General features: G+C 71.8%; 56 protein-coding genes and 7 tRNA genes (2 of these 63 cut by a window edge). 46 read left to right on the top strand and 17 right to left on the bottom strand.

Annotated elements, in window-relative coordinates; genetic code table 11:
• The 3 genes from ACFVQ0_RS25630 to ACFVQ0_RS25620 form a co-directional block, all read left to right on the top strand.
• On the top strand, positions 1-205 hold the end of the coding sequence (locus ACFVQ0_RS25630; RefSeq protein WP_390091547.1) for a glycerophosphodiester phosphodiesterase. It extends 968 nt beyond the left edge of the window; the window shows 205 of its 1,173 coding nt (coding positions 969-1,173); its start codon lies off the left edge, out of view; its stop codon occupies positions 203-205.
• Positions 206-312: 107 nt separating this feature from the next.
• Complete coding sequence (locus ACFVQ0_RS25625; RefSeq protein ID WP_390091546.1) at positions 313-879, top strand: sigma-70 family RNA polymerase sigma factor; 567 nt, start codon at positions 313-315, stop codon at positions 877-879.
• A 37-nt stretch (positions 880-916) separates the two neighbouring features.
• Entirely contained in the window at positions 917-1,420 is a 504-nt protein-coding gene (locus tag ACFVQ0_RS25620) for a GNAT family N-acetyltransferase (RefSeq protein WP_390091644.1), read from the top strand.
• Between the two features lie 34 nt (positions 1,421-1,454).
• On the opposite strand, the gene ACFVQ0_RS25615 is transcribed toward ACFVQ0_RS25620, so the two are convergent.
• Entirely contained in the window at positions 1,455-1,892 is a 438-nt protein-coding gene (locus ACFVQ0_RS25615; protein ID WP_390091545.1) for a hypothetical protein, read from the bottom strand.
• Between the two features lie 2 nt (positions 1,893-1,894).
• Positions 1,895-2,254, bottom strand: coding sequence for a hypothetical protein (locus ACFVQ0_RS25610; RefSeq protein WP_390091544.1), 360 nt, complete (start codon positions 2,252-2,254; stop codon positions 1,895-1,897).
• Positions 2,255-2,825: 571 nt separating this feature from the next.
• On the opposite strand from ACFVQ0_RS25610, the gene ACFVQ0_RS25605 reads away from it, so the two are divergent.
• The 8 genes from ACFVQ0_RS25605 to ACFVQ0_RS25570 all read left to right on the top strand — a co-directional run bounded on the left by ACFVQ0_RS25605 (position 2,826) and on the right by ACFVQ0_RS25570 (position 13,808).
• Positions 2,826-3,884, top strand: coding sequence for a methionine ABC transporter ATP-binding protein (locus ACFVQ0_RS25605; RefSeq protein ID WP_390091543.1), 1,059 nt, complete (start codon positions 2,826-2,828; stop codon positions 3,882-3,884).
• Complete coding sequence (locus tag ACFVQ0_RS25600; RefSeq protein WP_390091542.1) at positions 3,881-4,552, top strand: methionine ABC transporter permease; 672 nt, start codon at positions 3,881-3,883, stop codon at positions 4,550-4,552. The genes ACFVQ0_RS25605 and ACFVQ0_RS25600 overlap by 4 nt, the downstream gene beginning before the upstream one ends.
• Positions 4,553-4,623: 71 nt before the next feature.
• Positions 4,624-5,490 carry a MetQ/NlpA family ABC transporter substrate-binding protein gene (locus ACFVQ0_RS25595; protein ID WP_390091541.1) on the top strand — a complete coding sequence of 289 codons (867 nt, stop codon included), beginning with the start codon at positions 4,624-4,626 and terminating at the stop codon, positions 5,488-5,490.
• A 101-nt stretch (positions 5,491-5,591) separates the two neighbouring features.
• Positions 5,592-6,269 carry a GNAT family N-acetyltransferase gene (locus ACFVQ0_RS25590; RefSeq protein ID WP_024488847.1) on the top strand — a complete coding sequence of 226 codons (678 nt, stop codon included), beginning with the start codon at positions 5,592-5,594 and terminating at the stop codon, positions 6,267-6,269.
• Positions 6,270-6,374: 105 nt separating this feature from the next.
• Complete coding sequence (cbiE, locus tag ACFVQ0_RS25585) at positions 6,375-7,613, top strand: precorrin-6y C5,15-methyltransferase (decarboxylating) subunit CbiE (protein ID WP_390091540.1); 1,239 nt, start codon at positions 6,375-6,377, stop codon at positions 7,611-7,613.
• Positions 7,614-7,946: 333 nt separating this feature from the next.
• Entirely contained in the window at positions 7,947-11,459 is a 3,513-nt protein-coding gene (cobT, locus tag ACFVQ0_RS25580; RefSeq protein ID WP_390091539.1) for a nicotinate-nucleotide--dimethylbenzimidazole phosphoribosyltransferase, read from the top strand.
• A gap of 209 nt (positions 11,460-11,668) precedes the next feature.
• Positions 11,669-12,925, top strand: a complete 1,257-nt coding sequence (cobA, locus tag ACFVQ0_RS25575; protein WP_390091538.1) for a uroporphyrinogen-III C-methyltransferase — start codon at positions 11,669-11,671, stop codon at positions 12,923-12,925.
• 64 nt (positions 12,926-12,989) lie between these two features.
• A complete protein-coding gene (locus ACFVQ0_RS25570) occupies positions 12,990-13,808 on the top strand; it encodes an RNA methyltransferase (RefSeq protein ID WP_024490659.1) in 819 nt (272 codons plus the stop codon).
• A 17-nt stretch (positions 13,809-13,825) separates the two neighbouring features.
• On the opposite strand, the gene ACFVQ0_RS25565 is transcribed toward ACFVQ0_RS25570, so the two are convergent.
• Positions 13,826-15,121: a protein kinase gene (locus tag ACFVQ0_RS25565; RefSeq protein ID WP_390091537.1), complete on the bottom strand. Its 1,296-nt coding sequence runs from the start codon at positions 15,119-15,121 to the stop codon at positions 13,826-13,828.
• A gap of 205 nt (positions 15,122-15,326) precedes the next feature.
• Between ACFVQ0_RS25565 and ACFVQ0_RS25560 the strand changes: the two genes are divergently transcribed.
• The 4 genes from ACFVQ0_RS25560 (at position 15,327) to ACFVQ0_RS25545 (ending at position 17,644) form a co-directional block, all read left to right on the top strand.
• Positions 15,327-15,611: a hypothetical protein gene (locus ACFVQ0_RS25560; RefSeq protein WP_390091536.1), complete on the top strand. Its 285-nt coding sequence runs from the start codon at positions 15,327-15,329 to the stop codon at positions 15,609-15,611.
• Positions 15,612-15,772: 161 nt separating this feature from the next.
• Entirely contained in the window at positions 15,773-15,982 is a 210-nt protein-coding gene (locus tag ACFVQ0_RS25555; RefSeq protein WP_390091535.1) for a hypothetical protein, read from the top strand.
• A 281-nt stretch (positions 15,983-16,263) separates the two neighbouring features.
• Positions 16,264-17,289, top strand: a complete 1,026-nt coding sequence (locus ACFVQ0_RS25550) for a phosphotransferase (RefSeq protein ID WP_390091534.1) — start codon at positions 16,264-16,266, stop codon at positions 17,287-17,289.
• Between the two features lie 67 nt (positions 17,290-17,356).
• Complete coding sequence (locus ACFVQ0_RS25545; RefSeq protein ID WP_390091533.1) at positions 17,357-17,644, top strand: zf-TFIIB domain-containing protein; 288 nt, start codon at positions 17,357-17,359, stop codon at positions 17,642-17,644.
• Positions 17,645-17,754: 110 nt separating this feature from the next.
• Here ACFVQ0_RS25545 and ACFVQ0_RS25540 read toward each other — a convergent pair.
• The 5 genes from ACFVQ0_RS25540 to ACFVQ0_RS25520 all read right to left on the bottom strand — a co-directional run bounded on the left by ACFVQ0_RS25540 (position 17,755) and on the right by ACFVQ0_RS25520 (position 18,198).
• Positions 17,755-17,826: transfer RNA gene (locus tag ACFVQ0_RS25540), tRNA-Val, on the bottom strand.
• Between the two features lie 23 nt (positions 17,827-17,849).
• Positions 17,850-17,921: transfer RNA gene (locus ACFVQ0_RS25535), tRNA-Val, on the bottom strand.
• Positions 17,922-17,940: 19 nt separating this feature from the next.
• Positions 17,941-18,012, bottom strand: a tRNA-Val gene (locus ACFVQ0_RS25530).
• Between the two features lies 1 nt (position 18,013).
• Positions 18,014-18,087: transfer RNA gene (locus ACFVQ0_RS25525), tRNA-Cys, on the bottom strand.
• 38 nt (positions 18,088-18,125) lie between these two features.
• Positions 18,126-18,198, bottom strand: a tRNA-Gly gene (locus ACFVQ0_RS25520).
• A 163-nt stretch (positions 18,199-18,361) separates the two neighbouring features.
• Here ACFVQ0_RS25520 and ACFVQ0_RS25515 point away from each other — a divergent pair.
• The 3 genes from ACFVQ0_RS25515 to ACFVQ0_RS25505 all read left to right on the top strand — a co-directional run bounded on the left by ACFVQ0_RS25515 (position 18,362) and on the right by ACFVQ0_RS25505 (position 21,180).
• A complete protein-coding gene (locus ACFVQ0_RS25515; protein ID WP_390091643.1) occupies positions 18,362-19,399 on the top strand; it encodes a chorismate-binding protein in 1,038 nt (345 codons plus the stop codon).
• Complete coding sequence (locus tag ACFVQ0_RS25510) at positions 19,396-20,217, top strand: aminotransferase class IV (RefSeq protein ID WP_390091532.1); 822 nt, start codon at positions 19,396-19,398, stop codon at positions 20,215-20,217. Before ACFVQ0_RS25515 ends, ACFVQ0_RS25510 begins: the two co-directional genes overlap by 4 nt.
• Before the next feature lie 126 nt (positions 20,218-20,343).
• Positions 20,344-21,180, top strand: coding sequence for a GNAT family N-acetyltransferase (locus ACFVQ0_RS25505; protein ID WP_390091531.1), 837 nt, complete (start codon positions 20,344-20,346; stop codon positions 21,178-21,180).
• A 51-nt stretch (positions 21,181-21,231) separates the two neighbouring features.
• Here ACFVQ0_RS25505 and ACFVQ0_RS25500 read toward each other — a convergent pair whose 3' ends face one another.
• A complete protein-coding gene (locus ACFVQ0_RS25500) occupies positions 21,232-21,747 on the bottom strand; it encodes a DsbA family protein (protein ID WP_327336014.1) in 516 nt (171 codons plus the stop codon).
• A gap of 193 nt (positions 21,748-21,940) precedes the next feature.
• Here ACFVQ0_RS25500 and ACFVQ0_RS25495 point away from each other — a divergent pair, with 193 nt between their 5' ends.
• From ACFVQ0_RS25495 to ACFVQ0_RS25480, 4 genes are all read left to right on the top strand, one after another.
• Positions 21,941-22,402: a hypothetical protein gene (locus tag ACFVQ0_RS25495; protein ID WP_390091530.1), complete on the top strand. Its 462-nt coding sequence runs from the start codon at positions 21,941-21,943 to the stop codon at positions 22,400-22,402.
• Positions 22,403-22,591: 189 nt separating this feature from the next.
• On the top strand, positions 22,592-23,608 hold the full coding sequence (locus ACFVQ0_RS25490; RefSeq protein ID WP_390091529.1) for a LacI family DNA-binding transcriptional regulator: 1,017 nt from the start codon (positions 22,592-22,594) through the stop codon (positions 23,606-23,608).
• A 167-nt stretch (positions 23,609-23,775) separates the two neighbouring features.
• Positions 23,776-24,747 carry an acetylxylan esterase gene (locus ACFVQ0_RS25485; RefSeq protein ID WP_390091528.1) on the top strand — a complete coding sequence of 324 codons (972 nt, stop codon included), beginning with the start codon at positions 23,776-23,778 and terminating at the stop codon, positions 24,745-24,747.
• Positions 24,748-24,859: 112 nt separating this feature from the next.
• Positions 24,860-25,057, top strand: a complete 198-nt coding sequence (locus tag ACFVQ0_RS25480) for a hypothetical protein (protein ID WP_390091654.1) — start codon at positions 24,860-24,862, stop codon at positions 25,055-25,057.
• Positions 25,058-25,061: 4 nt separating this feature from the next.
• Here ACFVQ0_RS25480 and ACFVQ0_RS25475 read toward each other — a convergent pair whose 3' ends face one another.
• Positions 25,062-25,637, bottom strand: a complete 576-nt coding sequence (locus ACFVQ0_RS25475; protein WP_390091527.1) for a CGNR zinc finger domain-containing protein — start codon at positions 25,635-25,637, stop codon at positions 25,062-25,064.
• Between the two features lie 211 nt (positions 25,638-25,848).
• Positions 25,849-26,262 (bottom strand): SsgA family sporulation/cell division regulator, encoded by a 414-nt coding sequence (locus ACFVQ0_RS25470; protein ID WP_003959770.1) that lies wholly within the window; start codon positions 26,260-26,262, stop codon positions 25,849-25,851.
• A gap of 190 nt (positions 26,263-26,452) precedes the next feature.
• Between ACFVQ0_RS25470 and ACFVQ0_RS25465 the strand changes: the two genes are divergently transcribed.
• Positions 26,453-26,944 (top strand): TIGR02611 family protein, encoded by a 492-nt coding sequence (locus ACFVQ0_RS25465; RefSeq protein ID WP_390091526.1) that lies wholly within the window; start codon positions 26,453-26,455, stop codon positions 26,942-26,944.
• Positions 26,945-26,999: 55 nt separating this feature from the next.
• Positions 27,000-27,071, top strand: a tRNA-Val gene (locus ACFVQ0_RS25460).
• A 98-nt stretch (positions 27,072-27,169) separates the two neighbouring features.
• On the opposite strand, the gene ACFVQ0_RS25455 is transcribed toward ACFVQ0_RS25460, so the two are convergent.
• The gene (locus ACFVQ0_RS25455; RefSeq protein ID WP_390091525.1) at positions 27,170-27,850 is read right to left on the bottom strand and encodes a TetR/AcrR family transcriptional regulator; all 681 of its coding nucleotides are present in this window, start codon (positions 27,848-27,850) and stop codon (positions 27,170-27,172) included.
• 133 nt (positions 27,851-27,983) lie between these two features.
• Here ACFVQ0_RS25455 and ACFVQ0_RS25450 point away from each other — a divergent pair, with 133 nt between their 5' ends.
• Entirely contained in the window at positions 27,984-29,012 is a 1,029-nt protein-coding gene (locus ACFVQ0_RS25450; RefSeq protein ID WP_390091524.1) for a hypothetical protein, read from the top strand.
• Between the two features lie 57 nt (positions 29,013-29,069).
• On the opposite strand, the gene ACFVQ0_RS25445 is transcribed toward ACFVQ0_RS25450, so the two are convergent.
• The gene (locus tag ACFVQ0_RS25445) at positions 29,070-31,562 is read right to left on the bottom strand and encodes an SCO7613 C-terminal domain-containing membrane protein (protein WP_390091642.1); all 2,493 of its coding nucleotides are present in this window, start codon (positions 31,560-31,562) and stop codon (positions 29,070-29,072) included.
• Between the two features lie 83 nt (positions 31,563-31,645).
• Here ACFVQ0_RS25445 and ACFVQ0_RS25440 point away from each other — a divergent pair, with 83 nt between their 5' ends.
• Positions 31,646-32,092 carry an SRPBCC family protein gene (locus ACFVQ0_RS25440; RefSeq protein ID WP_390091523.1) on the top strand — a complete coding sequence of 149 codons (447 nt, stop codon included), beginning with the start codon at positions 31,646-31,648 and terminating at the stop codon, positions 32,090-32,092.
• 39 nt (positions 32,093-32,131) lie between these two features.
• A tRNA-Val gene (locus tag ACFVQ0_RS25435) sits at positions 32,132-32,203 on the top strand.
• A 67-nt stretch (positions 32,204-32,270) separates the two neighbouring features.
• Here ACFVQ0_RS25435 and ACFVQ0_RS25430 read toward each other — a convergent pair.
• Entirely contained in the window at positions 32,271-32,996 is a 726-nt protein-coding gene (locus ACFVQ0_RS25430) for a 3'-5' exonuclease (protein WP_390091522.1), read from the bottom strand.
• A gap of 193 nt (positions 32,997-33,189) precedes the next feature.
• On the opposite strand from ACFVQ0_RS25430, the gene ACFVQ0_RS25425 reads away from it, so the two are divergent.
• From ACFVQ0_RS25425 to thrS, 3 genes are all read left to right on the top strand, one after another.
• A complete protein-coding gene (locus ACFVQ0_RS25425) occupies positions 33,190-33,756 on the top strand; it encodes a DUF4365 domain-containing protein (protein WP_390091521.1) in 567 nt (188 codons plus the stop codon).
• Complete coding sequence (locus ACFVQ0_RS25420; RefSeq protein ID WP_390091520.1) at positions 33,756-35,030, top strand: hypothetical protein; 1,275 nt, start codon at positions 33,756-33,758, stop codon at positions 35,028-35,030. Before ACFVQ0_RS25425 ends, ACFVQ0_RS25420 begins: the two co-directional genes overlap by 1 nt.
• Before the next feature lie 104 nt (positions 35,031-35,134).
• Positions 35,135-37,111 (top strand): threonine--tRNA ligase, encoded by a 1,977-nt coding sequence (gene thrS, locus ACFVQ0_RS25415; protein ID WP_390091519.1) that lies wholly within the window; start codon positions 35,135-35,137, stop codon positions 37,109-37,111.
• A 28-nt stretch (positions 37,112-37,139) separates the two neighbouring features.
• Here thrS and ACFVQ0_RS25410 read toward each other — a convergent pair whose 3' ends face one another.
• On the bottom strand, positions 37,140-37,817 hold the full coding sequence (locus ACFVQ0_RS25410; protein WP_390091518.1) for a potassium channel family protein: 678 nt from the start codon (positions 37,815-37,817) through the stop codon (positions 37,140-37,142).
• Between the two features lie 66 nt (positions 37,818-37,883).
• Between ACFVQ0_RS25410 and ACFVQ0_RS25405 the strand changes: the two genes are divergently transcribed.
• Entirely contained in the window at positions 37,884-38,441 is a 558-nt protein-coding gene (locus ACFVQ0_RS25405; protein WP_123528288.1) for an HIT domain-containing protein, read from the top strand.
• Between the two features lie 59 nt (positions 38,442-38,500).
• Here ACFVQ0_RS25405 and ACFVQ0_RS25400 read toward each other — a convergent pair whose 3' ends face one another.
• Together ACFVQ0_RS25400 and ACFVQ0_RS25395 are read right to left on the bottom strand one after the other, a co-directional pair.
• Complete coding sequence (locus ACFVQ0_RS25400; RefSeq protein ID WP_390091517.1) at positions 38,501-40,171, bottom strand: hypothetical protein; 1,671 nt, start codon at positions 40,169-40,171, stop codon at positions 38,501-38,503.
• Positions 40,172-40,317: 146 nt separating this feature from the next.
• Entirely contained in the window at positions 40,318-42,543 is a 2,226-nt protein-coding gene (locus ACFVQ0_RS25395; RefSeq protein ID WP_390091516.1) for an elongation factor G-like protein EF-G2, read from the bottom strand.
• Positions 42,544-42,824: 281 nt separating this feature from the next.
• On the opposite strand from ACFVQ0_RS25395, the gene pgsA reads away from it, so the two are divergent.
• The 15 genes from pgsA to ACFVQ0_RS25320 form a co-directional block, all read left to right on the top strand.
• Positions 42,825-43,475 (top strand): phosphatidylinositol phosphate synthase, encoded by a 651-nt coding sequence (pgsA, locus tag ACFVQ0_RS25390; protein WP_311306750.1) that lies wholly within the window; start codon positions 42,825-42,827, stop codon positions 43,473-43,475.
• Positions 43,475-44,404: a phosphatidylinositol mannoside acyltransferase gene (locus ACFVQ0_RS25385; protein WP_390091515.1), complete on the top strand. Its 930-nt coding sequence runs from the start codon at positions 43,475-43,477 to the stop codon at positions 44,402-44,404. Before pgsA ends, ACFVQ0_RS25385 begins: the two co-directional genes overlap by 1 nt.
• A 3-nt stretch (positions 44,405-44,407) precedes the next feature.
• Entirely contained in the window at positions 44,408-45,571 is a 1,164-nt protein-coding gene (locus ACFVQ0_RS25380; RefSeq protein WP_390091514.1) for a glycosyltransferase family 4 protein, read from the top strand.
• Between the two features lie 72 nt (positions 45,572-45,643).
• Positions 45,644-46,189 carry a hypothetical protein gene (locus ACFVQ0_RS25375; protein WP_390091513.1) on the top strand — a complete coding sequence of 182 codons (546 nt, stop codon included), beginning with the start codon at positions 45,644-45,646 and terminating at the stop codon, positions 46,187-46,189.
• A gap of 152 nt (positions 46,190-46,341) precedes the next feature.
• The gene (pdxS, locus tag ACFVQ0_RS25370; protein WP_390091512.1) at positions 46,342-47,262 is read left to right on the top strand and encodes a pyridoxal 5'-phosphate synthase lyase subunit PdxS; all 921 of its coding nucleotides are present in this window, start codon (positions 46,342-46,344) and stop codon (positions 47,260-47,262) included.
• 6 nt (positions 47,263-47,268) lie between these two features.
• On the top strand, positions 47,269-47,862 hold the full coding sequence (gene pdxT / locus ACFVQ0_RS25365) for a pyridoxal 5'-phosphate synthase glutaminase subunit PdxT (RefSeq protein ID WP_390091511.1): 594 nt from the start codon (positions 47,269-47,271) through the stop codon (positions 47,860-47,862).
• 61 nt (positions 47,863-47,923) lie between these two features.
• Positions 47,924-48,676, top strand: coding sequence for a YebC/PmpR family DNA-binding transcriptional regulator (locus tag ACFVQ0_RS25360; protein ID WP_024492903.1), 753 nt, complete (start codon positions 47,924-47,926; stop codon positions 48,674-48,676).
• Positions 48,677-48,808: 132 nt separating this feature from the next.
• Positions 48,809-49,381, top strand: coding sequence for a crossover junction endodeoxyribonuclease RuvC (gene ruvC / locus ACFVQ0_RS25355; protein ID WP_390091510.1), 573 nt, complete (start codon positions 48,809-48,811; stop codon positions 49,379-49,381).
• Complete coding sequence (gene ruvA, locus ACFVQ0_RS25350) at positions 49,378-50,004, top strand: Holliday junction branch migration protein RuvA (protein WP_390091509.1); 627 nt, start codon at positions 49,378-49,380, stop codon at positions 50,002-50,004. The genes ruvC and ruvA overlap by 4 nt, the downstream gene beginning before the upstream one ends.
• A gap of 82 nt (positions 50,005-50,086) precedes the next feature.
• Positions 50,087-51,160, top strand: coding sequence for a Holliday junction branch migration DNA helicase RuvB (gene ruvB, locus ACFVQ0_RS25345; RefSeq protein ID WP_390091508.1), 1,074 nt, complete (start codon positions 50,087-50,089; stop codon positions 51,158-51,160).
• Positions 51,161-51,324: 164 nt separating this feature from the next.
• Positions 51,325-51,804, top strand: coding sequence for a preprotein translocase subunit YajC (gene yajC, locus ACFVQ0_RS25340; RefSeq protein WP_390091507.1), 480 nt, complete (start codon positions 51,325-51,327; stop codon positions 51,802-51,804).
• Between the two features lie 144 nt (positions 51,805-51,948).
• Positions 51,949-53,691 (top strand): protein translocase subunit SecD, encoded by a 1,743-nt coding sequence (secD, locus tag ACFVQ0_RS25335; RefSeq protein ID WP_390091506.1) that lies wholly within the window; start codon positions 51,949-51,951, stop codon positions 53,689-53,691.
• Between the two features lies 1 nt (position 53,692).
• Positions 53,693-54,808: a protein translocase subunit SecF gene (gene secF / locus ACFVQ0_RS25330; RefSeq protein ID WP_390091505.1), complete on the top strand. Its 1,116-nt coding sequence runs from the start codon at positions 53,693-53,695 to the stop codon at positions 54,806-54,808.
• A complete protein-coding gene (locus ACFVQ0_RS25325) occupies positions 54,805-55,359 on the top strand; it encodes an adenine phosphoribosyltransferase (protein WP_390091504.1) in 555 nt (184 codons plus the stop codon). The genes secF and ACFVQ0_RS25325 overlap by 4 nt, the downstream gene beginning before the upstream one ends.
• 171 nt (positions 55,360-55,530) lie before the next feature.
• Positions 55,531-55,825: the 5' portion of a RelA/SpoT family protein gene (locus tag ACFVQ0_RS25320; protein ID WP_390091503.1), read on the top strand. 2,267 nt of this gene lie beyond the right edge of the window; the window shows 295 of its 2,562 coding nt (coding positions 1-295); its start codon is at positions 55,531-55,533; its stop codon lies off the right edge, out of view.

Raw genomic sequence — 55,825 nt, 5'->3', positions numbered from 1 at the left:
CGCCCGGGGGCTGGTCCTGCACCCCTACACGATGCGCAACGAGAACACCTTCCTGCCCGCGGACTTCCGGCGCGGCAGCGACCCCAACGCGTACGGCGACGCGTTCGGCGCCTTCGCCGCGTACTTCGCGACGGGCATCGACGGGATCTTCTCCGACAACCCGGACACGGCGCTGCTCGCGGCGGCGGACTTCGCAGGCGAGTAGGGCCGTCCGGGGTACGTGCCCGTCAGCATCCGGCCGGGTGCGCCCCGGTCGGGTGGTACGGGGCCGGTTCGGCAACCGGCCGCCGCAGAGCGGCGTCGGGTGGGTGCATGACGCTTCTCGATCTTTCCGCCGTACCGCCCCGGCCCGCCCCGGCAGCCGTCGTCCGGACCCTGTACCCGCTGGTCAGCGCCGAGGCCGGGGCCGAGGCGGCGGCCTCGGCCACCGGCGCCGCCGTCGACCGCGCCGATCTCGAACAGGCCGTCTGGCTGCGGCTGCTGGAACGGCTGCCCGAGCAGGGACCGCCGAAGGACGCCGCCCGCTGGGTCCGGGAAACCGTGCGCGGGGAGGCCCGCCGGGCCCGCCGCGCCGTCCGCAACGAGCGGCCCTACCGCGACGAGACCGCCCCCGACCCGGCCGGCTGCCCGGAACGGGCCTTCGCCGGCGCCGAACAGCGCCGGTTACTGCGTGCCGCGGTCGACCGGCTCCCGGCCCGCTGCGCCCGCCTGCTGAGTGCGCTGCTGGCCCCGAACGATCCCACCTACCGCGAGATCGCAGGGGAGTTGGCTATGTCACAGGGGAGTTTGGGCCCGATCCGTTCCCGATGCCTTGGATGTCTGCGCAGAATGCTGGCGGCGGAGGTTGTAGCTCCTGAACCGCGGGGAAAGGAGCGGTAGACAACCGGCGGATCAGATGAGCGGGAGGCGTGCGCGGATGGGCATGAGCGTGATCATCTCGGCGGCGGGCACACAGGACGCCGAACAGATCTTGAAACTCCAGTACCTCAGCTTTCAGAGCGAGGCGGAGCTGTACGGGAACTACCGGATCGACCCACTCGTCCAGACCCTCGACTCACTGCGCGCCGAAATCGCCACGGACCTGGTGTTCGTGGCACGGCTCGGTGAGGAAGTCGTCGGTTCGGTACGCGGATCCGCGGACCAGGGCGGCACCGGACTGATCGGCCGGCTCTGCGTCCACCCCAGGCTCCAGGGGCACGGCCTCGGCGCCCGGCTGCTGCGGGCCGCGGAATCCGGCCTGGCGGACCAGCGCGCGGCCACCCGCTTCCAGCTGCACACCGGTCACCTCAGCGAGGGGAACCTGCGGCTCTACCGCCGGGCCGGTTACGCCCCCGTGGGCAACGCGACCGGCCACGACGGCGTCCGGATGATCCTGCTGGAGAAGGAGGCCTCCGCCGCCGCGTACGTGACCAGCGCCTGACCCGCCCGGCGGCCACGCGGTCCTCGCGCGGCGGCTACGCGGTCCTCGCGCGGCGCAGCCAGATCATCCCGGTGACCGGCAGGATCACCGGGATGAGCAGGTAACCCGCGCCGAAGTCCGACCAGACCGTGGCATCCGCGAACGCGGACGGCTCCACCAGCGTCCACGTACCCACGATCAGGACGCCGGCGAGCTCGGCGGCGCAGCACACCAGCGCCGTCCTGCGCGCCCGCTCCCCGCCGCGCACCAGCGAATACGTGATGAAGCCGTAGACGAGCGCGGCGACCGCCGACAGCACGTAGGCCAGCGGGGCCTTGCCGAAGTCCAGGATCATCTGGACGATCGAACGGGACGCCGCCGCCACGGTGAACACGCCGTAGAACCAGACCAGTACCCGGCCCGGACCGGTGCCCAGGTCGAAGGACTTCTTCTCGCCGGTGTCCGCCGCGGGGGTGCTATCGGTGTCGGTCACGGTCAGTTTCCCCAGATGTCGTAGAGCCGTACTTCGAGAACGGCCAGTACGACCGCGCCCGCCGCCACCGTCACCGAACCCCACCGGGTCCGCTCGCTCAGCGACAGGAACCCCGCCGCCGGTACGGCGAGGAAGGCCCCGACCAGATACGCGATGAAGATGGTCATGCCCTGCTCCGGCCGCTCACCGCGGGCCAGCTGCACCATCCCCACCACCAGCTGGGCCAGCGCGAGCACCGAGACCACGGCCATCCCGATGAAGTGCCAGTCCTTGGTCGGCTGGTCCCGGTAGGCGGCGAATCCGCACCAGGCGGCGAGGGCGAGGGCGGCCACGCCGACCGCGATCGTCAGGGCGTCAAGCATGAGCCGAGGGTATTACGGGCCGGACCGCCCGCCGCGTGCGCCCCCGCACCCGCACCGGGATCGTGGCCTTGGCCACAGGACGGGGCCGGGCCGCCCAGGGGCCCGATTGCGTCACCGGCCGCCCGCTCCCCGTATCAGTGCAGTTCAGAGCGGTGCGACGAGAAAGAGAGATGGCCGACACCGTGCGCCCTGTGCGTCATCCACGACCGTCCGCTATTCGGACATCCGGTCGGGGTGGACCGTTACGTCTGTTTTACTTGGGACATGACCACGACGAGCAGCCGCACCCTTGCGACCGAGGCGATCACGACGCCCGGTGCTCGTTGTATGTGTCGAATGCGCGCCTTCTGAGGGCCCCCGCCTGAGCCTCGCGCCCCGAAGCGAGACCGAGCCCGAGCCGTCCGCACCCAGCGGAACGAGCCTGCTCCGGCACGCCGCCCCGCGGTCACCACCGCGCCGGGCCGTGCCGAGACCCCGCTCGAAACGTCCGATCGAAGTCCGAAGCCCCACCGGACGAATGCCCCGTGCCCGGCGGACACCGCGCCGCGCACTCGACAGTGACGGAAACCCTGTGATCACCACTACGGGCCTCACGAAGGTCTACCAGTCGCGCGACCGTGAGGTCACCGCTCTGGACGGCGTCGACCTCCATGTCCGCGAGGGCGAGGTGTACGGCGTCATCGGACAGAGCGGCGCCGGAAAATCGTCCCTCATCCGCTGCGTCAACCTGCTGGAGCGCCCCACCTCCGGCACCGTGACCGTCGCCGGCCAGGACCTCACCGCCCTCGCGGGACGGGGCCGCCGGGCCGGCAAGGAACTGCGCGAGGCCCGCAGCCGCATCGGGATGGTCTTCCAGCACTTCAACCTGCTGGCCTCCCGCACCGTGCGCGACAACGTCGAACTCCCGCTGGAGATCCTCGGCGTCACCGGCCGCGAACGCACCCGCAAGGCCCTCGAACTCCTCGACCTGGTCGGCCTCTCCGACAAGGCCAAGGCCTACCCCGGCCAGCTGTCCGGCGGCCAGAAGCAGCGCGTCGGCATCGCCCGCGCACTCGCCGGCGACCCCAAGGTGCTGCTCTCCGACGAGGCGACCTCGGCGCTCGACCCCGAGACCACCCGCTCCATCCTCCAGCTGCTGCGCGACCTCAACCAGCAGCTCGGCCTCACCGTCCTGCTCATCACGCACGAGATGGACGTCGTCAAGACCGTCTGCGACTCCGCCGCGCTGATGCGCGGGGGCCGCATCGCCGAGTCCGGCACCGTCGGCGAACTGCTCGCCACCCCCGGCTCCGAACTCGCCCACGAACTGTTCCCGGTCGGCGGCAGCGCCTCCGGTCCCGGCAGCACGGTCGTCGACGTCACCTTCCACGGCGACGCCGCCGCCCGGCCGGTGATCTCCCAGCTCTCGCGTACGTACAACATCGACATATCGATCCTGGGCGCGGCGATGGACACCGTCGGCGGCAGGCAGGTCGGCCGGATGCGCATCGAACTGCCCGGCCGGTTCGAGGAGAACGTCGTGCCCATCGGCTTCCTGCGCGAACAGGGCCTGCAGGCCGAGGTCGTCGAGGACACCGACGCCGAACCCGCAACGATTCCCGCACCGCTCACCAAGGAGGTGGCGAAGTGACCTGGTCCGAAATGCAGCCGCTGCTGACCCAGGGCACCGTCGACACCCTGTACATGGTCCTGTGGTCGGCGGTCGTCACCGTGCTGGTCGGACTGCCGCTCGGCGTCCTGCTCGTCCTCACCGACAAGGGCGGACTGCTGAGGAACGTCCCGGTGAACAAGGTCATCGGCGTGATCGTGAACATCGGCCGCTCGCTGCCGTTCATCATCCTGCTGATCGCGCTGATCCCCTTCACCACCTGGGTGGTCGGCACCTTCATCGGCCCGACCGCGATGATCGTGCCGCTGGCCGTCGGCGCCATCCCGTTCTTCGCGCGGCTCGTCGAGACGGCGGTCCGCGAGGTCGACCACGGGCTCGTCGAGGCCGTCCAGTCCATGGGCGGATCCATCCCGACGATCGTCCGCAAGGTCCTGCTGCCGCAGGCGCTGCCCTCCCTGGTCTCCGGCGTCACCACCACCGTCATCGTGCTCATCGGCTACTCCGCGATGGCCGGCGCGGTCGGCGGCGAGGGGCTCGGCTCCAAGGCCGTCACCTACGGATTCCAGCGCTTCGACAACCAGTTCATGCTCATCACCGTCGCGCTCCTGATCGTCATCGTGACCGTGATCCAGCTGATCGGCGACACCGCCGTACGCCTGCTGGCCCGCCGGGGCCGCACCACCTCCTGAGACTTCTCTCCTCCGAGCCCGCACTCCTTGTCCGGGCGTACCACCATCACCACCTGAAAGAGGCACTCTTCGTGCGCAAGAACATCAAGATCACCGCAGCTGCCGCCGCCACCGCCGCCCTCGCCTTCGGCCTCACCGCCTGCGGCACGGACTCCGACCCGGCGTCCAAGAGCGAGACCGGCGCCAAGGCCGACACCTCCAAGGCCCTCGTCGTCGCCGCGTCCCCGACGCCGCACGCCGACATCCTGGGCTTCGTCAAGAAGAACCTGGCGGCCAAGGCCGGCCTCAAGCTGGAGGTCAAGGAGTTCACGGACTACGTCCTGCCGAACACCGCCACCGAGACCGGCCAGGTCGACGCCAACTTCTTCCAGCACCAGCCCTACCTCGACGACTTCAACAAGAAGAACAACACCCACCTGGTCTCCGTCGGCACCGTCCACCTGGAGCCCCTCGGCCTCTACTCCAAGAAGGTCAAGGACCTGGGTGACATCAAGTCCGGCCAGACCATCGCCGTGCCGAACGACACCACCAACGAGGGCCGCGCGCTCCAGCTGCTCGCGCAGAACGGCCTGATCACCCTCAAGGACGGCGTCGGCACCAGCGCCAAGCTGAGCGACATCACCGACAAGAAGGGCCTCAAGTTCAAGGAGCTGGAGGCCGCGACCGTCCCCCGCGCCCTGAACGACGTGGACGCCGCCGTCATCAACGGCAACTACGCCATCGAGGCCAAGCTCAAGCCCGCCACCGACGCCCTCGCGATCGAGAAGGCCGACGGCAACCCGTACGCCAACATCGTCGCCGTCAAGAAGGGCAACGAGAAGGACGCCCGCGTCCAGAAGCTCGTGAAGCTCCTGCACTCCGACGAGGTCAAGAAGTTCATCGAGGACAGCTACCAGGGCTCGGTCATCCCGGCCTTCGGATCCGCCGCCAAGTCCTGACCCCCACGCGGCATTTGCCCGACGAGCCCCGCACACCCCGCCCGGGTGTGCGGGGCTCCGCCGTGCGGACCCGCCCATGCACAGGCCCGGCCCGATGCTGCATGCTGTGCCTTTACACGGTCTTCGGCATGGAGCTGCGCATGACTTCCACCTTTCCGGACATCTCCATCAGCACGGATCGGTTGGTGCTGCGCCCCTTCGACATGGCTGACGTCCCCGCGTACATCGAGATGATGAACGACGAACTCGTCACGGCCTGGACCGAGGCACCCCACCCGTACACCCAGGTCGACGCCGAACGCTGGGTCCGCAGGATCGCCCCCGCGCAGCGCACCAAGGGCGACGGCATCGTCTTCGCCGTCACCGAGTTCCTCACCCAGCGCCTCGTCGGCTCTGTCCGGCTGCACAACACCGACTGGCGGACGCTGGCCACGGAGGCCGCCTACATCACCGCCCCCTGGGCGCGCGGCGAGGGATACGCCACCGAGTCCGTGCTGGCCCTCGCCCAGTGGCTCTTCCGCGACCAGGGCTTCGAGCGGATAGAGCTGCGCACCGCCGCCGACAACACCGCCTCCCAGCAGGTCGCCCAGAAACTCGGCTGCATCAGCGAGGGGATCCTGCGCAACGCGCGGATAGCCCGCTCACAGACCGAGGACGGCGGATGGGCCGACATCAGGACCGACCTGATCGTCTGGGGCCTGCTCCCCGAGGATCTGGAGGGAGTCGCCGAGCAGCTCGCCGACGCCGGTGGATACGGTACGTACAACGACTGGAACTGATCCCTCCCCGGCTCCGCACCGCACCGGCACGGACCGGGTCCGTCCGCCGTGCCCGCCTCCGGGCGACCATCCCCGCCTGCACCGACTCCAGGAGACTGACGACAGATGGCCGACCGGGTCACAGTGATCGGCTGGGACGGCTCACCCCTCAACCGAGCGGCCACCGCCGCGCTCTCGGCCGCCACGCTCGTCGCCGGAGCCGCCCACCACCTCGCGCTGCCCGAAGTGCCGCACGACGCGGAACGGATCCGGCTCGGCTCGATCGACCTGGCCGCGCGCCGGATCGCCGGCCACCGGGGCAGCGCCGTGGTCCTCGCCGACGGCGACCCCGGATTCTTCGGCGTCGTCCGCACACTGCGCGCGCCCGAACACGGCCTCGAAGTCGAAGTGGTGCCCGCCGTCTCCTCCGTCGCCACCGCGTTCGCCCGCGCCGGCATGCCGTGGGAGGACGCCCAGACCGTCGTCGCGCACCCCCGCACCCTGCGCCGCGCGGTGAACGTCTGCCGCGCCCACCACAAGGTCGCCGTCCTCACCTCGCCCGGCGCGGGCCCCGCCGAACTGGCCCTGCTGCTCGAAGGCGTCCACCGCACGTTCGTCATCTGCGAGGAGCTCGGCACCACCCGCGAACAGGTCACCGTCGTCACTTCTGAGAGGGCCGCCGACCACGTCTGGCGCGACCCCAACGTCGTCATCGTCATCGGCGGCGGCCCGGAACAACGGGCCGACGGAGCGTGGATCGCCGGCCGCCACCCCGCCTACCCGCAGGGCGTACGCGGCTGGGCGCTGCCCGCGGGCGCCTACCGCGGCGAGGGGGCGGAACCCGTGGGGGAGAGCGGCGAGGGCGAGACCCCCGGACTGCGCGCCGCCCAACTCGCCCACCTCGGCCCCCGGACCGGCGACCTGGTCTGGGACATCGGCTCGGGCAGCGGCGCCCTGGCGGTGGAGGCGGCCCGGTTCGGCGCCGCGGTCCTCGCCGTGGACGGCGACCGGGCCGCCTGCGACCGCACCGCGGCGGCGGCGCGGGCCTTCGGGGTCCAGCTCCAGGTGGTCGAGGGCCGCGCCCCGCACGTGCTGGAGCGGCTGCCCGAGCCCGATGTCGTACGGATCGGAGGCGGCGGCGTCCCCGTCGTCACCGCTGTCGCGGACCGCAGACCGGAGCGGATCGTCACCCATGCCTCGACCCGGGACGAGGCCGAGGCGCTGGGCGCCGCCCTCACCGAGAACGGATACACAGTCGCCTGCTCGCTCCTGCAGTCCGTCGAACTCGACACGTCCGCATGGTCGGAGCGCGAACGCTCGGTCGTCTTCCTGCTGTCCGCACTGCGTTCGGATCTCGCCCCCTGACCCTGTCGGTACACGGCGGGAGGTAGGCTGGCCGATCGTTGCACCGCACCCGGATCATCGTCGCTTCGTTCGTCAATGTCCGGAAAAGGGGACCGTTTTGGCCCCCGTTGTGGTACGGCGAAACCGGGGGACGCGCAACGTGGCGCAGTCCACAGCGAGCCGTGGCGAAATGAGCTGCCGCGGCGGCGAACGACCGCGAGAATGCAGTATGTCCGCGACCGTTTCGTGCCGCGCGGCGCGTCGGCTCGTTCCACTGGACGAGCGCCTGTGTGCCGTGTTCGGGCGACCCGGGCGAAGGGCCGAAGGAGCACTGACGATGGGCGAGGGGTACGCATGAGTGACACCGGCCAGATCCCGGGCGAGGGACTGCCGGAGAACGCGGGCATGGTGGAGCAGCCGGGCGTCCCCGCCCCGGACGGCTACACCTTCCTCGATCCCTCCGACCTCGATCCCTCCGAGCAGGCGCCGGAGGACGACGACCTTCTGCTGATGCCCAGCCCCCAGGGCGCCTGGAGCGAGCCGCAGGCCGCCCTGCCCGAGCAGGGCGGTTACCCGTCCCGGCTGCCGGGCGACGACCACCCGGCGCAGCACCAGAGTGCCGTGCAGAACCAGGGCCACGCGCAGCCTCAAGGCGCCGTGCAGACCCAGGGTCCCGTGCAGCTCCAGGAGCAGGCGCAGGTCCAGGTGCCCGCGTACGCGACGCACGCGCCCGCGGAGCCGCTGCCGCGGACCGGCCAGGGGACCCATGAGTCCGGCGGCCGCGATTCGGGCTCCGTCGACCTCAGCGGCGTCCGCATCCCGTCGCCCGTTCCCGCCCCGGCGCAGAACCAGGTGCCGGTCGCCCAGGCCCAGACCCAGGCGCCCGTGCGCCGGCCGCTGCACCGCGGCCCGGCCTCGCCCGAGCCGGCCTACGGCGGTACGTCGGGCGGCGGCGTGGTCCGTTCGCTCGCGGACCGGGGCCCTGCGGGCGCGCCGCAGGCCCAGGTTCAGGCCCAGGCCCAGGCCCCGGCGTCCGCTCCCGCTCCCGCGCGGCACGCGGGACCGGTCACGGCCGAGCCCGAGTACTTCGAGATGACTGCCGAGGAATCGGCCGCGCTGCCGGGCCCGCAGCTCGGCGAGATCCCGCCGCAGGGGAACCAGTGGGCGGCCCAGCCGCCGCAGCAGGCGGCCGAGCCGGCAGTGGCTCAGGAACCGCGGCCAGAAGCAGAAACGGTCGTCCCGGAGACGGCCGCGGAGCCCGTGCCGGTACCCGCGCCCGAGCCGGTCGTCGCCGAGGAGCCCGCCGCCGTTCCGGTGGCGGCGGAGGTTCCGGCGGAGGATCCGGTCGAGGCCCTGCCGGAACCGGCTGCCCAGCCCGTACCGGCACCGGTCGAGGCTGTCGTCGACGCGCCGCCCGCAGAGGTGGCACCGGTGGAGGCCGCATCCGTGGACGCGGCTCCCGTGGACGCGGCACCCGCCGAGGTGGCGCCCGTCTACGTGGCGCCCGCAGAGGTGGCTGCGACCGAGGTGGCTGCGACTGAGGTGGCTCCGACCGAGGTGGCCCCGGCTGAGGAGGCTCCGACCGACATCGCTACGGTCCAGACTGCTCCGGTCGACGCGCCGCCGGTGGAGCCGGTGCCGGACGGTGCGCCCGAGGGCCGCTCCGTCCCGGTGGAGGGCTCGCTGCCGACTGCCCCGCACCCGGCCCCCTCGCCCGTCGTCGAACAGCCGGTCGAGCCCGAGGCGGTCGTGGAGGCCGCGCCCGAGGTCCGGACGTTCGCCATGGAGCCGGTGCCCGTCGAGACGGCGGAGGTGGCGGAGGCCGAGACGGGTCCCGAGGTCATCGAGACCCCGGACCTGACGGCCACCACGGAAGCCGTGCCCGCGCAGGTGGCCGAGGCCGAGCCCGTCGCCGGACAGCCCGAGCCGGTCGTACCGCACACCCCTGAGCCCGTACAGCCGGAGCCGGTGCAGCCGGAGCCCGTGAACGACATCCAGGCCGCCGACGCGCCTGAAGCACCCGCCGAAGCACCCGAGGTTCTCCCGGAGGCCGAAGCAGAGGTCGAGGCAGAGGCCGAAGTAGAGGCCGAGGCGGAGGCCGATCCCGAGATCGGTCCCGAGGCGCCCGTCACCTCGCCCCCCGCGCCCGGCTACGACGACGCCGAGCGCGAGGCCGTCCTGCGCGTCATGCGCGAGCGCCGCGACATCCGCAACGGCTTCCGCAGCGACCCGGTCCCGCACGAGGTCCTGCTGCGCGTCCTGGAGGCGGCGCACACCGCGCCCAGCGTCGGGCACTCGCAGCCCTGGGACTTCGTCGTCATCCGTTCCGCGGAGACCCGCCGCTCCATGCACGAACTGGCACAGCGCCAGCGCGACGCGTACGCCAAGTCGCTCCCCAAGGCCAGGGCGAAGCAGTTCAAGGAACTGAAGATCGAGGCGATCCTCGACACCCCGGTCAACATCGTCGTCACCGCCGACCCCACCCGTGGCGGCCGCCACACCCTGGGCCGGCACACCCAGCCGCAGATGGCCCCCTACTCCTCGGCGCTCGCCGTCGAGAACCTGTGGCTCGCCGCACGGGCCGAGGGGCTCGGCGTCGGCTGGGTCAGCTTCTTCGACGAGCGCGAGATGGTCCGTTCCCTCGGCCTGCCCGAGCACCTCGAAGTCGTCGCGTACCTCTGTGTCGGTTACGTGGACGAGTTCCCGGAGGAGCCCGAGCTGATGCAGGCGGGCTGGTCCAAGCGCCGCCCGCTGTCCTGGGTCGTCCACGAGGAGACGTACGGCCGCCGCGCCCTGCCCGGCGAGGAGCCGCACGACCTGCTGCAGGAGACCATCTCCAACATCCGGCCGCTGGACGCCAAGGCGCTCGGCGAGGCGTGGGAACGCCAGAAGCGGATGACCAAGCCGGCCGGCGCGCTCGGCATGCTGGAGATCATCTCGGCGCAGCTGTCCGGGCTCTCCCGGATGTGCCCGCCGCCGATCCCGGAGCCCGCCGCCGTCGCGATCTTCGCCGGCGACCACGGGGTGCACGCCCAGGGCGTCACGGCGTGGCCCCAGGAGGTGACCGGCCAGATGGTCGCCAACTTCCTCGGCGGCGGCGCGGTCTGCAACGCCTTCGCGGCCCAGGTCGGCGCCGAGGTGTGCGTGGTCGATGTCGGGGTGGCCGCGGAACTGCCCGCGACGCCCGGTCTGCTGCCCCGCAAGGTGCGCGCCGGGACGGCCGACTTCACCACCGGCCCCGCGCTCACCCGCGAGGAGGTCCTCGCGGCGATCGAGGTCGGTATCGAGACCGCCCGCGATCTGGTCGCGGCCGGCAACAAGGGCCTGCTCACCGGTGAGATGGGCATCGCCAACACGACGGCGTCGGCCGCCCTGATCTGCGTGTACACCGGGATGGACGCGGCAGAGGTGACCGGTCGCGGCACCGGCATCAACGACGAGATGCACGCCCGCAAGGTCGACGTGGTCCGCCGCGCCCTCGACCTGCACCGGCCGGACCCGGCCGATCCGATCGGCGTGCTCGCGGCCGTCGGCGGCTTGGAGCACGCGGCGATGGCCGGGTTCCTCCTCGGCGGGGCCTCGCTCCGTACGCCGGTCATCCTCGACGGCGTCAGCGCGGGCGCCGCCGCCCTGGTGGCCCGTGCCATCGCGCCGGAAGCCCTGGCCGCCTGCATCGCGGGCCACCGCAGCGCCGAGCCCGGCCACGTCGCCGCGCTCAACAAGCTGGGCCTGCGCCCGCTGGTCGACCTCGACCTCCGCCTCGGCGAGGGAACGGGTGCGCTGCTGGCGCTGCCGATCGTGCAGAGCGCGGCCCGCGCGATGCACGAGGTGGCGACGTTCGACTCGGCGGGCGTCACGGAGAAGTAGGACCCCCGCTCCTCAATCGCCGGAAGGGCTGCAATACCCGGCCTCGCCGGCGTTTGAGGCGCGGAGCCCCGGTTACGGGAAGGGGCGGGGAGGGGAACAAGCCCGCCGCGGGCGCACCCGCCCCACCCCGTATCGTGAACCCGCACGTCACAGCCGCTCCACCGCCGCAGCGGCCCGCACACCGCACTGCACGAGGAGCCCGCACCGCCATGGCCGAGCACGCCGTTCACCCCGCGTACCCCGTCGGACTGCGCCTGAGCGGGCGCCGCGTAGTCGTCGTCGGTGGCGGCCAGGTCGCTCAGCGCCGGCTCCCCGCCCTCATCGCGGCCGGTGCGGACATCGTCCTCGTGTCGCCGTCCGCCACCGCGTCCGTCGAGGCGATGGCGGACGCGGGCGAGATCCGCTGGGAGCGCCGGGTGTACGCCGACGGGGACCTGACGGACACCTGGTACGCGCTCATCGCGTCCGACGACACCGCGGCCAACGACGCCGCCTCCGCGGAGGCCGAGCGCACCCGCACCTGGTGCGTCCGCAGCGACGACGCGGACGCCGCCACCGCCTGGACCCCCGCCACCGGCCGCAGCGAGGACATCACCGTCGCCGTGCTCACCACCGACGGGCAGGGCGGCCGCGACCCGCGCCACTCCGCCGCCGTCCGCGACGCCATCGTCGAGGGCCTGCGCGACGGCACCCTCGCCGCACCCCACCACCGCACCAGGACCCCCGGCGTCGCCCTGGTCGGCGGCGGTCCCGGCGACCCCGACCTGATCACCGTCAGAGGCCGCCGTCTGCTGGCCGAGGCCGACGTCGTCATCGCGGACCGGCTCGGCCCGCGCGACCTGCTGGACGAACTCCCACCGCACGTCGAGGTGATCGACGCCGCGAAGATCCCGTACGGCCGCTACATGGCGCAGGAAGCGATTAACAACGCGCTGATCGAACACGCGAAGGCCGGAAAGGCGGTCGTCCGGCTCAAGGGCGGCGACCCGTTCGTCTTCGGGCGCGGCATGGAGGAGGCCCAGGCGCTCGCCGCGGAGGGCATCGCCTGCACCGTCGTCCCCGGCATCTCCAGCTCGATCTCGGTGCCGGGCGCGGCCGGTATCCCGGTCACGCACCGAGGCGTCGCCCATGAGTTCACCGTGGTCAGCGGCCACGTCGCCCCCGAGGACGAGCGTTCGCTGGTCGACTGGTCGGCCGTCGCCCGGCTGCGCGGCACCCTGGTCCTCCTGATGGCCGTCGACAAGATCGGCGCCATCGCCCGCGCGCTCATCGCCCACGGCAAGGACCCCGAGACCCCCGTCGCGCTGGTCCAGGAAGGGACCACGGCCGCCCAGCGCCGCGTCGACGCGACGCTCGCGACCGTCGGCGAACGGGCCGAGGCTGAGGACGTGCGCCCGCCCGCGGTCATCGTCATCGGCGACGTCGTCGCGGTCGGCACGACCAGCACGGGAAGTTCCGCCGAGTAACCATCGGTAACGGATCTTCCTCCAGACCGTTGGCACCACACACCGGACAAGGCAGTATCAACCTGTGGCTGATCTCATCACCGTCGACGACCCCGACGACCCCCGACTGCGCGACTACACCGGCCTGACAGACGTCGAGCTCCGGCGCAGGCGAGAGCCCGCCGAGGGCCTCTTCATCGCCGAGGGCGAGAAGGTGATCAGACGCGCCAGGCAGGCCGGGTACGAGATGCGGTCCATGCTGCTCTCGGCGAAGTGGGTCGACCTGATGCGCGACGTCATCGACGAGGTACCGGCCCCCGTGTACGCGGTCAGCCCGGAGCTGGCCGAGCGCGTCACCGGCTACCACGTGCACCGGGGCGCCCTTGCCTCCATGCAGCGCAAACCGCTGCCGGCCGCCGACGAACTGCTGCGCACCACCCGCCGCGTGGTCGTCATGGAGGCCGTCAACGACCACACGAACATCGGGGCGATCTTCCGCAGCGCCGCCGCTCTCGGCATGGACGCCGTCCTGCTCTCACCGGACTGCGCCGACCCGCTGTACCGACGCTCGGTCAAGGTCTCGATGGGCGCGGTCTTCTCCGTCCCGTACGCCCGGCTCGACACCTGGCCCAAGGCGCTGGAGACGGTACGGGAGGCGGGGTTCAAGCTGCTCGCCCTGACACCCGACGAGAAGGCCAGCAGCATCGAGGAGGCGGCGCCGCACCGGATGGACCAGGTGGCCCTGATGCTCGGCGCCGAGGGGGACGGACTCTCCACCCAGGCCCTCGTCGCCGCCGACGAATGGGTGCGCATCCCGATGGCCCACGGCGTCGATTCGCTGAACGTGGGCGCGGCCGCCGCCGTCGCCTTCTACGCGGTGGCCACCGGCCGCCCGGAGAGCTGACGCCCGCAGGGGTACGGCTACTGCCCGTTCAGGCCCTGGCTCTGTCCCGGGTTCTGACTCGGGCCCGCACCGAGGCCGCGCGCCGGCCCCTGGCAGCCCTGGGCCGCCGCGATGCCCAGCGCCACCAGCAGCGTCACCACGACGAAGACCACGAGCCGCTGCCGCAGCAGCCGGGGATTGGCCGGACGCCGTCCGGTCGAGGTCGAACGCGTCCCGGGCCGGGTGCCCTGCCTGCCCTTCGTCCCGTTCGCGCCCTGCGGCCGCTTGCCGGAACCCGTCGTGCCGCGCGGCTGCCGCTCCGGGCGCGAACCCCCGGTGCGCGGCGAGGAGGGACGCGGCGGCGCGGTCTGCCGGTTCTGCGGGCGCGACACCGGGCCGGGACCGGGTGCGCGGCGGGTCTGCTGCTCGGTGTACGGGCCGTCCAGCCGGCCGGTCGGCCGGTCCGCCTCCTGCGCGGAGCGCTGGGCCGGGGGCCGGCTCTCGTGCAGACCCTGCGCCTCCCGCGCGGCGATCTCCTTGAGCCGCATGGAGAGTTGGAGCGTGCTCGGCCGCTCCTCCGGATCCTTCGCCAGACAGGCGCTCACCAGCGGGGCGAGCGCGTCGTGGACGTCGTACAACTGCGGTTCCTCGTGCACCACGCGGTAGAGCATCACCTCGGAACTGCCGTGCCCGAACGGTGAATCGGCCATCGCCGCGTACGCCAGCGTGGCGCCGAGCGAGAAGACGTCCGTCGCGGGCGTCACCGCCGCGCCCCGCACCTGCTCGGGGGCGAGGAAACCGGGCGATCCGACGGCCGTGCCGACGTGCGTGAGGGTGGAGGCGCCGGTCGCCCAGGCGATCCCGAAGTCGATGATCCGCGGGCCCTTGGGGGAGAGGAGGATGTTCGACGGCTTCAGGTCACGGTGGACGACCCCCGCCTCGTGTACGGCCACCAGCCCCTCGGAGAGCGCCGCCCCGATCGAGGCCACCTCCGCGGCCGACAGGGGGCCCTCCTCCGCCACCTTGTCGTGCAGCGAGGGCCCCGGCACGTACTGCGTGGCGAACCACGGGCGCTCCGCCTCCAGATCGGCGGCCACCAGCCGGGCCGTACAGCCGCCGCGGATCCGCCGGGCGGCGGACACCTCACGGGCGAACCGCGAGCGGAACTCCTGGTCCTCCGCCAGATCCGGGCGGATCACCTTCAGCGCCACCCGCTGGCCGCGCCGGTCCGAACCGAGGTAGACGACACCCATGCCGCCCGCCCCGAGCCGTCGGTGCAGCCTGAACGAACCGACGACACGCGGGTCCTCGCGCCGGAGCCGCATCATCGCCATGTCTGCCCATCCCCGCTGCCTGGTCCGCCTGACGAGGCACAGCTTACGTACCCGTCGCCCGGGGTGCTCAGAGGCCGCGCCCTCGCCGTCGAATCGATTGTCAGTGCCGGGTGGGAAACTTGAGGAGTGGTCAGGGAGCCGCGGATCCAGGCTGCCCGGCCCGTGCGAGATCTCAAAGGTCCGTCGCAGAAGGGGGATTGGATCAGTGAAGGGCGATCGAGTCGAGATAGTCGTGGACGCCGGGGACACCACCCGTACCTACGAAGTAGTGGCCTCCAGAGCGGGTCGCCGGGTGGAGACGGCGGTCCGTCGGGGGGTGGTCGAAGTGAGTGAAGTCACCAGGAGCGGATCAGTGGTGCGCACCGCCCGCTTCATGGCGACCAGGGTGCTCGCCCTGGTCGAACAACCGGTACCCAGGGAGGACGCTTCCGAGCGTCCCCTCGGGGATGACCCCAAGGCCGGCCGGGCCGGTCTCCACCCAGGGGAGTAGCCGACCGCCGCTGGCTCATCCTCCGGGAGGCCCGGCATTCGGTACGCGGGCATGACGCCGCCCGTCGGCCGAATCCCTAATGTTGAAGTTGTGCGGCGGGCGTCGCACTCGTCCCCCGAGGCCGAACGCCCGCCGCTCCACATCAGGTCAGGAGAGGATCCATGGCGGACACGGCAGCGCGGACCATGAGCCGCACGCAGGGACGCAAGGCGTACGCCTCGTTCGGCAGCCGTCCGTCGTCCGGCAAGCGCCACCCGCTGGTGGCGACGGCCATGGTTCTTCCTCTGGCGGCCCTGCTCGTAGTCGTCTTCGGCGGCTGGGACGCGGTGGTCACACAGGCGTCGTCCGTGGGCGTGATGCTGGGGCGCTGAGCGGCGCCCCGGGTCCGGAAGAGCGGTTCGGACCGGGACATCCGGCCAACAACCCCGTGGGGACGGGGGTGCGGCGGACGGCAGCGTTTGTCCGGTCAGCTGGGGAGCTGACCGGACATCGCGCTGTCCGGGCCCGTTCAGGGGACGTGCCGTCTCCGAGCCACCGGGCTCCTCACACGGGGCGGTGAGCCCGGGGAGCGACCGGTCCGGGCGGCCCGCGTACGCTCCTCGGCGGGTACGGCGCCGGCCGGCCCGCAGATCCTGCGCCACCGGGGGAGACCGTGACCACCGCAGTCGTACGCGCGCTGGGCGCCCTCGCCCACGACGCGGCCCACGCCCACACCCCCGCCCCGGACGGCTGCGACTGCCCGCCGCCCGTCGTCCTCGCGGACCGGGCGGACGGCACCGTGGTCCGCAGCGGCGCGGTCGTCGCCAAGGCCCACGCTCCCGGAACGGACACCGCCGCCCTGGCCGCACGCCTCCGGCTGTCCGCCCGCCCCGCGCTGGCGGACGTCCTGCTCGCGCCCCTTCCCGTGCCCGCACAGCCGCCGACAGCCCCCGTGACGGCCGCAGAGCATCCCGCCCGCCCGTCGCCGTACCTCATCGAGCTCCACGGCCGCCCGGTCACCCTGTGGCCCTACGGAGAGCCGGTGGACCCGGTGGACCCGGACGCGGCGCCGTGGGAGGAGGCCGCCGCGCTCCTGGCCCGCCTCCACCGCACCCCGCTCCCGGCGCCGGAGCTTCCGGTCATGCGGGGGCCCACGAAGGCGGCGCTCGCCGTGGACCGGATGCGGGCGGCGCGTCCCGGTGATGATCCGTCCACCGGGCCGGTGCTCGCGGCCTGGCGGCGGCTGCCCGGCTGGGCCCGTGACGAGACCCCCGCCCCCGCGGACCGGGCCCGCTTCCTCTGCCACGGCGATCTGCACCTGGGCCAGCTCGTCCGGTACCCCGCCCCGCGAGGCCGCTGGCTGCTGATCGACGTCGACGACGCGGGCATCGGTGACGCCACCTGGGACCTGGCCAGGCCCGCCGCCTGGTACGCGGCCGGACTGCTGCCGCCCGAGATCTGGTTCCGTTTCCTGGGCGCCTACCGGGCCGCCGGCGGGCCCGCGCTGCCCGCGGACGGCGACCCCTGGCCGGAGTTGGACGTCGCCGCCCGTGCCCTGACCGTACAGACCGCGGCACTGGCCCTCGCCAAGTCGGCGGCGGAGGGCCGGGATCCGGATGAGGTGGAACAGATGATGATCGGGAGCTGTGCCCGAATTGCTACTCTCGCACCCGAGTTGGCCACCGGAAGCGCGTCGTAGGGTGAACCGACCGTCGGCGGGCACGCATTCCGGCGACGGCTACCGACGGCGAGGAGTGAGCCCGAACATGCAGTGTCCCAAGTGCCACGCACCGATGCACACGTACAACCGCAACGGCATTCAGATCGAGCAGTGCAGCGGCTGCCGGGGGATATTCCTGGACTACGGCGAGCTGGAGTCCCTGACCCGCGTGGAAGCGCAGTGGACGCAGCAGGCTCCGCCCCCGCCGCCCGCACCGCAGGCCTACCCGGCCGCCCCCGCACCGGCCTGGGGCGCCCCGCACCAGCAGCACCACGGCGGTCACCACGGCCACTACCGGCAGAAGAGCTTCGGCCGGATGCTCTTCTCGTCCTGACCCGGCTCGCCCCGCGTCGTGGCCCGGACAGCGTCCGTCCGGGCCACGACCCGGGATCCGTGCGGCAACGACGAAGCCCCGGTCGTCGAGACGACCGGGGCTTCGGACTGTGCGCGATACTGGGATTGAACCAGTGACCTCTTCCGTGTCAGGGAAGCGCTCTCCCGCTGAGCTAATCGCGCAGGGTGACCCTGCGTGTACTGCGTGCGCGATACTGGGATTGAACCAGTGACCTCTTCCGTGTCAGGGAAGCGCTCTCCCGCTGAGCTAATCGCGCGGGGGTCCTTGCGGACCGGTGGACGATACTGGGATTGAACCAGTGACCCCTTCCGTGTCAGGGAAGTGCTCTCCCGCTGAGCTAATCGTCCTTGGAGGTGGAGACGGGATTTGAACCCGTGTAGACGGCTTTGCAGGCCGTTGCCTCGCCTCTCGGCCACTCCACCAGGGGTGGGGGTTCGGGAAAGATCCCCCACCTTCTGCGAGCGGACGACCAGGTTCGAACTGGCGACCTCAACCTTGGCAAGGTTGCGCTCTACCAACTGAGCTACGTCCGCTTGTCGGTTCCGGTTCACTTGCGCGTCCCGGCGACGTGATGAACTCTAGCGGATTCCGGGGCCAGTACAAAAACGCGTTTGTGCAGCGTGCTGAGGTGCACTCGCCCCGGCGCAGGTCACCGCGGGCCGACCTAGACTCACCGACGTGCACGACCTTGCCCCAATGGCCCGCTTCGGCGGCCTCGTCGCCTCCGATCTGCGGGATGTGACCAGCGACCCGGCAGCCCTCGACTCGTCAGGGTTCTGGGCCGTCTCCGCCGATTTCGAGGGACGCCTCACCTGCGCCCGCTTCGCCACCGTACGCACCGCAGCCGTGCCCGCCCCGGTGCCGGGCGGCTGGCACGGGCCCGCCGCCGGTGACTGGAACTCGTCGCTGGACCGCGCCGCGTACATCGCCGCCGTGCGCCGGATCCGCGCGTACATCGCGGCGGGCGAGGTCTATCAGGCCAACCTCTGCCGGGTGATGACGGCCCGGCTGCCCGACCCGTCCGCGGCCGACGTGGACGCCCTCACCGCGTTGCTGGCGCGCGGCAACCCCGCCCCGTACGCGGGAACGATCCGGCTGCCCGCGCACGGCGTGGAGATCGCGACCGCCTCTCCCGAGCTGTTCCTCCGCAGGGACGGCCGCACCGTGGAGTCCGGACCGATCAAGGGCACCGGCCGCACGGAGGACGATCTGCTGGAGAAGGACCACGCGGAGAACGTGATGATCGTCGACCTGGTCCGCAACGACCTCGGACGAGTCTGCGCCACCGGATCGGTCACCGTTCCCGATCTGTGCGCGGTCGAGAAGCACCCGGGCCTCGTCCACCTGGTCTCCACGGTGCGCGGGCTGCTGGCGGAGGGGACCGGCTGGCCGGAGATCCTCGCCGCGGCCTTCCCGCCCGGTTCGGTCACCGGCGCCCCGAAGGCCAGCGCGCTGAGGATCATCGGCGAGCTGGAGACCGCCCCGCGCGGCCCGTACTGCGGCGGCATCGGCTGGGTGGACGCCGACCGCTCCACCGCCTCGCTCGCCGTGGGCATCCGCACCTTCTGGACCGACCGCACCGGGGCCGCCCCCGTCCTGCGGTTCGGCACCGGCGCAGGCATCACCTGGGGATCGGATCCGGAACGGGAATGGGACGAGACCGAACTCAAGGCGTCCAGGCTGCTCGCGGTAGCGTCGGGCACATACGAAGCAACCGGAAGGACCGCACCATGAGGATCTGGGTCAACGGCGAACTGTGCGACGCCGATGACGCACGGGTGTCCGTGCTCGACCACGGGCTCACCGTGGGCGACGGCGTCTTCGAGACGGTCAGGACGGCCGACGGGAAGCCCTTCGCGCTCACCCGGCACCTCGACAGGCTGGCCCGCTCCGCCCGCGGACTCGGCCTGCCGGCGCCCGACCCGGACGAGGTGCGCCGGGCCTGCGCCGCCGTCATCGAGGCCAACCCCGCCGCCCTCGGCCGGCTCCGGATCACGTACACCGGAGGCATCTCGCCGCTCGGCTCCGACCGGGGGACCGCCGGACCCGGTCTGGTCGTCGCGCTCGGGGAGGTGAAGCGCCGCCCGGACACCACGGCGGTCATCACCGTCCCCTGGACGCGCAACGAACGCGGCGCGCTCACCGGGCTCAAGACCACCTCGTACGCCGAGAACGTCGTCGCGCTCGCCCGCGCCCATGAGCGCGGCGCCACCGAGGCGCTCTTCGCCAACACCGTCGGACAGCTCTGCGAGGGCACCGGTTCCAACGTCTTCGTCGTCCTCGACGGGCAGTTGCACACCCCGCCGGTCGCCTCGGGCTGCCTGGCCGGGATCACCAGGGCCCTGGCGGTGGAGTGGACGGGGGCGCAGGAGACCGAGCTGCCCTTCGACGTACTGGAACGGGCAGAGGAGGTCTTCCTCACCTCCACGCTCCGCGACATCCAGGCCGTCCACCGGATCGACGGCAGGGAACTGCCCGGCGCACCCGGCCCGGTGACCGCCAAGGCCATGAGCGTCTTCGGCGAGCGGGCAGGCGACGACCTGGACCCGTAGCCGGTGACGGCGGGTTTCACGGCTGCCGACTTTCACGGTGCCGACCGTGAAAACATCCGGGATGTCCGTAAAGGATGTCCATAAAAGCGGATGACGGCGCGGCGTGCGGGGGATAGAAATCCCCTGATGACCACGACACTCCGGCCTTCCGGGCCGATACAGCAAGGCGCCGACGGCGCACAGGACCGCGCGTACGACGTGTGCGACAACGGGCGCCCCGTCGGCGCTGTCGAGATCGCCGTCGAGCCGGGTTCGGCCGGCGGCTCCGGCGTCCTGCGCTCCCTGCGGATCGACGAACCCGTCCGCAGGCGTGGCCGTGGGACCATCGCCGCACTGGCGGCCGAAGAGGTGCTGCGCGGCTGGGGCTGCGCCCAGGTGCGTACGGAGGTCGGCGCCGCCGACACCGCGGCGCAGCGGCTCACCGCCGCGCTCGGGTACACCGAGCGCAGCAGGAACATGATCAAGTCGCTGCCGCCTGTCCCGCCTGCTCTGCCGGACGGGCTGACCGCGCGCCCGATGACGCCCGGCGAGTTCGCCCGGTGGGAGGACCGGGCCATCGCGGGCTACGCGGAGAGCCTGATCACCCGGGGAACCCCGGAGGAGGCCGCGCTGCGGGCCGCTCGCGCCTCCCACGCCGGGCACCTTCCGGACGGCCTGGCGACCGAGGGCGCCCACCTGCACTTCCTGGTCCACGAGGGCGGGACCGTGGGGTGCGTCTGGGTGGCCCGGTTCGAGATGCACCCCGGCATGCTGGTCGACTACGTGTTCGACGTGGAGGTGTACGAGGAATTCCGGGGCCGGGGGTACGGGCGGGCGCTGATGCTCCAGGCGGAGCGGATCGCGCTGGCGGCGGGGCACCAGCGGCTGGGCCTGCACGTGGTCACGGCCAACATCCCGGCGCTCCGGCTGTACGAGTCGCTGGGCTACGAGCCGACCCAGTACAACCTGACCAAGCAGCTGTAGTCCCGCGCCGGGCGCCGGAGGCCGCTGCCGGGCCCGCGGCGCCCGGCGGGCTCAGCCCTGTCCGGCGAGCAGCCGGTCGGCGATCTCCTCGATCCGCTCGCGCAGACCCTCCTGGCTCTTGCCGCCGTCCAGCCGCTCTCCGCCGATCACATAGGTGGGAGTGCCGGTGACCCCGATCGCCTTGCCCTCCGCCTGGTCGGCGTCGACGATCAGCAGGTGCCGGCCGTCGATCAGGGCGGTGTCGAACTCCTCGGCGTCCAGCCCGAGTTCCTCCGCCACCTCGATCAGCAGCGGTTCGCCGGTCCGGCCGAGCTCCGCGGTGCGGGCGAGGACCGCCTCGATGTACGGCCAGTCCTTGCCCTGCGCCGCGGCCTCCTCCGCGGCCTGTGCGGCGGCGTAGGCGTGCTTGTGCTTCTCCAGCGGGAAGTGCCGCAGCCGCACCTCGATCCGGTCGCCGTACCGGGCCCGCAGGGCGTGCACATCGGTGAGGGCGTGGTGGCAGTCGGGGCACTGGAGCTCGCACCAGATGTCGAGGACGACCGGCGCTGCGGGGGTGGAATCACTCATGGGACCAGTCTCCCAGGGTGCGGGGAAGAGCCCCGACCTGGCATCGGCGTGCGGGGCACGGTTGTCCGCCCGGTACGGCACCTGCGGAGGATCCCGGCCCTGATATGTCCCTGAAGTGGGACCCGGGCGTGGCCCCGGGCCCATGGACAGGTGCAGGATGGAAGGGACGTTTCCCCTGCGCCTGGAGGCACCGATGCTTGCCGAGACCATTTGTTCCGCGGCGTCCGCGGCGGGCCTGGGCATCGCCGCCGTCACCGCGTACCGGAAGCGGTTCCTCGCGGCGACCAGGATCGCGGCCTACTCCCTGGTCCCGATCGGCCTGGTGCTGACCGGTGTCATCCAGTGGGTCACGGACATCGCCTTCAAGCCGAGCGTCTGGCTGGGCTTCGGGCTGCTCGGAGTGGCCTGGCTGCTGTTCATCACGACCCGCGCGGTCGAACGGCGCGGAGGCGGTACCCGCAAGGAGCGCAAGGCCGCCGCCCGTGCCGCGCGGGAGGGCGCGGTGGAGCCGGCCGCCTCGGCGCCGTCGCTGGGGGCGGGTGTCCCGGCGGCCCAGCCGCAGCAGCGGGAGAGGCCGAAGAAGCAGGCCGCCGCGAGCGGAACGGGCGACGACTTCAGCGACATCGAGGCGATCCTGAAGAAGCACGGCATCTGAGACCCGTCACGTCCGCCCCCAGCCCGGTGTTCTGTGCCCCCTGAATCGATTCACGCATGATTCTTGACGGTGTTCAGGGATCAGGGCTAGCGTCCCGACCGGATTGAATCAATTCACTCACACCGTCCGTACGATGGGGTGACGCCGCTGGACCAGTGCGGCCAAGGGCACCAGTGGGGCAGGACACAAGTGGCGCGTGTGGCAGGGATCAAGGATGTGGCCCGGCAGGCCGGGGTCTCCGTGGGCACGGTCTCCAATGTGATCAACCGGCCGGAGACCGTACTCCCCGAGACGCGGGCGCGGGTGCTGGCGGCCATCGCGGACCTCGGCTACGTCCGCAGCGAGTCCGCCCGCCAGCTCAGGGCGGGACGCAGCCGGATCATGGCCCTCCTCGTCCTGGACATGGGCAACCCCTTCTTCGTCGACGTCGCCCGCGGGGCCGAGCGCACCGCCCGGCAGGCGGGCCTCGGCGTAATGGTCTGCAACAGCGGCCAGAGCCCCGCGGAAGAGGCCGAATACCTCGGTCTCTTCGCGGAACAGCGGGTCTGCGGCGTCCTGGTCACACCGGCCGACGCGACCGGCCGCAACCTCGAATCCTTCAGTCGCCACCGGATTCCCTACGTCCTGGTGGACCGGGTCGCGTCGACCACCGGGACCTGCGCGGTCTCCGTCGACGACGTGCGGGGCGGCGCCCTGGCCGTCGGGCACCTGATCTCGGCCGGGCACCGCTCGGTGGCCTACGTCAGCGGACCGGGCGACCTGCACCAGATCAGGGACCGCCGGACCGGCGCGCTGTCCGCCCTGGCCGAGGCGGGGCTGGAGCCCGAGGCGCTCGTCGAGATCCCCTCCGACCGGCTGGACGTGGCGGCGGGACGCGACGCGGGAGCCCGGCTGCTCGGCCTGGTGCCGCGCCCCACCGCCGTGTTCTGCGCCAACGACCTGCTCGCCCTGGGCGTGCTGCAGGCCCTCTACGCGGCCGGGGTGCGGGTCCCGCAGGACATCGCCATCGTCGGATACGACGACATCGAGTTCGCCGCCGCCGCTGCCGTGCCGCTCACCTCGGTCCGTCAGCCCGCCGTCGTGATGGGCCGGATGGCCGCCGAACTCCTGCTGGAGGAGGCGGACGACGACGGCCGCCATGAGCACCGCAGCGTGGTGCTCCAGCCGGAACTCGTCGTACGGGCATCGAGCTCCACCCCGCGCTGAGGCCCCGCGCCGAAGCCCCCTGCGCCGAGACCCGCGCCGAGGCCGCGTGCCGAGCCCCCGGCGTGGCCCGTCGAGCGCGGTGCTGTTTCCTTGATCCGTTCACGCGTGTCGTTCACGCGTGTCATTCGCCTTGCCGTTTTCATCAGCCTGCCCGAAACGGAGACGCCGTGCCCCTGTTCGACCTGCCTCTGGACCAACTCCGCTCCTACCGTCCGGAGGTCGCTGAACCCGACGACTTCGACGCCTTCTGGCAGCGCACCCTCGAAGAGGCGTCCGCCCACCCGCTGGACGCCGAATTCACGCTGTACGACGCGGCGTTGAGCAATGTGGTGTCCCATGACGTGTCGTTCGCCGGCTGGGGCGGCCACCGCATACGCGCCTGGCTGAACGTCCCCGCCGGAGCCGAGGGCCCCCTGCCCACCGTCGTCCACTACCTCGGTTACGGCGGCGGGCGCGGGCTGCCGCACGACCACCTGGTGTGGCCCGCCGCCGGATGGGCCACCCTGCTCGTGGACACCCGGGGGCAGGGCGCCGTCAACAACGACTCGCCGGGCTCCACCGCGGACCCGCACGGCGGCGGCAACCCGCAGTCGCCCGGCTTCATGACCCGGGGCATCCTCGACCCCGACGAGTACTACTACCGCCGGGTGTTCACCGACGCGGTGCGCGCCGTAGAGGTGGCCCGCGCCCACCCGGCCGTCGACGCGGACCGGATCGTCGTGCACGGCGGCAGCCAGGGCGGCGGCATCGCGCAGGCGGTGGCGGGGCTCAGCCCCCACGTCAAGGCGGCCCTCATCGACGTACCGTTCCTGACGCACTACCGGCGCGCGGTGGAGCTCACGGACCGGGACCCGTACCAGGAGATCGTCCGCTTCCTGTCCGCCCAGAACGGCTTCTCCGAGCAGGTGTTCCGGACCCTCTCGTACTTCGACGGCGTCAGCTTCGCCGCTCGGGCGACGGTGCCCGCGCTGTACTCGGTGGCCCTGATGGACGCCGTCTGCCCGCCGTCGACCGTCTTCGCCGCCTACAACCACTGGGCCGGCCCCAAGCAGATCGAGGTCTACCCCTGGAACGGCCACGAGGGCGGCGGCTCGCCGCACCGGGCGCTGCAGCTGCGCATGCTGCGGGACCTGGACTGACGGAGGCGCGGCGGGGGAGTGCGGGGCGGCCCCGAATGTGTGACGCGAGATCGGACGACCGAACGATTTCGGTCACCACGTGAAGGGTGAACTCCCGTCATAAAGACGATTGTTGATCGTCAACAGGGCCGGCTTGCGTCATGATCGTCCCGAGATGGTGGACACCTCCCGGGGCGACGCCCCCGCACCCCCCGCCGAAGAGCCGCGTGGCTGCCTCTTCGCGCTTTCCCAGCCCCCTCTGATGATCTTCCTCACGGTGATCGGCGGCCTGCTGCTGATGGCCGCGTTGCACGATCTCTTAGTGCTGTGAGCGGTCAGTCGCCCGCTTCCCGGCGGCGTGCCCGGTACGCGGCGACGTGCAGGCGGTTACCGCAGGTGCGGCTGGAGCAGTAGCGGCGGGAACGGTTGCGGGAGAGGTCGACGAAGGCGTGCTGGCAGTCCGGCGCCTCGCACCGCCGCAGCCGCTCCGTCTCGCCCGCCACGATGATGAACGCGAGGGCCATCCCGCAGTCGGCGGCCAGGTGGTCGGCGATCGAGGAGTCCGGCGCGAAGTAGTGCACGTGCCAGTCGTAGCCGTCGTGGTCGCTGAGCTGCGGCGTGGTGCCCGCGGCGGCGACCAGGGAGTTGACGAGCGAGGCGGCGGTCCCGGCATCCGGCGCCGCGAAGACCGCCGCGAACCGGTCCCGTACGTCGTGCACGGCCCGCAGGTCCTTCTCGTCGAGCTCGGTCACCCCGCTCATCCGGTGGCGGGCGGCGAACGCGTGGAGCGCGGGGATGTCGCCGAGCCCGTCGGCCGGCGCTCCCTCCTGCGGCTGCGCGCTCTCGGGCGCGGTGTTCACCAGCGCGACCACCGTGTCGAGGGCGATCCGGGTGTCGTGTGGGATCAGCACGCATTCGCTCCCTGGCCTCCGGCGGGCGGGGCACCCACCGATGCCGGATGACTCTACTGGCACGGCAGCGGTGCGCGGGGGCGTCCGCACGCGGACCGGCGCCGTCACCACAGTGGATTCCGTGGTGACGGCGCCGGTTTCCGCCGTATGAGGTTGTCCGCGCGACGCCGTCTCCCCGAGTCGGACGGCGTCGTGCAGTTCTCGGCCTGGCTCAGCTTTCCGCCAGGATGTGTGAGAGCTCCGTATCGAGATCGAAGTGACGATGCTCGGTACCCGGCGGGACCGCGGCGTCGGTCCTCTTCAGGAACGACTCCAGGGCCCGTGCCGGGGCCTCCAGCAGGGCTTCGCCCTCTGGGGAGCTCAGTGCGATACAGACGACGCCCTGGCCGTGACTACGGGATGGCCAGACGCGGACGTCTCCGGTGCCGGTGGGCCTGTGCAGCCCCTCGGCAAGGAGGTCGCGGGCGAAAACCCACTCGACCGTTTCCTCCGCTCCGGTGTGGAAGGTGGCGTGCACGGCATACGGATCGGCCGTGTCATACCGCAGGCCCGCGGGTACAGGCAGTGAGGACTCGCTCGACACAACGAGGCGCAGGTGCAGCTCGCAGCTGACCGTGGTGTTCATAAGCGCCAGGGCCTTTCGCTCAGTGTGCGCTCGGGGATTCGCACGTCGGCGAAATCGACATGCCACCTACGGTGGCGTTGTAAACCCCTCTGACCGTTTTGTGATCCTTCAGGTAGCTCGTACAGCGGTGTGTAACTTTGGGTTATGCGGCCATTCCAGTGACGGGAGTCGTTCCGGTAGGTTGGCCACCATGAATGCGGAGAGTGACGAGCGGGACGGGGTCGTCGCACCGACGATTCCGGCGCCCGCGACGGGGGACGTGACGGGAGGCGTGACGGGGGGCGTCACGCCGGATGCGGCGGAGGAGGGCCCGGAGCTCGGCTCCAGGGCGCCCGGGTTCATCAAGGCGTCCAGGGCGCTGCACCTGAGCTGGCAGGTCGGCGTGTTCCTGGTCGGCCTCGCCGTGGTGGTGGCGGGCATCATCATGCTGCCGCTGCCGGGCCCCGGCTGGCTGGTGATCTTCGGTGGCATGGCGATCTGGGCGACCGAGTTCGTCTGGGCCCAGCTGGTGCTGCGCTGGACGCGGCGGAAGGTCACGGAGGCCGCCAAGCGGGCCCTCGATCCCAAGGTCCGGCGGCGGAACATCGCGCTCACCGTGATCGGCCTGGTGATCGTCGCGGTGCTGGTGGGGGTCTATGTGTGGAAGTTCGGAATCGTCATGCCGTGGAAGATCCACGAGTGACCCGGAGCTGGTCGGGGGACGCCGCTGACATGGGGTAATGTTTGGCGTGCGCCCGGGGCGATTAGCTCAGTGGGAGAGCGCTTCGTTCACACCGAAGAGGTCACTGGTTCGAACCCAGTATCGCCCACCCCGGACCGACGGCCCGGAAGCTTCCTGAAGCTTCCGGGCCGTCGGCGTTTTCGTATGCGCGGTTCCTGTGTCTCACGGCTTGCGCGGGATCCGCCGCTACGCCGAAGCCGCGTGATCAGCGGCGCGGGCGGAGCGGCCCGCGCGCTGCTCCGCCTCTTCCTCGGCGGCGTCGAGTGCGGGTGCGAGTACGGCGAGTGCGGAGCGGAGCGGTTCGGCCGGCGATCCGGACGGCACGACGAGCCCACCGGCCGCGAGGGGCGCCGCCGGCGGCTGGAGCCACTCCCGCAGTGCGATCCGGACAGCGGCGGCCACGCTCGCCGCGAGCACGCGGGCGGTGGGTGTGCCGGTGTCACCGAGGCGCCGGCCGATCGCGGTGGCGAGGGGGTGTTCGATCGCCGTGGTGGTGTCGAGGAAGGTGTCGCGCAGCGCGGGGCTGGTGGTGATCAGCAGCAGCCCGTCGCGGTCACGTGGTTCGGTGTACTGCTCCAGGACCGCTTCGGTCACGGCGTCGGTGAGGCGGACGTGGGCGGGCGCGGCCGCCACCGCCGCGACGACTCGCGATTCCCGTTCGGCGGTGACGGCGGCGACGATCGCCTGTTCGCGACTGGAGAAGTAGTTGTTGTAGGTCCTCGGTGAGACCCCGGCCGCCTCGGCGATGTCGTCGACGCGGACGTTGCCCGGCCCATGCGTGAGCGCCAGCCGCAGTGCCGCCTCGCGCAATGCCACCCGGGTGGCCTGCTTCTTCTGCTCGCGCAGCCCGTTCTGCCCTGTTGTCACCCCAGCACTATCCCAGGATAGGTGCGTGCGCGCAAACTTGCGCGCACGCAATATTTGCTTCTACTCTCAGGCCCCTACTGGCGGGCTCCTGCTGACAGGCCCCCGCTGACAGGTCCACTGAGAGGTCAGAGACATGCGAGCCAAAGGCATCTGTTACGACACCGGCTTCATCCGCGAGGGCGGCAACTCCCGGGAACGCTTCGACCCCGACCTGGTCAGGAGAGAGCTGACCGTCATCCGCGACGATCTCCACTGCACCGCCGTCCACATCACCGGCGGCGACCCGGACCGTCTGGACCTCGCCGCTCGCCACGCCGCCGAACTCGGCCTGGAGATCTGGTTCTCGCCGTATCCGCTCGATCTGACGACCGACGAGATCCTCACGCTGCTCGCCGACTGCGCGGAGCGGGCCGAGCGGCTCCGGTCGCGGGGAGCCGAGGTCGTGTTCGTCACCGGCGTCGAACTGAGCGTCATGAACCACGGCTTCCTCGAAGGCGACAGCACCGGGGAGCGGATCAGCCGGCTCCTGGGGGACCCGGCCCGAAGGCCCGAGCGACTCGCAGCGGTCGGCACCCGACTCAACGCCTTCCTCCGCGAAGCCGTGGCGCTGGTCCGCGAGCGCTTCCACGGCAAGGTCACGTACGCCGCCATCCAGTTCGAAGCCGTCGACTGGGACATGTTCGACTTCACGACCTTCGAGCTCATCCGGTCCGCCGAGGTGGCGGACCGATTCCGGGACGCCGTGCGGAGCCTGGTCGCCCAGCCCAAACCGGTCGCCATCACCGGCTTCGGCACCGCCACCTGGCGCGGCGCGGGCGACGTCGCGCCCCGCAGCATGGAAATCCTCGAAACCGACGAGGCCACCGGCGCTCCGCTCCGGCTGAACGGGGTGTATGAGCGGGACGAAGCCGGGCAAGCTGCCTATCTGAGCGAGCTGCTGGAGATCTTCGAGAGCGAGGGCGTCGACAGCGCCTTCGTGTTCCTCTTCGCCCTCTACAACCTGCCGCACCGACCCGACGGCGATCCCCGCGACGACCTCGACCTCGCCGGCCTCGGCATCGTCAAGGTCCTCGAAGACCGCCACGGTGACACGTACCCGGACATGCCCTGGGAGCCCAAGGCGGCCTTCGCCGCGGTCGCCGACCACTACCGCGCCGGCTGACCCCCGCGGCGTCGGGCCCCCGTCCACGGCCGGTTCGGACCGCACCCCGCGGTCACGTCACCGCATCCGGCCCAGGACGCTCCGCAGCCGCCGGGCATCGCGCAGCCGCTTCTCGTACGTAGCCCCGACCGCCAGCAGCACCACCCCGGCCAGCGCCGGAGCCACCCAGCGCGGCAGCGCGCCGACCACCTGGACCACGTACGGCGCGAGCTCGTGCACCGCGTCCAGCGCCAGCGCCGCACCGCCCAGCACCAGCAGCGCCTGGAGCCGCCACCGCGCCCCCGCCAGCGTGATCACGAGGGCCGCCGCGCCGAGCAACAGCGGCCGCAGCCAGTGCGGATCGGCCCAGGCGGCGACGAGCGACGGCACCAGCGTCGCCGCCAGGCCCGCCCCGTACGCCGTCCACGACGACGCGGCCGGATCGCGGCGGCGGCGCAGCCCGCCGATCACCAGCGCCGCGACGGTCACCGGCAGGGTGTACGCCTCCGGGGACGACACCCCGGACGCGGACAGCCGGACCCAGGCGGCCGCCAGGAACAGCGCCGTCGCCAGATATCCGGCCACCGGCCGCCGCTCCGGACGCAACGCCGCGCCCGCCGCCTGCACCGCGCACAAAGACAGCACCAGGGCGAGGGACGGCAGATCGCCCACCGCCATGCCGACGGCCGGTACCGCCGCCGCGCCACCGGCCAGCTCCACCGGCAGCGCGACCGTGTGCGCCTTCAGGCGGGCGCCCAGCAGCACGGTCAGCGCGGGAACCACCAGCACCAGCGGAGCCGCCCGGTGCGCGGCCAGCCCCAGCGAGGCGCCGCCCGCGACCGTCAGCACCACCGCGCAGCCCACCGCCGCGCACGCCGCCACCGCCTGCACGGCCGACGCCACCCGGCCCGGCCGCCGGCCCCCTGCCGCCGAAGCGTCCAGCGCGATCGCCGCAGCCGCGCACAGCGTCAACAGCGCTCCGAACACCGCATAGGTGGCCGGTTCCGAGGCGAGCGAGAGCAGCGCCACGTCCACCGCACCCGTCGCCCCGCACACCGAAGCCGTCGCCGCCACACTCGTCGCCCCGCGCCGCAGACCGCCCACCGCCACCGCGAACACGCCCGCGACCAGGACCAGTTGCACGGCGACGGTCATCGCGTACGAGGCATCGAGCGCCGAGGGAAGCACGGCGATCCCCGCCCAGCCGAGCACCGGAGCAACCGCCCCGACCGCACCCCGCGCCGAGGGGCCGGGGGAGAGCACGGGCCCGGCCCACCGCCGCACGGCCTCCCACCACCGGTACGCCGCCGCGAGCGCCCCGGCCACCAGGAGCAGGACGACGGGCGCCGCGCCCATCTCCGTCCACGGCAGCCCCACCGCACCCACCGCACCCCGGGCACCGCCCAGCGGCGCACCCGCCCACACCCGGCCCAGCTGCGACACCGGGCCCACCAGTGACACCGCGACCGGCGGCAGCGAGAACAGCACGGAGCCCGCCGTCACCGCCCCCGACGCCCACATGACCCCCTGCCCGGCCGGACGCCCCAGCGGAGCCCGTACACCCGCCAACAGCGCCCCGCCACAGAGCAGATACACCGGCACCACCCAGCCGCCGGGCACCCCCGCGGCCACCACGGAGGCGACGGCCGCCACCGCCGCCAGACCGGCCACCAGACCACCGGCCACCGCGGCCGCCACCGGCGCCCGCCGGGCCCCGGACAGCGCGATCGCCGCCCCCGCCAGCAGGAGCGCCCCCGGCAGCAACGCGCCTGACGGGGCGTCGGCCGCCAGCGCCTTCGCCAGCGCGATCAGCAGCCCCGCCCCACCGGTCGCGCAGAGCGCTGCGCACGCCGTCACCCGTACCGCGACTCCCTTGCCCCACACGGCGATCGCGCAGTCCAGCGCCGCCGTCGCCAGCAGCGCGGCGGAGAACACCAGGGCGTCCGCCCGCTCCGCGCACGCCCACAGCAGCAACGGCAGCTGAGCGCCGAGCACCGAGGCGGGCAACGGCAGCCGCAGCCCGCCGAGCAGCAGCCCGTACGCCGCCCACAGCACCGACAGCACCGCGGCGGCGGTCGCGGCGAAGCCCAGACCGCCCGTCCCCGGCGCGGCCAGTTCGTGCAGCGCGAAGGCGTCCAGCACCATCAGCACCGACGCGAGGGCGGCGAGCGACTCGGCCGTCGAGGACAGCCCCCGGCGCAGCAGAGCCGCCGGGGCGGCCAACGCCGCGAGCGTCAGGGTCGCCAGCACCGCCGTGCGGCCGCCGATCCCCATCTGACCCCAGCTGACCAGCGTGAACGCGATGGCCGCGACCGTCAGCAGCAGTCCGCCGAGGGTGAGCAGCACGTTCTGCGCGCCCCCGGTGCGGACCGCGGGGGCGGGCAGCCGTACCGGCGCCGGGGTCCGCACCGGGAACGCGGGCGGGGGAGGCGCGGTCACCGGGCCGGGCGTCCGCAAGGCGTTCAGCAGCCAGGCGCGGCGGTGCAGCAGCTGGGACCGGCGCAGGTCCAGTCCGGCGAGCTCACGGTCGAGGAGCGCCAATTCCTCGGCGGGCGGCGGCAGATGTTCCATGAACGCGAGTGTGGTGGCGGTCACGCGCGGGGGCATGGGCACGGATACTCAGTTCCCCGGCTGAGTATGCGCATCCTGGACGCATGGACTGGAGCCACTACCGATTTGTCACCGTCTGGGACCTCGCCGCACCGCCCGGCGCCGTCTACCGGCTGCTGGAAAAGGTGGAGCAGTACCCGCGATGGTGGCCGCAGGTCCGCCGGGTCACCCCCGCCGACGACACCTCCGGCACCACCAGGATCCGCTCACTGCTCCCGTACGACCTCGTCATCACGGTCCGCGAACGACGGCGCGATCCGCGCGCCGGGGTTCTCGAAGTGGCCATCACCGGCGATCTCGAAGGCTGGGCCCGCTGGACCGTGTCCCCGCACGGGGCCGGGAGCCGGGCCACGTACGAGCAGGAGGTCGAGGTGCGCAAGAGGCTGCTGCGGGTACTCGCGGTGCCGGGGCGCCCGCTGTTCCGGGCCAATCACGCCCTGATGATGCGGGCCGGGCGGCGCGGGTTCGCCGCGCGGCTGGAAGCGGTTTGAACCACACCCGCAGGGCCCTGTATGGTTCAACCCGTTCCCGGGCGATTAGCTCAGTGGGAGAGCGCTTCGTTCACACCGAAGAGGTCACTGGTTCGAACCCAGTATCGCCCACCCCGGGAGAGGCCGGTCCGTCAGCAGCATCGACGGACCGGCCTTCGCGTGTCCGCGACCGGTCCGCTCACGCGGCCGCGTGCAGCTCCGGACGCAACGGCCACGCCGGGTCCACCGTCTCCGGCGTACCGCTCCTGGCGAACCAGGCCTGCAGGCCCCGCGCCTGGGCGGCGTGCCACCCGGCCTGCAGCGTGTGCAGCTCCGCCGGGGTCAGCCGCTCCAGCCGGGTGGCGAACCGCCGCCCGACCGCCCGGACCAGCTCCAGCGACGCCGCCGCGTCGGCCGCCGCGTCATGCGCGCCGTCCAGCACCACCCCGTACAGCTCGCACAGATCCGTGAGGGTGCGCCGGCCCTTGCGGTAGCGGTCCAGGTGCTTGTCGAGCACCCGGGGGTCCAGCACGCACAACGACGCGTTCCCCAGATACCCGGCCAGCGACGACGCCCGGTGCCGCCTCAGCTCCCGGTCCAGCAGCGTCAGGTCGAACGGCGCGTTCATCACCACCAGCGGCCGCCCCGCCGCGCTCTGCTCGGCCAGCGCCCTCGCTATCTCCTCCACCACCGGCGCGGGCCACCGCCCGTTGCGCTGGAGGTGGTCATCGGTCAGCCCGTGGATCTCCGTCGCCCCCGGCGGAACCGGCACCCCCGGATTCACCAGCCAGCGGGTGACGCGCATCTGCCCGCCCGCGCTGTCCTGGACGACGAGGGCGGCCGACACGATCCGGTCCCCCTCCACGTCCACTCCCGTCGTCTCGGTGTCAAAAGCGGCCAGTGGCCCCTCGTACCAATGAGTCATCCCCGAACTCCTCGCGCCCCAGCGGCAGATGGCGTGATTCCCCTGCCCGGTTCGGTGATACCCGCACCCTTTGCCTGATACGCCGTTTGCGGCCCGTCCTCTGCGGTGACAACACATGTGACGGGGGCGGTAGTTGGCGGAAACCCTCTGCGTCCCCAATCCCATTGGCACGGCCCGGAAGGCACACGGAGCCATGGCACTCGCGCAGCCCGAACCGAGTGGGCTGCTGCCCCGGCGGATCGCACCGCTGCGCGGCACACTCGCCACCACCGCCTGCATGGAGACCCTCCAGGTGGGCTACTTGCACGCGGTCGCGGCCGCGGCGGGGTGCTCCCTGTCGCAGCCCTTCCCCGACAACGGCATCGACTGGCACGTCAGCCACGGCGCCCCCGGCCATCTCGTCGACGACGAGGTGACGATCAAGGTCCAGCTGAAGTGCACCTACCAGATACCGGCCCGCCCGCCCGGCGCGACGTTCGCCTTCACGCTCGACAACGCACACCTCGTGAAGCTCGCCCGGACGCCCGTCTCCGTGCACAAGATCCTGGTCGTGATGATCGTGCCCCGCAGTCAGGACGACTGGCTGCGGGCCGGACCCGACCGCCTCGACCTGCGGCACTGCTGTTACTGGACCAATCTGGCCGGCCACCCGGTGACCGGGCGGCACCGGACCACCGTGCGGATCCCGACCTCGCGCGTCTTCGACGACCGGGCGCTCTGCGAGATCATGACCCGTGTCGGAGCAGGAGGGAGACCCTGATGCACCGGCCGATGGACGAGCCCGCCGACGGAGCCACCCCGTCAGCCGTACGACCCCACCCCGCCGAACCACCCGGACTCCGGTCCGACGGCCCCGCCGAGGCCGCCGGGACCCTGCCGGATCCCGCCCAGGTGGACCCCGCCGTGCTCGCCGCGCTGCTGGCCCGGCACGGCTGGCGGCGGCGCGGCGGGGCCGCCGGACGCTACAGCCGCTGGACCCCGCCCGGAGCGTCGGCCCCGACCGGGAGCGGCACCAGCCTGCTCGTACCCGGCACCGGCGCCTTTCCGGACAGCGAGGACCTGCTGGGCGAGGCGCTGACCGCGCTGGCCCGCAGCGCGGCCCCCTCCGCCCGCGACATCCTGGTGTCCCTCGCCGTCCCCAGCGACGAGATCCGCTGGTGGCGCGAGGCCCCCGAACCCGCCGCCGGTATCGGAGCGGCCAGCTGGACGGGGGCGGAGCGGCTGCACGGCGCGGCCCGGCAGATCCTGCTGGCCGGCGCCCTCGCGGTCCGGGGCCGGGCCGGCTACCACGGCGCCCGGCACCGGCGGCGGGCCCTCGCGGCCCTGGACGGCGTCCTCGTCGGGCCCGCGCCGGGCGGCCGCGACCTCACCGCGTTCGTTCCCGTCGAGACCGGCAGGCCCGTCGCCGTACGGCTCCACCACGCCCTGCACGCCACCCGGGAGGCCGTGGACTACCAGCGGGCCACCGGCGGCATGGAGGCGTTCGACAGTGCCGTCGCGGCGGGCGTCAGCCGCGAGCTGACCGAGGCCGTCGTCGCGCTCGTCCGTGGCTCGGAGGGCGCCGGGATCGCGCTGGAGTGGGCGCCCGCCGCGGGCACCCCCGACGGCTGCCCGGCGCGCCCCGAGCCGGTGGAGTTCTCCCCGGGCGACCTGCCCGCGCTGCGCCGGGCGGGCACCCGCTACCTCCGCGACGAGCCCGCGGTGCCGGTACGGATCACCGGAGCGGTCGTCCGCATGCGCCGCTCGGGGCCGAAGGGCGCCGGAATCGTACGGCTGCGGGTGCTGGCGGGCGCCGAGGTGCCGCACGTACGGCTGGAGCTGGACGAGGAGGCGTACCGGATCGCGGGCCACGCCCACCTGGTGGGACTGCCGGTACGGGTGGAGGGACGGCTGGAGAGCCGGGGCGGTTTCCGGCGGCTGACCAGGGCCTCGCAGGTGGTTCCCGTGCAGGTCGACGACGCGGAACGGGACCGGCTGATGAAGTCGCTCCAGGAGAACGTCGACTATTTCGAGGAGGCGTGCACGGGGGAGTAGCGGGGCGCGGGCGGCCCATTTCGCTATGGGGGCCGTCGGCTCGGTACGATTCCCATTGCGCCCGCCATGGGAATGCGGCGCACCCCCTGAGTCAGGAGAGACCGGTGTCAGACGTCCGTGTGGCCATCCAACGCGATTCCGAGCGGGAAGAGCGCGTGGTGACGACGGGCACTACGGCAGCCGAGCTCTTCCCCGGTGAGCGCACCGTCGTCGCCGCCCGCATCGCCGGTGAACTGAAGGACCTCGCGTACGAGCTCAAGGACGGCGAGACTGTCGAGCCCGTCCTGATCTCGTCGGAGGACGGCCTCAACATCCTCCGGCACTCCACCGCGCACGTCATGGCACAGGCCGTGCAGGAGCTGCACCCCGAGGCCAAGCTCGGCATCGGCCCGCCGGTCAAGGACGGCTTCTACTACGACTTCGACGTCGAGAAGCCGTTCACGCCCGAGGACCTCAAGGCCATCGAGAAGAAGATGCAGGAGATCCAGAAGCGGGGCCAGAAGTTCTCCCGCCGGGTCGTGACGGACGAGGCGGCCCGCGAGGAGCTCGCCGACGAGCCGTACAAGCTGGAGCTCATCGGCATCAAGGGTTCCGCCTCCCCGGACGACGGCGCGGACGTCGAGGTGGGCGGCGGCGAGCTGACCATCTACGACAACCTCGACCCGAAGACCGGGGACCTCTGCTGGAAGGACCTCTGCCGGGGCCCGCACCTGCCGACCACCCGGTACATCCCGGCGTTCAAGCTGATGCGCAACGCCGCCGCGTACTGGCGCGGCAGCGAGAAGAACCCGATGCTCCAGCGCATCTACGGCACCGCCTGGCCCACCAAGGACGAGCTGAAGGCGCACCTGGAGTTCCTGGAGGAGGCCGCCAAGCGCGACCACCGCAAGCTCGGCAACGAGCTGGACCTCTTCTCCTTCCCGGACGAGATCGGCCCCGGCCTCGCCGTCTTCCACCCCAAGGGCGGCGTCATCCGCCGGGCCATGGAGGACTACTCGCGCCGCCGCCACGAGGAGGAGGGCTACGAGTTCGTCTACTCGCCGCACGCCACCAAGGGCAAGCTCTTCGAGAAGTCCGGCCACCTGGACTGGTACGCCGACGGTATGTACCCGCCCATGCAGCTCGACGACGGGGTGGACTACTACCTCAAGCCGATGAACTGCCCGATGCACAACCTGATCTTCGACGCGCGCGGCCGCTCCTACCGTGAACTGCCGCTGCGCCTCTTCGAGTTCGGCACGGTGTACCGGTACGAGAAGTCGGGCGTCGTGCACGGCCTGACCCGCTCGCGCGGCTTCACGCAGGACGACGCGCACATCTACTGCACCAAGGAGCAGATGGCCGAGGAGCTGGACCGGACGCTCACCTTCGTCCTGAACCTGCTCCGCGACTACGGACTGACCGACTTCTACCTGGAGCTGTCCACCAAGGACCCGGAGAAGTTCGTCGGCTCGGACGAGGCCTGGGAAGAGGCCACGGAGACGTTGCAGAAGGTCGCCGAGAAGCAGGGGCTTCCGCTGGTCCCGGACCCGGGCGGCGCCGCCTTCTACGGCCCGAAGATCTCCGTGCAGTGCAAGGACGCCATCGGCCGGACCTGGCAGATGTCGACCGTGCAGCTCGACTTCAACCTGCCGGAGCGCTTCGACCTGGAGTACACCGGCCCCGACGGCACCAAGCAGCGCCCGGTGATGATCCACCGCGCCCTGTTCGGCTCCATCGAGCGCTTCTTCGCGGTGCTGCTTGAGCACTACGCGGGCGCGTTCCCGGTGTGGCTGGCGCCCGTCCAGGCGGTCGGCATCCCGATCGGCGACGCGCACATCCCGTACCTCCAGGAGTTCGCCGCCAAGGCCCGTAAGCAGGGGCTGCGGGTCGACGTGGACTCCTCTTCGGACCGGATGCAGAAGAAGATCCGCAACCAGCAGAAGGCCAAGGTGCCCTTCATGATCATCGCGGGCGACGAGGACATGGCCAACGGTGCCGTCTCCTTCCGCTACCGCGACGGTTCGCAGGAGAACGGCATCCCGGTCGAGGACGCCATCGCCAAGATCGCGAAGGCCGTCGAGGACCGCGTCCAGGTCTGACCGGTCAGGGAGAGGGGCCCCCGGCGAGCTACCCGCTCGCCGGGGGCCCCTTCTCGTCCTCCCGGCGGAACACCTGGATCAGCCACGACGAGAACGAACCCGTCACCGCACCCAGCAGGGCCAGTCCGCAGGCCATCAGGCCCGCCGCCACGACCCGGCCGGTCGGCGTGACCGGTGTGGCGTCCCCGTACCCCACCGTCGTGAGCGTGGCGCACGCCCACCACACCGCGTCCCCGAAGGTCCGGATCGAGGCACCGGGCGCGTCGCGTTCCACCCGGTAGACGGCGAGCGACGCCGAGAAGCCCAGCAGGATCGACGTCAGGCCCGCATAGGTCATCACGCGCGCGTACAGACCCAGCTTGGGTTCGTCGTGGCGCTGCTGGACGGCCGAGTAGACCTTCACCATGCGCAGTGGCCGCAGCAGCGGCAGCAGGAGCACGACCGTGTCGAGCCAGCGCACCCGGACGAAGCGGTGGCCGAGGCCGCTGAGCCGGACGCGGACGGCGTAGTCGACGGCGAAGATCAGCCAGGTGGCGCCCACCAGGATCAGGGAGATGTCGTGCCACGGCTGGGCGTCGTGCGGGGCGAGGACGCGGACCGCGTAGCCGAGCAGGAACAGCAGGGACGCGGCGAAGAGCGGTACCTCGGTGCGCTGCTCCCACCGGGTCAGGGCGGGTGGGACGGGGGCCCGGGTGCGGTCGCTCATCGGCCAAGCATCGCGGTGCGGGAACCGGTCCGGCCCCGGCGACACGCGCCGCGCGGGGTAAGCAATATGCTGATCGGCATGACGAGTGAGCCGGAGCAGCAGATCGGAGTGGGGACGCCCGACGCGTTCCAGCGCCTGTGGACGCCCCACCGGATGGCGTACATCCAGGGTGAGAACAAGCCGACCGGTCCGGAGGCCGGCGACGGCTGTCCGTTCTGTGCGATTCCGTCGATGTCGGACGAGGACGGGCTCGTCGTCGCGCGTGGCGAGCAGGTCTACGCCGTGCTGAATCTGTACCCGTACAACGGCGGGCACCTGATGGTGGTGCCGTACCGGCACGTCGCGGACTACACCGAGCTGGACGGTCCGGAGACGGCCGAGCTCGCTGATTTCACCAAGCGGGCGATGACCGCGCTGCGTGCCGCCTCCGGCGCGCACGGCTTCAACATCGGGATGAACCAGGGCGCGGTGGCCGGTGCCGGTATCGCCGCGCACCTGCACCAGCATCTGGTGCCCCGCTGGGGCGGCGACACCAACTTCATGCCGGTGGTGGGCCACACCAAGGTGCTGCCGCAGCTGCTGGCGGACACCCGGAAGATGCTGGCCGACGCCTGGCCGGTCTGATCGGGCCGATCCGTGTGGGGGGGCGCTCCGGGGGAACCCGGGGCGCCCCCCCACACGTGCTACGCGTCGTACAGGTCGGCCTTGCGCGGCGAGGGGTCCTGGACCATTCCGCTCAGTATCGACGAGCGGTTGCCGAAGCGCTCGGTGTCGACGCCGTTCTCGTCGAGCACCTTGATGACGGCGCTGTGCACCACGCGCAGGACGGGTGTGGCCGCGCGCATCGCGTCGTCCGCCATGAAGCGGTGGCGCCACGGCTTCTCGGCCCAGGCGTGCCGAAGCCCGAAGGGTTCCGGCAGCGCGATCTTGCCGCCGAGGTAGTCGAGCAGCGGCGGGTACCAGGTGAACGGGGCGCGCAGGGCGAGGCGGACGACCTCGCTGGACTCGACCAGGGCCAGCGTGATGTCGCGGGTCTCCCAGAACTTGACGGTCTTGTTGACCGTCTTCTTCTTGGCGGCGGGCTTGCTGGTGAAGAGCGAGTGGACCGGTCCGAGGGCGTGCCCGGTGACCTCGATGCGCAGGGTCTCGAAGAGCACGGTGACGGTGATCATCATGGTGATGACCAGCTGGCCGTCCCAGAGGGTGAACTGGACGCCCAGATAGTGGCGGTCGCCGCCGCCGAACTGCTGGTGGTTGCAGATCCGCTGTATCTCGTGGGGCTTCACCTGGAAGGTGGCGACGTCCTCGCCCTCCGGGCGGGAGACGGAGTCGGCGTTCTCACCGACGGGCGACACGATCCAGTGGGTGACCGAGGGCTTGGGGAAGCCGCCGGTGTTCAGCGGGCCGCGCTCCAGCATCTTGAGCTGGTCGTGGATGACGCGGATCAGGTCCCAGCTGCGGAACTGGTGGAACTCCTTGCCGGGATCCTTGGCCACCAGATCCTCGGCGAGCTGCCAGCTGCCCCAGCGGGTGCCCATGCCGAGGATGCCCTTGGGGCCGGCGTAGAAGACCGAGTTGGACTGCTGCTCGGCCGAGAGCTTCTCCAGGCCCTGGCGGAGCGCCTCCCGGGCGGTCTCGCTCGGGTTCTTCGGCACGGCTTCGGGGATCTTGGCGATGACACCGCCGCCGGAGAGGAGCCCTTCCCAGCGGACGCGCATGTCCTGGGCGGATCTCTCCGCGATCCGCTTGGCGATCAGCCATCCGATGACCGGGGCGATGACCGCCGCACGCACGTAGAGGCCCAGGAATCCGTTGAGGGGCATCTTGATCAGGAGGTACACCACGCCGATGCCGATGACCGGCAACAGGACGGCGCCGAGGCCGGAGAGCAACTTGTCCTTGGGCTTGCCAAGGAGGTCGCGCAGCCGGAAGGCGATGATCCACAGCAGCATTCCGGGCAGGAAGAGGAAGCCGAAGACGGCGGTCACGACGGTGAGTTTGGTGTCGCGCGTCTTGCGGAGCCGTGAGGCGGAGAGGCAGTGCTCTACGACGGTCTGCGGATCGCTGCCGAAGGACTGGATGAGTGCCTTGCGGGCGCCGCCCAGCGTGCGTTCCTGAACGGCGCGGGAGAAGGCCTCGCCGAAGTTGGGCTTGAAGTAGTCGGACTTGAGGAACTTGGACCGGCCGGCCTTCACCTCGGACTTGTGCCACTCGCTGTTGGCCTTGAGGATCTCGTCCACCGGGGTGTCGCGGTACGCCGCGGAGGCGAGGGCGTTGGTCGCCACCGCCGCTCCTGCGGACCCCTGGAGTGGAATCTGCGCTCCGGGAGAGAAATCGAATCCGTCGTTGGCCACTGTCGCCCCCACTCGCCTGCCGAGGAACCGCTCCTGCGGCTGTTTCCCAACTGCCGTGCCCGGCACACTTTCTGAGCTGGAACCACAGGGTATCGTCCGGATCGATACGGTGTCCGGCCCTGTGGACAACCGTGGGGGCGGGGGAGCTACATCCCGTTCGCGGTGTCGTCCCGCTCTCCGCGCATCCGGTCCGACAGGTGTGCGGGCATGGCCTCGTGGCGGGCGTAGGCACGGTCGAAGCGGCCGGTGCCGTGCGACAGGGAGCGCAGGTCGACCGCGTACCGGCCGATCTCCAGCTCCGGCACCTCCGCCCGTACGAGGGTGCGTCCGGGCCCGGACTGCTCGGTGCCGACCACCCGGCCGCGGCGGCCCGACAGATCGCTCATCACCGGGCCGACGCAGTCGTCGGGGACCAGGACGCTGATCTCCGCGACGGGTTCGAGCAGCTGGATGCGGGTGTCGGAGGCCGCCTCGCGCAGGGCCAGGGCGCCGGCGGTCTGGAAGGCGGCGTCGGAGGAGTCCACGGAGTGCGACTTGCCGTCCCGCAGGGTGACCCGCAGGTCGACCAGTGGGTGCCCGGTGGCGACGCCCCGGGCCGCCTGCGCGCGGACGCCCTTCTCGACGGACGGGATGAACTGGCGCGGGACGGAGCCGCCGACCACCTTGTCGACGAACTCGATGCCGGACCCCGGGGGCAGGGGTTCGACGTCGATCTCGCAGATGGCGTACTGGCCGTGGCCGCCGGACTGCTTCACGTGCCGGCCCCGTCCGGTGGAGGGCCCCGCGAACGTCTCGCGCAGGGCGACGCGGTGCGGGACGGCGTCGACCTGGACCGCGTACCGGCTGCGCAGCCGGTCCAGTGCCACGTCCAGATGGGCTTCGCCGAGGCACCACAGGACCAGCTGATGGGTGTCCGGGTTCTGCTCCAGGCGCATCGTGGGGTCCTCGGCGACGAGCCGGGCCAGGCCCTCGGAGAGCTTGTCCTCGTCCGCCTTGCCGTGTGCCTCGATGGCGAGCGGCAGCAGCGGGTCGGGCATCGTCCAGGGTTCCATCAGCAGGGGGCGGTCCGGGTCCGACAGGGTGTCGCCGGTCTCCGCGGTGCCCAGCCGGGCGACGCAGGCGAGGTCACCCGCGATGACCTGGGTGAGGGGGTGCTGCTGCTTCCCGAACGGTGCGGAGAGCGCGCCGACGCGGGTCTCGGCCTCGTGGAAGGGGCGCTCCTCGCGGCCGGGGCCGGTGAGCCCGTGGCCGAAGACGTGCACGGTGTCGTCGGCGCGCAGGGTGCCGGAGAACACGCGCACCAGGGAGAGCCGGCCGACATAGGGGTCGGAGGACGTCTTCACGACCTCGGCCAGCAGCGGTCCCCCGGCGTCGCAGCCGAGGGCGGGGAGCGGGGCGCCGCGCAGCGTGGTGACGGCGGGCAGCGGGTGTTCGAGCGGGGTCGGGAAGCCGCCGGTGATCAGGTCGAGGAGTTCGACGGTGCCGATGCCCTGGCGGGCGCCCTCGGCGGCGGGGGCGGCGGCCAGGACCGGGTGGAAGGTGCCGCGTGCGACGGCGCGCTCCAGGTCGTCGACGAGTGTCCCGATCTCGATGTCCGCGCCGGCGAGGTAGCGGTCCATCAGGGTCTCGTCCTCGCTCTCGGCGATGATCCCTTCGATGAGCCGGTTGCGGGCGTCGGTGAGCGCGGCCCGCCGGTCCTCCTCCGGGGGGTTCTCCGCGCGTTCGCCGCCGGAGTAGTCGAGGACCCGCTGGGTGAGCAGCCCGGTCAGTCCGGTCAGCGGAGCGTGCCCGTCGGAGCCCTCGGGCCCTTGGACGGGCAGGTAGAGGGGGAGCACGGCGTCCGGGTCGTCCCCGCCGAACGTCTCGCCGCAGATCCGCGTCATGGCGTCGAACGGGGTGCGGGCCGTGTCCAGGTGGGTGACGACGATGGCGCGCGGCATGCCGACGGCGGCGCACTCCTCCCAGACGGCGCGGGTCGCGCCGGCCACCGCCTCGGCCTCCTGGGCCGCCGAGACAACGAAGAGGGCCGCGTCCGCCGCGCGCAGACCGGCCCTCAGTTCCCCGACGAAATCCGCGTATCCCGGGGTGTCCAGCAGGTTGATCTTGACCCCGCCCCATTCGACGGGGACCAGGGAGAGCTGTACGGAGCGTTGCGAGCGGTGCTCGATCCCATCGTGGTCGGAGACCGTACTGCCGTCCTCGACCCGGCCCGCCCGGTTGACCGCGCCCGCCGTCTGCGCGAGGGCCTCGACGAGGGTGGTCTTGCCGGAACCGCTGTGGCCGACCAGCACCACGTTCCGTATGGAGGAGGGGTGGCCGGCCGTCGGTACTCCTCCGGCGGCCCCGGTGTGTGCGTGTGTCCTGTCGCCCATGGTGCGTGCCTCCCAGGTGATGGCGCGGGGCGGGAGAACCGCCGGGCGCGGGGTGGGGAGTGTGCACGGGCAGAGGGGGAGCCGCCGCGGCGGCTTCGGCGACGCCCGCGGTACTTCCGAGCTTTCCACTGTGTCCGGGTCCCGTCCATACGTCGGGCGCCGCTCCACGACCGGGGCGGAAGGCCGGGGGTGCCCGGACGGTGGAGTGCGGCGGTCGTGACTACGATGGGTCAGCCGGTGGCCGATGGGGCCGCTCGGCCCACCGAACCCTCGGGAAGGCCATGCTGAACAAGTACGCGCGTGCATTCTTCACGCGTGTCCTCACACCGTTCGCCGCACTGCTGCTCCGTCTCGGCGTGAGCCCTGACGCGGTCACTCTGATCGGCACGGCCGGGGTGATGGCAGGTGCGCTGGTCTTCTTCCCGATGGGGGAGTTCTTCTGGGGCACGATCGTCATCACGATCTTCGTCTTCTCCGACCTCGTCGACGGGAACATGGCGCGGCAGGCCGGCATCTCCAGCCGGTGGGGCGCGTTCCTCGACTCGACGCTCGACCGGGTGGCCGACGGCGCGATCTTCGCCGGCTTCGCGCTCTGGTACGCGGGCAGCGGCGACGACAACGTCCTGTGCGCCGTCGCGATCTTCTGTCTCGCGAGCGGCCAGGTCGTCTCGTACACCAAGGCGCGCGGTGAGTCGATCGGTCTGCCGGTCGCGGTCAACGGGCTCGTGGAACGTGCGGAACGGCTGGTGATCTCGCTGGTGGCGGCCGGTCTGGCGGGTCTGCACAACTTCGGGGTGCCCGGCATCCAGGTGCTCCTGCCGATCGCGCTGTGGATCGTCGCGGCGGGCAGCCTGGTGACGCTGGTGCAGCGCGTGGTCACGGTGCGCCGCGAGTCCGCGGCGGCCGACGCGGCCGGGAGCGAGGCCGCCTAGTGAGCCGCGCAACCGGGGAACCGAAGCCCGGCGCCGGGGAACGCATCAGCGACGCCCTGTACGGACTGGGCTGGACCGCGGTCAAGACGCTTCCGGAACCGGCCGCGCGAGCCCTCTTCCGTACCATCGCCGACCAGGTCTGGAAGCGTCGCGGCAAGAGCGTGCTGCGGCTGGAGTCGAATCTGGCGCGGGTCGTGCCGGACGCGAGCCCCGCCCGCCTCGCCGCGCTGTCCAAGGCCGGGATGCGCTCGTACATGCGGTACTGGATGGAGTCGTTCCGGCTGCCCACCTGGAGTGCGCGGCGGATCAAGGACTCCATCGACGTGACGGACGCCCACCGGCTGACCGAGGGGCTCGACGCCGGCCGCGGCGTCATCCTCGCCCTGCCGCACCTGGGGAACTGGGACCTGGCCGGCGCCTGGGTCACCACGGATCTGAAGGTCCCGTTCACCACGGTCGCGGAACGGCTGAAACCGGAGTCGCTGTACGACCGGTTCGTCGCCTACCGCGAAGGGCTGGGCATGGAGGTCCTTGCGCACAACGGCGGGACCGCCTTCGGCACGCTGGCCCAGCGGCTGCGGGCGGGCGGCCTGGTCTGCCTGGTCGCGGACCGCGATCTGTCGGCCTCCGGCGTCGAGGTCTCGTTCTTCGGCGACACGGCCCGGATGCCGGCCGGACCGGCGCTGCTGGCCCAGCAGACCGGGGCGCTGCTGCTGCCGGTCACGCTCAACTACGACGACACGCCGGTGATGAAGGCACGGATCCATCCGCCCGTCGAGGTTCCGGGCTCAGGCAACCGCGCGGAACGGACGTCTGTGATGACACAGGCCCTGGCCGACGCGTTCGCCCTGGGCATCGCCGAGCACCCGGAGGACTGGCACATGCTGCAACGACTCTGGCTCGCCGACCTCGAACCCGTTGGAGACTAGGCCTTGAAAATCGGCATCGTCTGCCCGTACTCCTGGGACGTACCGGGCGGCGTGCAGTTCCACATCCGCGATCTGGCCGAGCATCTGATCCGGCTCGGCCACCAGGTGTCCGTCCTCGCCCCGGCGGACGACGAGACGCCGCTCCCGCCGTACGTGGTCTCCGCGGGCCGGGCCGTGCCCGTCCGGTACAACGGCTCGGTGGCCCGGCTGAACTTCGGGTTCCTGTCCGCGGCACGGGTGCGGCGCTGGCTGCACGACGGCACGTTCGACGTGATCCACATCCACGAGCCGACCTCGCCCTCGCTGGGCCTGCTGACCTGCTGGGCGGCGCAGGGGCCGATCGTCGCCACCTTCCACACGTCCAATCCGCGCTCCCGGGCGATGATCGCCGCGTACCCGATCCTGCAGCCGGCGCTGGAGAAGATCAGCGCGCGCATCGCCGTCAGCGAGTACGCCCGCCGCACCCTGGTCGAACACCTGGGCGGTGACGCGGTGGTCATCCCCAACGGTGTCGACGTGGACGTCTTCGCCTCCGCCGAGCCCAGGCCCGAGTGGCAGGGCGGCACGATCGGCTTCATCGGGCGCATCGACGAGCCCCGCAAGGGGCTGCCCGTCCTGATGCGGGCGCTGCCCGCGATCCTGGCCGCCCGTCCGGAGACCAGGCTCCTGGTGGCCGGGCGGGGCGACGAGGAGGAGGCCGTCGCCTCGCTGCCGAAGGGGATGCGCGAGCGCGTCGAGTTCCTCGGCATGGTCAGCGACGAGGACAAGGCACGGCTGCTGCGCAGCGTCGACGTGTACGTCGCGCCCAACACCGGCGGCGAGAGCTTCGGCATCATCCTGGTGGAGGCCATGTCGGCGGGCGCGCCGGTCCTGGCCAGCGACCTGGACGCCTTCGCTCAGGTCCTGGACCTGGGCGCGGCGGGCGAACTGTTCGCCAACGAGGACGCGGACGCGCTGGCCGACGCGGCGGTCCGGCTGCTCGGCGACCCGGAGCGGCGCGCGGAGCTGCGGGAGCGCGGCAGCGCACATGTGCGGCGCTTCGACTGGTCGACGGTGGGAGCGGACATCCTCGCGGTGTACGAGACGGTGGCGGACGGCGCGGCATCGGTGGCCGCGGACGAACGCACCGGGCTGCGGGCCAGGTTGGGGCTGGCGCGGGACCAGTGACCTGCCCCGCCGGTTCGCCGCCCCGGCTGATCGCGCGCCGGACGGCGCCCGGTCACCGGTAGCCTTCGGCCCGTGACCGAATCCCTCATCTGGACCGTCGTCGTGCTCGTCGCGATCGGCCTCTACCTCAGCTGGACCGCCGGCCGGCTCGACCGGCTGCACACCCGTATCGACGCGGCCCGCGCCGCGCTCGACGCCCAACTGCTGCGCCGGGCCTCGGTCACCCAGGAACTCGCCACGTCCGGAGTCCTCGACCCGGCCGCGTCGATCGTCCTGTACGAGGCCGCGCACGCCGCCCGGCAGGCGGAGGAGGAGCACCGTGAGGTCGCCGAGAGCGAACTGAGCACCGCCCTGCGCGCGGTGTTCGGTGAGCCGGCGCAGGTGACGGCGGTGAAGGAGATCCCGGGCGGCGAGGAGGCCGCCTCCGAACTGGCCGCCGCCGTCCGGCGGGTCCCGATGGCGCGCCGGTTCCACAACGACGCGGTGCGGGCCGCCCGCGCGCTGCGCCGCCACCGCACAGTGCGCTGGTTCCGGCTGGCCGGTCATGCGCCCTTCCCGCTCGCCTTCGAGATGGACGACGAGCCGCCGGTCGCCCTCGCCGCCCGCCCGGTCAGCTGACACCCGCACCTGCCCCGGGCCGCGGTCCCGGCCGCGCCAAAACGATCCACCGGCCTGCTATTGGCCCTTGCTGTGGACCGGCTCCGGAGAGTTTGCTCAGCAGTGCGTCACCCCAGCACGCTCAGCACCCCTTCTCCCAGTGAGGTCGATCCGTGTCCACGCTTCCCACCACCCCGCAGTCCGCTGACTCCCCGGCGACCGGCACCGCCCGCGTCAAGCGCGGCATGGCCGAGCAGCTCAAGGGCGGCGTGATCATGGACGTCGTCAACGCTGAGCAGGCGAAGATCGCCGAGGACGCGGGCGCCGTGGCCGTCATGGCCCTGGAGCGGGTGCCGGCCGACATCCGTAAGGACGGCGGCGTGGCCCGGATGTCCGACCCGAACATGATCGAAGAGATCATCGAGGCCGTCTCCATCCCGGTCATGGCCAAGTCCCGCATCGGACACTTCGTCGAGGCCCAGGTGCTGCAGTCCCTCGGCGTCGACTACATCGACGAGTCCGAGGTGCTCACCCCGGCCGACGAGGTCAACCACAGCGACAAGTTCGCCTTCACCACCCCGTTCGTCTGCGGCGCCACCAACCTGGGCGAGGCCCTGCGCCGCATCGCAGAGGGCGCCGCGATGATCCGTTCGAAGGGCGAGGCCGGCACCGGCAACGTCGTCGAGGCGGTGCGCCACCTGCGCCAGATCAAGAACGAGATCGCCCGACTGCGCGGCTACGACAACAACGAGCTGTACGCCGCCGCCAAGGACCTCCGCGCCCCGTACGAGCTGGTCAAGGAGGTCGCGGAGCTCGGCAAGCTGCCCGTCGTCCTGTTCTCCGCGGGCGGCGTCGCCACCCCCGCCGACGCCGCGCTGATGCGTCAGCTGGGCGCCGAGGGCGTCTTCGTCGGCTCCGGAATCTTCAAGTCCGGCGACCCGGCCAAGCGCGCCGCCGCCATCGTCAAGGCCACCACGTTCTTCGACGACCCGAAGATCATCGCGGACGCCTCCCGCGACCTGGGCGAGGCCATGGTCGGCATCAACTGCGACACGCTGCCCGAGACCGAGCGCTACGCCAACCGCGGCTGGTAGTCACTGATGAGCGACACCCCTGTGATCGGAGTCCTGGCTCTCCAGGGCGACGTACGGGAACACCTGATCGCCCTGGCCTCGGCGGACGCCCTGGCCAGGCCGGTCCGGCGGCCCGAGGAACTCGCCGAGGTCGACGGACTGGTCGTCCCCGGCGGCGAGTCCACCACGATGTCCAAACTGGCCGCCCTGTTCGGGATGCTGGAACCCCTGCGCGAGCGGGTCGCCGCCGGGATGCCGGTCTACGGCACCTGCGCCGGAATGATCCTGCTCGCGGACAAGATCCTCGATCCGCGCTCCGGCCAGGAGACCATCGGCGGCATCGACATGATCGTGCGCCGTAACGCTTTCGGGCGGCAGAACGAGTCGTTCGAGGCGGCCGTCGACGTCGCCGGGATCGACGGTGGACCGGTCGAGGGCGTCTTCATCCGGGCCCCCTGGGTCGAGTCGGTGGGCGCGCGGGCCACGGTGGTCGCCGAGCACGGCGGCCATATCGTGGGGGTACGGCAGGAAAACGCCCTTGCCACGTCATTCCATCCGGAACTGACCGGTGACCACCGGCTCCACGCGTACTTCGTCGACATGGTGCGCGCATCGGGCTGACTCGATCCCGGTAGGATCTCTCGGGTTCGTACGGAATTTGGTGACGCGAAGGAGAAGGCAGATGTCCGGCCACTCTAAATGGGCTACGACGAAGCACAAGAAGGCCGTGATTGACGCCAAGCGCGGCAAGCTCTTCGCGAAGCTGATCAAGAACATCGAGGTCGCGGCCCGCACCGGCGGTGTGGACCCCGAGGGCAACCCGACCCTTGTGGACGCGATCCAGAAGGCGAAGAAGAGCTCGGTCCCGAACAAGAACATCGACTCCGCGGTCAAGCGCGGTGGCGGTCTCGAAGCGGGCGGCGTCGACTATCAGACGATCATGTACGAGGGCTACGGCCCGAACGGTGTCGCGGTGCTCATCGAGTGCCTCACCGACAACCGCAACCGCGCCGCGTCCGACGTGCGTGTCGCCATGACGCGCAACGGCGGCTCGATGGCCGACCCGGGCTCTGTCTCGTACCTGTTCAACCGCAAGGGCGTCGTGATCGTCCCCAAGGGCGAGCTGTCCGAGGACGACGTGCTGGGCGCGGTCCTCGACGCGGGCGCGGAGGAGGTCAACGACCTCGGTGAGACGTACGAGGTCGTCAGCGAGGCCACCGACATGGTCGCGGTCCGCACCGCGCTCCAGGAGGCGGGCATCGACTACGACTCGGCCGAGGCCAACTTCCTGCCCACCATGCAGGTCGACCTCGACGAGGAGGGCGCCCGCAAGATCTTCAAGCTGATCGACGCGCTGGAGGACAGCGACGACGTGCAGAACGTCTTCGCCAACTTCGACGTCTCGGACGAGGTCATGGAGAAGGTCGACGCCTGAGCGCACGCCGCTGACCGGCGCAGCTTTCGCGGACGGGCCGACGGGGACACACCCCCGTCGGCCCGTCGCATTGTCAGTGCGAGCCGATAGCCTGCCAGAACAGTTGACCGATCGGCAGGGAGGGGGCGACCCGTGCGGGTACTCGGAGTGGACCCCGGGCTGACCCGGTGCGGTGTCGGAGTCGTCGAAGGAGTCGCGGGCCGCCCACTGACCATGCTCGGCGTCGGAGTCGTGCGCACCGCGTCCGACGCGGAGCTCGGACACCGGCTGGTGGCCATCGAGCGCGGCATCGAGGAGTGGCTCGACGAGCACCGCCCCGAATACGTCGCCGTCGAGCGGGTCTTCGCCCAGCACAACGTCCGTACGGTGATGGGCACGGCCCAGGCCAGCGCCGTCGCGATGCTCTGCGCGTCCCGCCGGGGCATCCCGGTGGCCCTGCACACGCCCAGCGAGGTCAAGGCCGCCGTCACCGGCAGCGGCCGCGCGGACAAGGCCCAGGTCGGGGCCATGGTCACCCGGCTCCTGCGGCTGGACGCCCCGCCGAAACCGGCCGACGCCGCCGACGCGCTGGCCCTCGCCATCTGCCACATCTGGCGCGCCCCGGCCGTCAACCGCCTCCAGCAGGCGCACGCGGCGGCGGCCGCGGCCCATGTCCCGCGCGTTCCGCGCACCGCAGCAGCTCCCGTCCGGAAGGTCCCCCGATGATCGCCTTCATCACCGGCCCCGTGGCCGCGATCGCCCCCACCACGGCCGTGATCGAGGTCGGCGGCATCGGCATGGCCGTCCAGTGCGCGCCGAACACCCTCGCCGCCCTCCGGATCGGCAAGGAGGCCAGGCTCGCCACCTCCCTCGTCGTACGGGAGGACTCACTGACGCTCTACGGCTTCGCCGACGACGACGAGCGCCAGACCTTCGAGCTGCTCCAGACCGCCAGCGGAGTCGGCCCCCGGCTGGCCCAGGCCATGCTCGCCACGCACAGCCCGGACGCCCTGCGCATCGCCGTGTCCACCGGGGACGAGAAGGCGCTCACCGCGGTCTCCGGCATCGGCAAGAAGGGCGCGCAGAAGCTCCTGCTCGAACTCAAGGACAGACTCGGTGAGCCGGTCGGCGCCCACATCGGCCAGCAGGGCATCGGCACCGCCGTCTCCTCCTCCTGGCGGGACCAGCTCCAGGCCGCCCTGATCGGCCTCGGCTACGCCACCCGCGAGGCCGACGAAGCGGTCTCCGCCGTGGCCCCGCAGGCGGAGGCGGCCGTCGCGGAGGGCGCCCAGCCGCCGGTGCCGCAGCTGCTTCGCGCCGCCCTGCAGACCCTCAACCGCACGCGCTGAGCGGACCCGGAGCGCACCTTCGCCACCCAGGCCCGTGCACCGCGCGGCCCAGCACAGAGACACCCGAGGCGGGACTGACGAGATGAACTGGGACGAGACCGGACCCGACACCGACGAGCTGCTCGACGAGCGCCTCGTCGACGCCGGAGCCGACGGCGAGGACACCGCCGTGGAGGCGGCACTGCGCCCCAAGGACCTCGACGAGTTCGTCGGCCAGGAGACGGTGCGCGAACAGCTCGACCTGGTCCTCAAGGCGGCCCGTGCCCGCGGCGCCACCGCCGACCACGTACTGCTCTCCGGCGCCCCCGGCCTGGGCAAGACCACCCTCTCCATGATCATCGCCGCCGAGATGGGCGCACCGATCCGGATCACCTCCGGCCCCGCCATCCAGCACGCGGGCGACCTCGCGGCGATCCTGTCCTCCCTCCAGGAGGGCGAGGTCCTCTTCCTCGACGAGATCCACCGCATGTCCCGGCCCGCCGAGGAGATGCTCTACATGGCGATGGAGGACTTCCGGGTCGACGTGATCGTCGGCAAGGGGCCGGGGGCCACCGCCATCCCGCTGGAGCTGCCGCCCTTCACCCTGGTCGGCGCCACCACCAGGGCCGGGCTCCTGCCGCCCCCGCTGCGCGACCGCTTCGGCTTCACCGGGCACATGGAGTTCTACACGCCGGTCGAACTGGAAAGGGTGATTCATCGCTCCGCCCGGCTCCTGGACGTCGAGATAGACGCGGAGGGGGCCGCGGAGATCGCCGGCCGCTCCCGGGGAACGCCCCGGATCGCCAACCGGCTGCTGCGCCGCGTCCGGGACTACGCCCAGGTCAAGGCCGACGGCCGGATCGACCGGGGCATCGCCGGGGCGGCCCTCCAGGTGTACGAGGTCGACGCCCGCGGCCTCGACCGGCTGGACCGGGCGGTGCTCGGCGCCCTGATGAAGCTCTTCGGCGGCGGTCCCGTCGGCCTCTCCACGCTCGCGGTCGCCGTGGGTGAGGAGCGCGAGACGGTCGAGGAGGTCGCCGAGCCCTTCCTGGTGCGCGAGGGACTGCTGGCCAGGACGCCGCGGGGCCGGGTCGCCACACCGGCTGCCTGGGCCCACCTCGGACTGGTTCCGCCGCAGCAGGGCGTAAAGGGACAACAGGGCCTGTTCGGGGCGTGATGAGTCACAGGTTGGCCCGCAGCGGAACCCGGGTGCCATGCTGGGCGTTGTTCCATCGATGCGGACTCGCTTAGACTCCGCCGATGCCGCCCTTAAAGGTCGGTGTACCCACCCCCGTAGACCAGGCCGCTTTCCAGTGCGGTCGTGCGAAGGAAACTCGTCCCGTGAATCCCGTGACTCTCCTCCCCTTCATCGTGCTCATCGGGGCCATGTTCCTGATGACGCGGTCCGCCAAGAAGAAGCAGGCGGCGGCTGCGAACATGCGCAATGAAATGCAGCCCGGTACCGGCGTCCGGACGATCGGGGGCATGTACGCCACCGTCAAGGAGCTTCACGACGACTCGGTCCTCCTTGAGATCGCTCCCGGCGTCCACGCCGTCTACGCCAAGAACGCCATCGGTGCCGTCCTCGACGACGCGGAGTACAACCGCATCGTCCACGGTGACGAGGAGGAGGAGCTCGACGTCGACGGCGCGGTCGTTCCCGACGACGCCTCCTCGCTGACCGAGCTCGACGACGCCACCGACGCGGACGCGGACGATGTCGCGAAGATCGACCTCGGCAAGAAGGACGAGGCGGACGACGCGGAGCCGGCCGACAAGAAGTCCGACGGCAAGTCCGACGGCGAGGCCGACGCGAAGTAGCACACGACCCGGGGATGCCGTGAGCCCACAGGCATCCGGCAGTCCCCGGACCGTGCGGTCTTCTGCGGGGCGGGTCCCCACTACACTTCGTGGCCGCTTGGGCGCGTACCGGCGCGGGGCGGTTGGACAGGGAGAAACGAGAAGGTGGCAGCACCGAAGAAGGGCCGACGGCCGGCCGGCGGTCAGGGCAGGCCGGGGCGTTCCCTGGCTCTGATCCTGATCGCCATGGTCGCGCTCACCGGCGGGATGTTCCTGGCCCATCAGCCGACGCCGCGACTCGGCATCGACCTGGCGGGTGGCACGTCCATCACGCTTGAGGCGAAGGCCGAGCCCGGCCAGGAGTCGGCGATCAACAAGACCAACATGGACACGGCGGTCCAGATCATGGAACGCCGCGTCAACGGTCTTGGCGTCTCCGAGGCAGAGGTCCAGACGCAGGGCAAGAGCAACATCATCGTCAACATCCCCAAGGGCACGAACTCCGCCCAGGCCCGGCAGCAGGTCGGTACGACGGCCAAGCTGTACTTCCGGCCGGTGCTGACCGTCGCCCAGGGAGCGCCCACCCCCGAGCCCAGCGCCTCGTCCTCCGACAAGGCCAGCCCTTCGGCGTCGCCGAGCTCCTCCGCCTCCGACAAGGCGTCGAGCCCGTCCACGAAGCCGAGCGCGAGCGCCACCACCCAGGGCCGTGCGGTCACCGGCGCCCTGAAGGCCGACTCCACGCCCACCCCGAAGGCCAGCGACACCCCGAAGGCCGACGGCACGCCGACGCCGTCCGCCGAGGAGCAGGCCGCCGCCGCCAAGCTGCAGAAGCGGTTCGAGGCGCTCGACTGCTCCACCAAGGCCGGCCGGTCCAAGGCGGCCCAGGGCACCAAGGCCACCGACACCGTGGTCGCCTGCGACCAGGACGGCTCCGCCAAGTACGTCCTCGGCCCGGCCGAGGTCGACGGCACGGACGTCAACAGCGCCAAGGCCGCGATCAACCAGCAGTCCGGCGCGTGGATCGTCCAGATGGAGTTCACCGGCGGCGGCGCCAAGAAGTTCCAGAAGACCACCGGCAAGCTGGCCCAGCAGCAGTCGCCGCAGAACCAGTTCGCCATCGCGCTCGACGGCGAAGTGGTCTCGGCCCCCTCCGTGAAGGAGGCGCTGAGCGCCAACGCCGAGATCTCCGGCAGCTTCACCCAGCAGTCCGCCGAGGACCTGGCCAACGTGCTCTCCTACGGTGCGCTGCCGCTCTCCTTCCAGGAGCAGAGCGTCACCACCGTCACCGCTGCACTCGGCGGTGAGCAGCTCAAGGCGGGCCTGATCGCCGGTGCCATCGGCCTGGCCCTGGTCGTCATCTACCTGGTGGCCTACTACCGCGGACTGGCGCTCATCGCGCTCCTCAGCCTGCTGGTCTCCGGCATCCTGACCTACACGATCATGTCGCTGCTCGGCCCGGCCATCGGATTCGCGCTGAACCTGCCCGCTGTCTGCGGCGCCATCGTGGCGATCGGAATCACCGCGGACTCGTTCATCGTGTACTTCGAACGGATCCGGGACGAGATCCGCGAGGGCCGCACCCTCCGTCCCGCCGTCGAACGGGCCTGGCCGCGCGCCCGGCGCACCATCCTGGTCTCCGACTTCGTGTCGTTCCTGGCCGCGGCGGTGCTGTTCGTCGTCACCGTCGGAAAGGTCCAGGGCTTCGCGTTCACGCTGGGTCTCACCACCCTGCTCGACGTGGTCGTGGTGTTCCTCTTCACCAAGCCCGTCATGACGCTGATGGCCCGCAAGAAGTTCTTCGCGAGCGGTCACCCGTGGTCCGGTCTGGACCCGAAGCGGCTCGGCGCCAAGCCGCCGCTGCGCCGTTCACGCCGTGTCAACGCCCCCACCGACCCGAAGGAGGCGTGAGATGTCGCGACTCGGCAATCTCGGCGCCCGTCTCTACCGCGGCGAGGTCGGCTACGACTTCATCGGCAACCGCAAGATCTGGTACGGCATCTCGATCCTGATCACCATCACGGCCATCGTCGGCCTGGCGGTCAGCGGCCTGAACATGGGCATCGAGTTCAAGGGCGGCGCCGTCTTCACCACACCGAAGACGAGTGTCTCCGTCGAAAAGGCGGAAGACCTGGCGTCGACGTCCTCCGGACACCAGGCCATCGTCCAGAAGCTCGGCAACGGCGGCCTGCGCATCCAGATCACCGAGGTGGACACCTCGAAGTCGGACGCGATCAAGGGTGACCTCTCCAAGGGCCTCAACGTCCCCGAGGAGAAGATCGCCGCAGACCTGGTCGGCCCCAGCTGGGGTGAGCAGATCGCCAACAAGGCGTGGACCGGGCTCGGCGTCTTCATGGTCCTCGTCGTGATCTATCTGGCCATCGCCTTCGAATGGCGCATGGCCATCGCGGCCCTGGTCGCGCTGATCCACGACATCACCATCACGGTCGGTGTCTACGCCCTGGTCGGCTTCGAGGTCACCCCGGGCACCGTGATCGGTCTGCTGACGATCCTCGGTTACTCCCTCTACGACACGGTCGTCGTCTTCGACAGCCTGAAGGAGGGCACGAAGGGGATCACCAAGCAGACCCGGTGGACGTACAGCGAGATCGCCAACCGTTCCATCAACGGCACGCTGGTCCGTTCGATCAACACCACGATCGTCGCGCTGCTGCCGGTCGCCGGGCTGCTGTTCATCGGTGGCGGTGTCCTCGGCGCCGGCATGCTGAACGACATCTCCCTGGCCCTCTTCGTCGGCCTCGCCGCCGGTGCGTACTCCTCGATCTTCATCGCCACTCCACTCGTCGCCGACCTCAAGGAACGCGAGCCGCAGATGAAGGCCCTGAAGAAGCGGGTCCTCGCCAAGCGCGCGGCGGCCGCCGCCAAGGGCGAGCTCTCCGAGGCCGAGCAGTCGGACCGGGGCGTCACACAGGACGACGAGCAGGACGCCGCACCCGCCGGCGCCGTCGTCGGACAGCGCCAGGAGCCCCCCAGGGGCCATGGCCGCACCCCGGGGAAGCGCCGATGACCAGCAGCACGACCGCGAGCACGAGGGACCTCCTGCTCAGCCGGATCCGTGACGTCGCCGACTACCCGAAGCCGGGGGTGATGTTCAAGGACATCACCCCGCTGCTCGCGGACCCGGTGGCCTTCACCGCGCTCACCGAAGCGCTGGCGGAGCTGTGCGTACGGCACGGCGCCACGAAGATCGTCGGTCTGGAGGCCCGCGGCTTCATCCTGGCCGCACCGGTCGCGGTGCGGGCCGGGCTCGGCTTCGTCCCGGTCCGCAAGGCCGGCAAGCTGCCCGGTGCCACGCTCGCCCAGACGTACGAGCTGGAGTACGGCAGCGCGGAGATCGAGATCCACGCGGAGGACCTGTCCGCGGAGGACCGGGTCATGGTCATCGACGACGTGCTGGCCACCGGTGGCACCGCCGCCGCCTCGCTGGAGCTGATCCGGCGGGCCGGGGCCGGCGTCGCGGGCGTCGCCGTCCTGATGGAGCTGGGCTTCCTGGCCGGCCGGGCGCGCGTGGAGGAGAGCCTGAAGGGTGCTCCGCTGGACGCCCTGATCACGGTCTGAACCCCCTGCGGGCCGCACCCGGCACCGCATGACAGGCACCGAAGCGGGCACCCGGGAACAACCGGGTGCCCGCTTCGCGTTGTGCGAGCTCTCACGGTCCCCGGGGGAGGAGCGGCCGCAGGGTCGTTACGATGGCCTTTCCGGGTGTCCGGATCCGCACGAGGAGCGCTCTTGCCAGACGAGGCCCAGCCAGTCGCCGCCCCGCAGCCCGACCAGCCCGCGGCGGCCCCAGCCACGCCCGCGAAGCAGCAGCCCGCGGAGAAGCCGAAGCCTCCGGCGCCCGAGCCCGGCACGGGCCCGGCCCCCGCGGAGGCCAACGGGCCCGCGCCCGCTTCCCCCGCGCAGCCGGCCGCACCCGCCTCGCCGCCCCCGACGGCGCCCAAGCCCCCGGCAAAGCCCGCGGCGGCCCCCGCGGGCCCGGCGGCCCGTACCGGCGGCGGCTCCTCCAACCGGGTCCGGGCCAGGC

Source organism: Streptomyces sp. NPDC057900 (assembly GCF_042887885.1).
GTDB lineage: Bacteria > Actinomycetota > Actinomycetes > Streptomycetales > Streptomycetaceae > Streptomyces.
Note: the sequence above shows the minus strand (reverse complement) of the source record. Positions and strands in the feature narration are given on the sequence as shown.

Coding starts and splice junctions, on each gene's coding strand:
- ACFVQ0_RS25405 (WP_123528288.1), top strand. CDS start 37,884: ATGCTGATCGGCATGACGAGTGAGCCGGAGCAGCAGATCGGAGTGGGG.
- ACFVQ0_RS25555 (WP_390091535.1), top strand. CDS start 15,773: ATGGCGGACACGGCAGCGCGGACCATGAGCCGCACGCAGGGACGCAAG.
- ACFVQ0_RS25395 (WP_390091516.1), bottom strand. CDS start 42,543: ATGGGCGACAGGACACACGCACACACCGGGGCCGCCGGAGGAGTACCG.
- ACFVQ0_RS25515 (WP_390091643.1), top strand. CDS start 18,362: ATGGCCCGCTTCGGCGGCCTCGTCGCCTCCGATCTGCGGGATGTGACC.
- ACFVQ0_RS25545 (WP_390091533.1), top strand. CDS start 17,357: ATGCAGTGTCCCAAGTGCCACGCACCGATGCACACGTACAACCGCAAC.
- cobA (WP_390091538.1), top strand. CDS start 11,669: ATGGCCGAGCACGCCGTTCACCCCGCGTACCCCGTCGGACTGCGCCTG.
- ACFVQ0_RS25430 (WP_390091522.1), bottom strand. CDS start 32,996: ATGACTCATTGGTACGAGGGGCCACTGGCCGCTTTTGACACCGAGACG.
- ACFVQ0_RS25510 (WP_390091532.1), top strand. CDS start 19,396: ATGAGGATCTGGGTCAACGGCGAACTGTGCGACGCCGATGACGCACGG.
- ACFVQ0_RS25470 (WP_003959770.1), bottom strand. CDS start 26,262: ATGAACACCACGGTCAGCTGCGAGCTGCACCTGCGCCTCGTTGTGTCG.
- secF (WP_390091505.1), top strand. CDS start 53,693: ATGTCGCGACTCGGCAATCTCGGCGCCCGTCTCTACCGCGGCGAGGTC.
- ACFVQ0_RS25450 (WP_390091524.1), top strand. CDS start 27,984: ATGCGAGCCAAAGGCATCTGTTACGACACCGGCTTCATCCGCGAGGGC.
- ACFVQ0_RS25500 (WP_327336014.1), bottom strand. CDS start 21,747: ATGAGTGATTCCACCCCCGCAGCGCCGGTCGTCCTCGACATCTGGTGC.
- ruvB (WP_390091508.1), top strand. CDS start 50,087: ATGAACTGGGACGAGACCGGACCCGACACCGACGAGCTGCTCGACGAG.
- ACFVQ0_RS25495 (WP_390091530.1), top strand. CDS start 21,941: ATGCTTGCCGAGACCATTTGTTCCGCGGCGTCCGCGGCGGGCCTGGGC.
- ACFVQ0_RS25620 (WP_390091644.1), top strand. CDS start 917: ATGGGCATGAGCGTGATCATCTCGGCGGCGGGCACACAGGACGCCGAA.
- ACFVQ0_RS25505 (WP_390091531.1), top strand. CDS start 20,344: ATGACCACGACACTCCGGCCTTCCGGGCCGATACAGCAAGGCGCCGAC.
- cobT (WP_390091539.1), top strand. CDS start 7,947: ATGAGTGACACCGGCCAGATCCCGGGCGAGGGACTGCCGGAGAACGCG.
- cbiE (WP_390091540.1), top strand. CDS start 6,375: ATGGCCGACCGGGTCACAGTGATCGGCTGGGACGGCTCACCCCTCAAC.
- ACFVQ0_RS25590 (WP_024488847.1), top strand. CDS start 5,592: ATGCTGTGCCTTTACACGGTCTTCGGCATGGAGCTGCGCATGACTTCC.
- ACFVQ0_RS25565 (WP_390091537.1), bottom strand. CDS start 15,121: ATGGCGATGATGCGGCTCCGGCGCGAGGACCCGCGTGTCGTCGGTTCG.
- pgsA (WP_311306750.1), top strand. CDS start 42,825: ATGCTGAACAAGTACGCGCGTGCATTCTTCACGCGTGTCCTCACACCG.
- ACFVQ0_RS25445 (WP_390091642.1), bottom strand. CDS start 31,562: ATGGAACATCTGCCGCCGCCCGCCGAGGAATTGGCGCTCCTCGACCGT.
- ACFVQ0_RS25440 (WP_390091523.1), top strand. CDS start 31,646: ATGGACTGGAGCCACTACCGATTTGTCACCGTCTGGGACCTCGCCGCA.
- ruvA (WP_390091509.1), top strand. CDS start 49,378: ATGATCGCCTTCATCACCGGCCCCGTGGCCGCGATCGCCCCCACCACG.
- pdxT (WP_390091511.1), top strand. CDS start 47,269: ATGAGCGACACCCCTGTGATCGGAGTCCTGGCTCTCCAGGGCGACGTA.
- ACFVQ0_RS25420 (WP_390091520.1), top strand. CDS start 33,756: ATGCACCGGCCGATGGACGAGCCCGCCGACGGAGCCACCCCGTCAGCC.
- ACFVQ0_RS25465 (WP_390091526.1), top strand. CDS start 26,453: ATGAATGCGGAGAGTGACGAGCGGGACGGGGTCGTCGCACCGACGATT.
- ACFVQ0_RS25360 (WP_024492903.1), top strand. CDS start 47,924: ATGTCCGGCCACTCTAAATGGGCTACGACGAAGCACAAGAAGGCCGTG.
- ACFVQ0_RS25610 (WP_390091544.1), bottom strand. CDS start 2,254: ATGCTTGACGCCCTGACGATCGCGGTCGGCGTGGCCGCCCTCGCCCTC.
- ACFVQ0_RS25625 (WP_390091546.1), top strand. CDS start 313: ATGACGCTTCTCGATCTTTCCGCCGTACCGCCCCGGCCCGCCCCGGCA.
- ACFVQ0_RS25325 (WP_390091504.1), top strand. CDS start 54,805: ATGACCAGCAGCACGACCGCGAGCACGAGGGACCTCCTGCTCAGCCGG.
- ACFVQ0_RS25425 (WP_390091521.1), top strand. CDS start 33,190: ATGGCACTCGCGCAGCCCGAACCGAGTGGGCTGCTGCCCCGGCGGATC.
- ACFVQ0_RS25410 (WP_390091518.1), bottom strand. CDS start 37,817: ATGAGCGACCGCACCCGGGCCCCCGTCCCACCCGCCCTGACCCGGTGG.